Annotated in this window: 59 protein-coding genes, 1 pseudogene and 2 other annotated features (1 of these 62 running past the window's edge); of the genes and pseudogenes, 18 read left to right on the top strand and 42 right to left on the bottom strand. The window is 40.4% G+C overall.

Going from position 1 to position 57,671, the window contains the following annotated elements; all coding sequences use genetic code 11:
- The 7 genes and pseudogenes from AC0VYC_RS04280 to fabL all read right to left on the bottom strand — a co-directional run.
- Positions 1-541 carry the 5' portion of an ABC transporter ATP-binding protein gene (locus tag AC0VYC_RS04280; protein WP_080688153.1) on the bottom strand. Its footprint begins 437 nt before the window's first position, so 541 of the gene's 978 nt are visible here — the first part of the coding sequence; its start codon is at positions 539-541; its stop codon lies off the left edge, out of view.
- Complete coding sequence (locus AC0VYC_RS04275; protein ID WP_058336496.1) at positions 510-1,532, bottom strand: ABC transporter ATP-binding protein; 1,023 nt, start codon at positions 1,530-1,532, stop codon at positions 510-512. The genes AC0VYC_RS04280 and AC0VYC_RS04275 overlap by 32 nt, the downstream gene beginning before the upstream one ends.
- Positions 1,533-1,644: 112 nt before the next feature.
- Positions 1,645-3,387, bottom strand: a complete 1,743-nt coding sequence (locus AC0VYC_RS04270) for an ABC transporter ATP-binding protein (protein WP_008341950.1) — start codon at positions 3,385-3,387, stop codon at positions 1,645-1,647.
- 95 nt (positions 3,388-3,482) lie between these two features.
- Positions 3,483-4,013 (bottom strand): nucleoside tri-diphosphate phosphatase, encoded by a 531-nt coding sequence (ntdP, locus tag AC0VYC_RS04265; protein ID WP_008341956.1) that lies wholly within the window; start codon positions 4,011-4,013, stop codon positions 3,483-3,485.
- Between the two features lie 147 nt (positions 4,014-4,160).
- Positions 4,161-4,421 (bottom strand): YgaB family protein, encoded by a 261-nt coding sequence (locus AC0VYC_RS04260; RefSeq protein WP_039167929.1) that lies wholly within the window; start codon positions 4,419-4,421, stop codon positions 4,161-4,163.
- 174 nt (positions 4,422-4,595) lie between these two features.
- A pseudogene (locus AC0VYC_RS04255) lies at positions 4,596-4,745 on the bottom strand (gamma-type small acid-soluble spore protein); the annotation flags it as partial.
- 75 nt (positions 4,746-4,820) lie between these two features.
- Positions 4,821-5,573 carry an enoyl-[acyl-carrier-protein] reductase FabL gene (gene fabL, locus AC0VYC_RS04250; RefSeq protein WP_007496726.1) on the bottom strand — a complete coding sequence of 251 codons (753 nt, stop codon included), beginning with the start codon at positions 5,571-5,573 and terminating at the stop codon, positions 4,821-4,823.
- Positions 5,574-5,654: 81 nt separating this feature from the next.
- Between fabL and AC0VYC_RS04245 the strand changes: the two genes are divergently transcribed.
- The gene (locus AC0VYC_RS04245) at positions 5,655-5,879 is read left to right on the top strand and encodes a hypothetical protein (protein ID WP_008341962.1); all 225 of its coding nucleotides are present in this window, start codon (positions 5,655-5,657) and stop codon (positions 5,877-5,879) included.
- Here AC0VYC_RS04245 and mutY read toward each other — a convergent pair.
- Positions 5,866-6,966, bottom strand: coding sequence for an A/G-specific adenine glycosylase (gene mutY, locus AC0VYC_RS04240; protein ID WP_475389530.1), 1,101 nt, complete (start codon positions 6,964-6,966; stop codon positions 5,866-5,868). The two genes, AC0VYC_RS04245 and mutY, sit on opposite strands and share 14 nt — an antisense overlap.
- A gap of 191 nt (positions 6,967-7,157) precedes the next feature.
- Here mutY and AC0VYC_RS04235 point away from each other — a divergent pair, with 191 nt between their 5' ends.
- Positions 7,158-8,138, top strand: a complete 981-nt coding sequence (locus AC0VYC_RS04235; protein ID WP_243825045.1) for a metal-dependent hydrolase — start codon at positions 7,158-7,160, stop codon at positions 8,136-8,138.
- Positions 8,139-8,156: 18 nt separating this feature from the next.
- Here the strand turns inward: AC0VYC_RS04235 and rsoA are convergent, their stop codons facing one another.
- Together rsoA and AC0VYC_RS04225 are read right to left on the bottom strand one after the other, a co-directional pair.
- Positions 8,157-8,378 (bottom strand): sigma-O factor regulator RsoA, encoded by a 222-nt coding sequence (gene rsoA, locus AC0VYC_RS04230; RefSeq protein WP_331833200.1) that lies wholly within the window; start codon positions 8,376-8,378, stop codon positions 8,157-8,159.
- On the bottom strand, positions 8,326-8,928 hold the full coding sequence (locus AC0VYC_RS04225; RefSeq protein ID WP_342501890.1) for a sigma-70 family RNA polymerase sigma factor: 603 nt from the start codon (positions 8,926-8,928) through the stop codon (positions 8,326-8,328). The genes rsoA and AC0VYC_RS04225 overlap by 53 nt, the downstream gene beginning before the upstream one ends.
- Before the next feature lie 166 nt (positions 8,929-9,094).
- On the opposite strand from AC0VYC_RS04225, the gene AC0VYC_RS04220 reads away from it, so the two are divergent.
- The 3 genes from AC0VYC_RS04220 to AC0VYC_RS04210 all read left to right on the top strand — a co-directional run bounded on the left by AC0VYC_RS04220 (position 9,095) and on the right by AC0VYC_RS04210 (position 11,007).
- Positions 9,095-9,259 (top strand): YvrJ family protein, encoded by a 165-nt coding sequence (locus AC0VYC_RS04220; RefSeq protein WP_073415715.1) that lies wholly within the window; start codon positions 9,095-9,097, stop codon positions 9,257-9,259.
- Between the two features lie 94 nt (positions 9,260-9,353).
- On the top strand, positions 9,354-10,517 hold the full coding sequence (locus AC0VYC_RS04215; RefSeq protein WP_034664992.1) for an oxalate decarboxylase family bicupin: 1,164 nt from the start codon (positions 9,354-9,356) through the stop codon (positions 10,515-10,517).
- Positions 10,518-10,584: 67 nt separating this feature from the next.
- The gene (locus AC0VYC_RS04210; RefSeq protein ID WP_096881151.1) at positions 10,585-11,007 is read left to right on the top strand and encodes a regulatory YrvL family protein; all 423 of its coding nucleotides are present in this window, start codon (positions 10,585-10,587) and stop codon (positions 11,005-11,007) included.
- 4 nt (positions 11,008-11,011) lie between these two features.
- On the opposite strand, the gene AC0VYC_RS04205 is transcribed toward AC0VYC_RS04210, so the two are convergent.
- Entirely contained in the window at positions 11,012-11,479 is a 468-nt protein-coding gene (locus tag AC0VYC_RS04205) for a DinB family protein (RefSeq protein WP_017366875.1), read from the bottom strand.
- 205 nt (positions 11,480-11,684) lie between these two features.
- Between AC0VYC_RS04205 and AC0VYC_RS04200 the strand changes: the two genes are divergently transcribed.
- Complete coding sequence (locus AC0VYC_RS04200) at positions 11,685-12,818, top strand: FAD-dependent oxidoreductase (protein WP_475390010.1); 1,134 nt, start codon at positions 11,685-11,687, stop codon at positions 12,816-12,818.
- Positions 12,819-12,841: 23 nt separating this feature from the next.
- On the opposite strand, the gene AC0VYC_RS04195 is transcribed toward AC0VYC_RS04200, so the two are convergent.
- The 3 genes from AC0VYC_RS04195 to AC0VYC_RS04185 form a co-directional block, all read right to left on the bottom strand.
- Positions 12,842-15,436 carry a YfhO family protein gene (locus tag AC0VYC_RS04195; protein ID WP_475389526.1) on the bottom strand — a complete coding sequence of 865 codons (2,595 nt, stop codon included), beginning with the start codon at positions 15,434-15,436 and terminating at the stop codon, positions 12,842-12,844.
- Positions 15,437-15,523: 87 nt separating this feature from the next.
- Positions 15,524-16,507, bottom strand: a complete 984-nt coding sequence (locus AC0VYC_RS04190; protein ID WP_008341983.1) for a glycosyltransferase family 2 protein — start codon at positions 16,505-16,507, stop codon at positions 15,524-15,526.
- A 301-nt stretch (positions 16,508-16,808) separates the two neighbouring features.
- Positions 16,809-17,081, bottom strand: coding sequence for a YfhJ family protein (locus AC0VYC_RS04185; RefSeq protein ID WP_017366871.1), 273 nt, complete (start codon positions 17,079-17,081; stop codon positions 16,809-16,811).
- 116 nt (positions 17,082-17,197) lie between these two features.
- Here AC0VYC_RS04185 and AC0VYC_RS04180 point away from each other — a divergent pair, with 116 nt between their 5' ends.
- Complete coding sequence (locus AC0VYC_RS04180) at positions 17,198-17,347, top strand: small, acid-soluble spore protein K (protein WP_003217849.1); 150 nt, start codon at positions 17,198-17,200, stop codon at positions 17,345-17,347.
- 25 nt (positions 17,348-17,372) lie between these two features.
- Entirely contained in the window at positions 17,373-17,546 is a 174-nt protein-coding gene (locus AC0VYC_RS04175) for a YpzG family protein (RefSeq protein WP_003217811.1), read from the top strand.
- Between the two features lie 226 nt (positions 17,547-17,772).
- On the opposite strand, the gene AC0VYC_RS04170 is transcribed toward AC0VYC_RS04175, so the two are convergent.
- Complete coding sequence (locus AC0VYC_RS04170) at positions 17,773-18,087, bottom strand: YfhH family protein (RefSeq protein WP_017358839.1); 315 nt, start codon at positions 18,085-18,087, stop codon at positions 17,773-17,775.
- 3 nt (positions 18,088-18,090) lie between these two features.
- On the bottom strand, positions 18,091-18,882 hold the full coding sequence (recX, locus tag AC0VYC_RS04165; RefSeq protein WP_058336507.1) for a recombination regulator RecX: 792 nt from the start codon (positions 18,880-18,882) through the stop codon (positions 18,091-18,093).
- A 95-nt stretch (positions 18,883-18,977) separates the two neighbouring features.
- Here recX and AC0VYC_RS04160 point away from each other — a divergent pair, with 95 nt between their 5' ends.
- From AC0VYC_RS04160 to AC0VYC_RS04150, 3 genes are all read left to right on the top strand, one after another.
- Positions 18,978-19,874, top strand: coding sequence for a TIGR01777 family oxidoreductase (locus AC0VYC_RS04160; protein WP_326378970.1), 897 nt, complete (start codon positions 18,978-18,980; stop codon positions 19,872-19,874).
- Between the two features lie 52 nt (positions 19,875-19,926).
- Positions 19,927-20,037, top strand: a complete 111-nt coding sequence (locus AC0VYC_RS04155) for a YfhE family protein (RefSeq protein ID WP_017358836.1) — start codon at positions 19,927-19,929, stop codon at positions 20,035-20,037.
- A 61-nt stretch (positions 20,038-20,098) separates the two neighbouring features.
- A complete protein-coding gene (locus tag AC0VYC_RS04150) occupies positions 20,099-20,254 on the top strand; it encodes a YfhD family protein (RefSeq protein ID WP_008341997.1) in 156 nt (51 codons plus the stop codon).
- Between the two features lie 34 nt (positions 20,255-20,288).
- On the opposite strand, the gene AC0VYC_RS04145 is transcribed toward AC0VYC_RS04150, so the two are convergent.
- Positions 20,289-20,876 carry a nitroreductase family protein gene (locus AC0VYC_RS04145; protein ID WP_024720283.1) on the bottom strand — a complete coding sequence of 196 codons (588 nt, stop codon included), beginning with the start codon at positions 20,874-20,876 and terminating at the stop codon, positions 20,289-20,291.
- Positions 20,877-21,146: 270 nt separating this feature from the next.
- Here AC0VYC_RS04145 and AC0VYC_RS04140 point away from each other — a divergent pair, with 270 nt between their 5' ends.
- Positions 21,147-22,403 carry a transcriptional regulator gene (locus AC0VYC_RS04140; RefSeq protein ID WP_008341668.1) on the top strand — a complete coding sequence of 419 codons (1,257 nt, stop codon included), beginning with the start codon at positions 21,147-21,149 and terminating at the stop codon, positions 22,401-22,403.
- A 35-nt stretch (positions 22,404-22,438) separates the two neighbouring features.
- Here AC0VYC_RS04140 and AC0VYC_RS04135 read toward each other — a convergent pair whose 3' ends face one another.
- The 3 genes from AC0VYC_RS04135 to mprF all read right to left on the bottom strand — a co-directional run bounded on the left by AC0VYC_RS04135 (position 22,439) and on the right by mprF (position 26,457).
- Positions 22,439-22,906, bottom strand: coding sequence for a thiol-disulfide oxidoreductase DCC family protein (locus tag AC0VYC_RS04135; RefSeq protein WP_007496690.1), 468 nt, complete (start codon positions 22,904-22,906; stop codon positions 22,439-22,441).
- Positions 22,907-23,244: 338 nt separating this feature from the next.
- A complete protein-coding gene (locus tag AC0VYC_RS04130; RefSeq protein ID WP_008341670.1) occupies positions 23,245-23,793 on the bottom strand; it encodes a thioredoxin family protein in 549 nt (182 codons plus the stop codon).
- A gap of 93 nt (positions 23,794-23,886) precedes the next feature.
- On the bottom strand, positions 23,887-26,457 hold the full coding sequence (gene mprF, locus AC0VYC_RS04125) for a bifunctional lysylphosphatidylglycerol flippase/synthetase MprF (RefSeq protein ID WP_017366868.1): 2,571 nt from the start codon (positions 26,455-26,457) through the stop codon (positions 23,887-23,889).
- A gap of 168 nt (positions 26,458-26,625) precedes the next feature.
- Here mprF and AC0VYC_RS04120 point away from each other — a divergent pair, with 168 nt between their 5' ends.
- Positions 26,626-27,105, top strand: coding sequence for a MarR family transcriptional regulator (locus tag AC0VYC_RS04120; protein ID WP_008341672.1), 480 nt, complete (start codon positions 26,626-26,628; stop codon positions 27,103-27,105).
- A gap of 17 nt (positions 27,106-27,122) precedes the next feature.
- On the opposite strand, the gene AC0VYC_RS04115 is transcribed toward AC0VYC_RS04120, so the two are convergent.
- The 6 genes from AC0VYC_RS04115 to AC0VYC_RS04090 all read right to left on the bottom strand — a co-directional run bounded on the left by AC0VYC_RS04115 (position 27,123) and on the right by AC0VYC_RS04090 (position 30,976).
- Positions 27,123-27,407: a hypothetical protein gene (locus AC0VYC_RS04115; RefSeq protein WP_041506577.1), complete on the bottom strand. Its 285-nt coding sequence runs from the start codon at positions 27,405-27,407 to the stop codon at positions 27,123-27,125.
- Positions 27,408-27,419: 12 nt separating this feature from the next.
- Positions 27,420-27,947, bottom strand: a complete 528-nt coding sequence (locus tag AC0VYC_RS04110; protein WP_041506578.1) for a YfiT family bacillithiol transferase — start codon at positions 27,945-27,947, stop codon at positions 27,420-27,422.
- 13 nt (positions 27,948-27,960) lie between these two features.
- The gene (locus tag AC0VYC_RS04105) at positions 27,961-28,968 is read right to left on the bottom strand and encodes a zinc-binding alcohol dehydrogenase family protein (RefSeq protein WP_048002104.1); all 1,008 of its coding nucleotides are present in this window, start codon (positions 28,966-28,968) and stop codon (positions 27,961-27,963) included.
- A gap of 89 nt (positions 28,969-29,057) precedes the next feature.
- A complete protein-coding gene (locus AC0VYC_RS04100; RefSeq protein ID WP_048002103.1) occupies positions 29,058-29,555 on the bottom strand; it encodes a hypothetical protein in 498 nt (165 codons plus the stop codon).
- Positions 29,556-29,654: 99 nt separating this feature from the next.
- The gene (locus tag AC0VYC_RS04095; RefSeq protein WP_475389518.1) at positions 29,655-30,413 is read right to left on the bottom strand and encodes an anti-sigma factor; all 759 of its coding nucleotides are present in this window, start codon (positions 30,411-30,413) and stop codon (positions 29,655-29,657) included.
- On the bottom strand, positions 30,410-30,976 hold the full coding sequence (locus AC0VYC_RS04090; RefSeq protein WP_475389516.1) for an RNA polymerase sigma factor: 567 nt from the start codon (positions 30,974-30,976) through the stop codon (positions 30,410-30,412). Before AC0VYC_RS04090 ends, AC0VYC_RS04095 begins: the two co-directional genes overlap by 4 nt.
- 354 nt (positions 30,977-31,330) lie before the next feature.
- On the opposite strand from AC0VYC_RS04090, the gene AC0VYC_RS04085 reads away from it, so the two are divergent.
- Entirely contained in the window at positions 31,331-31,657 is a 327-nt protein-coding gene (locus tag AC0VYC_RS04085; protein ID WP_017358827.1) for a YnfA family protein, read from the top strand.
- A 251-nt stretch (positions 31,658-31,908) separates the two neighbouring features.
- Here the strand turns inward: AC0VYC_RS04085 and AC0VYC_RS04080 are convergent, their stop codons facing one another.
- The 7 genes from AC0VYC_RS04080 to AC0VYC_RS04050 all read right to left on the bottom strand — a co-directional run bounded on the left by AC0VYC_RS04080 (position 31,909) and on the right by AC0VYC_RS04050 (position 39,338).
- Positions 31,909-33,624, bottom strand: coding sequence for an ABC transporter ATP-binding protein (locus AC0VYC_RS04080; protein WP_041090731.1), 1,716 nt, complete (start codon positions 33,622-33,624; stop codon positions 31,909-31,911).
- 12 nt (positions 33,625-33,636) lie between these two features.
- Complete coding sequence (locus AC0VYC_RS04075; RefSeq protein ID WP_024720274.1) at positions 33,637-34,563, bottom strand: ABC transporter substrate-binding protein; 927 nt, start codon at positions 34,561-34,563, stop codon at positions 33,637-33,639.
- Positions 34,564-34,674: 111 nt separating this feature from the next.
- On the bottom strand, positions 34,675-36,279 hold the full coding sequence (locus AC0VYC_RS04070) for an AraC family transcriptional regulator (protein WP_335352380.1): 1,605 nt from the start codon (positions 36,277-36,279) through the stop codon (positions 34,675-34,677).
- 75 nt (positions 36,280-36,354) lie between these two features.
- Positions 36,355-37,395: an NAD(P)/FAD-dependent oxidoreductase gene (locus AC0VYC_RS04065; RefSeq protein ID WP_024720272.1), complete on the bottom strand. Its 1,041-nt coding sequence runs from the start codon at positions 37,393-37,395 to the stop codon at positions 36,355-36,357.
- 153 nt (positions 37,396-37,548) lie between these two features.
- Positions 37,549-38,178 (bottom strand): rhamnogalacturonan acetylesterase, encoded by a 630-nt coding sequence (locus AC0VYC_RS04060; RefSeq protein ID WP_039167979.1) that lies wholly within the window; start codon positions 38,176-38,178, stop codon positions 37,549-37,551.
- A gap of 150 nt (positions 38,179-38,328) precedes the next feature.
- Positions 38,329-38,793, bottom strand: a complete 465-nt coding sequence (locus AC0VYC_RS04055; RefSeq protein ID WP_024720270.1) for a DUF6884 domain-containing protein — start codon at positions 38,791-38,793, stop codon at positions 38,329-38,331.
- The gene (locus AC0VYC_RS04050) at positions 38,790-39,338 is read right to left on the bottom strand and encodes a VanZ family protein (RefSeq protein WP_061418407.1); all 549 of its coding nucleotides are present in this window, start codon (positions 39,336-39,338) and stop codon (positions 38,790-38,792) included. Before AC0VYC_RS04050 ends, AC0VYC_RS04055 begins: the two co-directional genes overlap by 4 nt.
- A 194-nt stretch (positions 39,339-39,532) precedes the next feature.
- Here AC0VYC_RS04050 and AC0VYC_RS04045 point away from each other — a divergent pair, with 194 nt between their 5' ends.
- From AC0VYC_RS04045 to AC0VYC_RS04035, 3 genes are all read left to right on the top strand, one after another.
- A complete protein-coding gene (locus tag AC0VYC_RS04045) occupies positions 39,533-40,090 on the top strand; it encodes a TetR/AcrR family transcriptional regulator (RefSeq protein ID WP_046344945.1) in 558 nt (185 codons plus the stop codon).
- Between the two features lie 80 nt (positions 40,091-40,170).
- A complete protein-coding gene (locus AC0VYC_RS04040) occupies positions 40,171-40,515 on the top strand; it encodes a DMT family transporter (protein WP_335350758.1) in 345 nt (114 codons plus the stop codon).
- Complete coding sequence (locus AC0VYC_RS04035) at positions 40,516-40,830, top strand: DMT family transporter (RefSeq protein ID WP_007496650.1); 315 nt, start codon at positions 40,516-40,518, stop codon at positions 40,828-40,830.
- Positions 40,831-40,870: 40 nt separating this feature from the next.
- Here AC0VYC_RS04035 and AC0VYC_RS04030 read toward each other — a convergent pair whose 3' ends face one another.
- The 4 genes from AC0VYC_RS04030 to AC0VYC_RS04015 form a co-directional block, all read right to left on the bottom strand.
- On the bottom strand, positions 40,871-41,683 hold the full coding sequence (locus tag AC0VYC_RS04030; RefSeq protein ID WP_427244063.1) for a leucine-rich repeat domain-containing protein: 813 nt from the start codon (positions 41,681-41,683) through the stop codon (positions 40,871-40,873).
- A 310-nt stretch (positions 41,684-41,993) separates the two neighbouring features.
- Positions 41,994-42,320 (bottom strand): hypothetical protein, encoded by a 327-nt coding sequence (locus AC0VYC_RS04025; RefSeq protein WP_024720266.1) that lies wholly within the window; start codon positions 42,318-42,320, stop codon positions 41,994-41,996.
- Positions 42,313-42,915 carry a class D sortase gene (locus AC0VYC_RS04020; RefSeq protein WP_041506702.1) on the bottom strand — a complete coding sequence of 201 codons (603 nt, stop codon included), beginning with the start codon at positions 42,913-42,915 and terminating at the stop codon, positions 42,313-42,315. Before AC0VYC_RS04020 ends, AC0VYC_RS04025 begins: the two co-directional genes overlap by 8 nt.
- Positions 42,916-42,936: 21 nt before the next feature.
- Positions 42,937-49,089, bottom strand: coding sequence for a SpaA isopeptide-forming pilin-related protein (locus tag AC0VYC_RS04015; protein WP_475389511.1), 6,153 nt, complete (start codon positions 49,087-49,089; stop codon positions 42,937-42,939).
- A 700-nt stretch (positions 49,090-49,789) separates the two neighbouring features.
- Between AC0VYC_RS04015 and AC0VYC_RS04010 the strand changes: the two genes are divergently transcribed.
- Positions 49,790-51,298 carry a helix-turn-helix domain-containing protein gene (locus tag AC0VYC_RS04010; RefSeq protein ID WP_256689102.1) on the top strand — a complete coding sequence of 503 codons (1,509 nt, stop codon included), beginning with the start codon at positions 49,790-49,792 and terminating at the stop codon, positions 51,296-51,298.
- A gap of 56 nt (positions 51,299-51,354) precedes the next feature.
- Here the strand turns inward: AC0VYC_RS04010 and AC0VYC_RS04005 are convergent, their stop codons facing one another.
- From AC0VYC_RS04005 to AC0VYC_RS03985, 5 genes are all read right to left on the bottom strand, one after another.
- The gene (locus AC0VYC_RS04005) at positions 51,355-51,636 is read right to left on the bottom strand and encodes a hypothetical protein (protein WP_024720262.1); all 282 of its coding nucleotides are present in this window, start codon (positions 51,634-51,636) and stop codon (positions 51,355-51,357) included.
- Between the two features lie 355 nt (positions 51,637-51,991).
- Entirely contained in the window at positions 51,992-53,284 is a 1,293-nt protein-coding gene (locus AC0VYC_RS04000; RefSeq protein ID WP_475389508.1) for a hypothetical protein, read from the bottom strand.
- 17 nt (positions 53,285-53,301) lie between these two features.
- Positions 53,302-53,868, bottom strand: coding sequence for a hypothetical protein (locus AC0VYC_RS03995; protein WP_046342964.1), 567 nt, complete (start codon positions 53,866-53,868; stop codon positions 53,302-53,304).
- 173 nt (positions 53,869-54,041) lie between these two features.
- The gene (gene thrS / locus AC0VYC_RS03990; RefSeq protein ID WP_251211134.1) at positions 54,042-55,961 is read right to left on the bottom strand and encodes a threonine--tRNA ligase; all 1,920 of its coding nucleotides are present in this window, start codon (positions 55,959-55,961) and stop codon (positions 54,042-54,044) included.
- 51 nt (positions 55,962-56,012) lie between these two features.
- Positions 56,013-56,237, bottom strand: a binding site (T-box leader).
- 37 nt (positions 56,238-56,274) lie between these two features.
- Positions 56,275-56,498 (bottom strand) — a binding site (T-box leader).
- Positions 56,499-56,686: 188 nt separating this feature from the next.
- The gene (locus tag AC0VYC_RS03985; protein ID WP_475389505.1) at positions 56,687-57,448 is read right to left on the bottom strand and encodes an HNH endonuclease; all 762 of its coding nucleotides are present in this window, start codon (positions 57,446-57,448) and stop codon (positions 56,687-56,689) included.
- Between the last annotated feature and the right edge of the window lie 223 nt (positions 57,449-57,671).

Below are 57,671 nucleotides of genomic sequence, written 5' to 3'. Positions count from 1 at the left end.
CTAAAGCGGAAACTGGCTCATCGGCAATCACAAGACTTGGATGAGTAATCAGCGCCCTAGCAATTCCAATACGCTGCCTCTGACCGCCGCTGAATTGGTGCGCATAACGGTCTCCATAGGATGGGTCAAACCCAACAATGTGCAGCATCTCTTTTACACGCTTTTGTCTTTCTGCTTTTGTTCCATGTTTATGAACAATGAGCGGTTCTTCTAAAATGTCTTTGATTTTCATTCGTGGATTTAAGGAAGCGTATGGATCTTGGAAAATCATTTGAATGTCTTTTCTGAAGGAACGCATGTCTCGTTCTTTCAGAAGCGTCACTTCTTTTCCTTTCATTTGGATTGAGCCAGAAGTCGGTTCGATTAATCTCATTAAGCTTTTGCCAAGGGTTGATTTCCCGCAGCCAGATTCGCCCACAATGCCGAGCGTCTCTCCTTCTTTCACGTGAAAGGACACTTGATTTAAAGCCAAAGTCGTCTGTTTGTGTTTAGAAAAAAATGCCGATGTGTCATAACGCTTCGTCAGTTGATTCACTTGCAACAGTGGGTGATTCAGTGTCTTCTCCTCCTTCCATTAGAAAACATGCGACGCGGTGATTGTGTGAAATGGATTGTAAAGATGGGTCTTTTTCAAGACATTGCGTCATTTGATATGGACAGCGTGGTGCAAATTGACAGCCGGACCGAATAGCTCCTGGCTTAGGTACATGACCCGCAATAGACATGAGTTTTTCTTTTTTCTCTTTAAATGATGGAACAGAGGCGAAAAGACCTTTCGTGTAGGGGTGCAGAGGTTTTTGGAAAATACGGTCAACGGTTCCTTCTTCTACGATTCGACCGGCATACATAATCATGACACGCTGGCATATTTGCCGCACGACGCCTAAATCATGAGTAATAAATAAAATAGCGGTGTTCATCTCTTCATTTAACTTTTTGAGCAAACGAAGAATTTGTGCTTGGATGGTGACATCAAGTGCAGTCGTTGGTTCATCTGCAATCATGAGCTTTGGGTGACATAGCATCGCCATCGCAATCATTACACGCTGACGCATGCCGCCCGATAGTTCATGTGGATATTTTTTGAGTAATGACGCTGCTTGTTTCAGGCCTACCGTTTGAAGCAAATCTACCGCCTTTACTTTTGCTTCTTTTTGGCTGATAGTCTGATGTGTGAAAAGGGCTTCTGTCATTTGCTTGCCGATGGTCATGAGTGGATTGAGAGAAGTCATGGGTTCCTGGAAAATCATTGAGATGTCATTCCCTCTGACCTCTCGCCATTGTTTCTCCGACAGTGACAGCAGGTTTTGACCTTCAAATTGTATGTGACCTGTTGTTTCTGTTTGGTGATTCAGCCCCATTAAAGACATCGATGTGATGCTTTTCCCGCAGCCAGATTCGCCCACAATACCTAAGGTTTCTCCTTTTTGAATAGAGAATGAGATGTCATGAACGATCGGCACTCTCTGCTTTTTTTGCTGAAAAGCAATAGACAGCTGTTTGACATCTAGCAATACTTTTTGTTCTTTCACATCTTCACCACCCCGTCATACTTTTTAAAATTGTATTGAGACAAGCTGGGAAATATGTCATGTTTTTGACAAGCATAAAAAAGCCTATCCGCTAGAATCGGATAGGCTTCTACTAATTTAATGTTTGAATGGTAAATAGATGACGATAGTGGCTGTCTCGGTTCATTAATTCTTCATGTGTTCCTTTTTCCACAATCTCGCCTTGTTCCATCACCACAATGAGGTCCGCATGTGTAATCGTTGATAAACGGTGCGCAACAATAAAAGTTGTGCGATCTTTTGCCAGCTTTTGCATCGCTTCTTGAATGTAATGTTCACTTTCTAAATCAAGTGCAGACGTCGCTTCGTCTAAAATAAGCAGCGGTGGATTTTTAAGAAATACCCTCGCAATTGAAATTCGTTGTTTTTGACCGCCTGATAGCTTTACGCCACGTTCTCCTACCTTTGTGTCATATCCTTCAGGAAGAGACATGATGAACTCATGGGCATTAGCCGCTTTGGCCGCCGACACAATTTTCTCAAAGGATGCTTCTGGGTCTCCCACAGCGATATTTTCTTTAATGGTGTCACTGAATAAGAATGTATCTTGGAGCACCATCCCGACTTGATTCCGCAGGCTTCTTGCCTTGTACTCTTTAATATCAATGCCGTCAATTTCGAGTGATCCGCTTGTGACATCATAAAATCTTGGAATTAAGCTGACGAGTGTCGACTTCCCTCCGCCGCTCATTCCTACAAGCGCAACGGTTTGACCTTTTTCTACTTTCAAGGAGATATTGTGTAAAATCTCTTCCTGTGTATGTTCGTAACGGAACGACACATCTTTAAATTCTACCTCTCCTTTTAAGTGATTGGCTTCTTTTGCATTCGGCTTGTCTGTCACTTCATACGGTTCATCAATAAACTCAAAAATACGATCCATTGATGCTACTGACTGAGTTAAAGTCGTCGATGAGTTAATGAGACGGCGAATCGGGTTGTACATCCGATCAATGTAGCCGACAAAGGCAATCATTGTCCCAATTGAAAGCGACCCGTTAATGACGGTATAGCCAGCAAAAGCAATGATGAGCAGCGGCGCAATGTCTGTGATCGTATTGACGACAGCGAATGTTTTGGCATTCCAATTCGTATGATTGATCGCTTTGTTTAAGAAATTTTTATTTTCATCGTGAAAATTCTCTTGTTCGTATTCTTCAATCGCAAAGCTGCGAATGACAGGCATTCCTTGTACTCGCTCATGCAGGTGCCCTTGTACCTCAGCCAGTGCCTGCGACCGCTCTTTTGTCAGCTTGCGAAGCCGTCCGTAAAAATACTTCACTGCTAACGCATACAGCGGAAAAATAATGACAGACACAATGGTGAGTTTAAGATCCAGTGTACACATAATGGCTATCACAATCAGGACGGTCATCAAATCAAGCCAAATGTTCATAAGCCCTGTGATGACAAATTCCTTTGTTTGCTCCACATCGTTGATGACCCTTGAAATAATTTCCCCTGTTCTCGTGTTGGCGTAATAACGAAGGCTCAACTTTTGAATGTGCGAGAACAGTTTTTCCCGAATATCAAATAATACTTTACTGCCTGTCCACTGCGCATAGTATTGTCTGTAGTACTCAACAGGCGGTCTCATCACTAAAAATAATACAAGCATGATTCCCATAATAATAAAGAGAGTGGATGTTTTTTCTTCAGCCGATCCAGAGCCTTGAATCACATCATCAATGACATACTTTAAAAGCAGAGGCAATGTTAAGGGGATCGAGAACTTAATCATTCCGATCACCATTGTCAATGCAATCTGTTTTTTATACGGTGTTACAAAAGCCATGTAACGTTTTATGACCCCCATGTAAATCTCCTTCCCAATCTATCAGTGCCTCTTATCCGTACGCAATCAAAAACCTGTTGGCTTTGAAAAGCCAAACAGGTTTTAGCTGCTGTTACTTATTTTGTATAACGCAAAAAACGTTCATACCACATATCCACAAATTCTGGAGCAAACGGTCCCTTCCGCTGGTGAATCCAATGCAGTAATGTATTTAGATGCTCTCGTAAGATACTATCGATTTCTTTTGGATAATTCATCTGCCTCTTATGATCTGCATATTCATCCTCATCCAAAATATTATACGTCATGTCCGGAAAGACTTTGACATCTAAGTCGTAATCAATATACTTAATCGCCTCTTCATCTGTCGCAAAAGGAGAGCTGATGTTGCAGTAATAATACACCCCATCATCTCGAAGCATCCCAATGACATTAAACCATTGTTTTGCATGAAAATAGCAAATAGCCGGTTCTCTTGTCATCCATGTTCGGCCATCGGATTCAGTCACCATTGTTCGATCGTTTGCACCAATGATACACAATTCCGTTGCTTTCAGAATGGTGGTTTCATTCCAAATCCTGTGGATCAAGCCATTATGTTTATAGCTTTGAATTTGGATGGTTTCTCCTTCCTTGGGATAGCCCATATTTTCTCCCCTACTTTCTATAACAAACAAACCTAACAGTCCAAAGACCTAATTTCCCAACTAAACATGTCTCTATTATATTATACCGTTACATCATTAAAAAATGAAATGAAAAAGCCATTCAACCCAATTGAACGGCACACTCTTTTACATCACGGTTGAGCTCTTCTCCATTTGTTTATACGAATTGATGACTTGTTCAGTCTGTTTTGTAAATAGTGTTTGGACTTTTTGCAGTTCTTCTCGTTTCTGTTTGATTTGATCATGAAGCTTATGCCGCTCTTCCTTTTTTTCACCTTGCAGCAATCGTTTTTCTGTCTCTAAGTACAGATCAAGTTCTCCTTGTACATCGAGCAGCTGATCCATAAGCTGCATTTGTTCTTTGACAAGCTGGTCGAAATCAGACATCTAACTCCTCCCTTTCATTCGTATCGACTTTTTGTATCTATACCATTTCTTGAAAGAAGGAAGAAGTCCTTTGACTGTTTATGTAGAGGTTTTACAGGTTTTGTCGGATGGTGGGGAGAGGCAAAAAGAAAAGCACTTCATTCGTAGATGAAGTGCTTCCCTTTGTTTCAGTGATTAGCTGTTTTGTTGTTTGTTTTGCTCAGCTTTTTGGTTGTATTTTTTTACGTGCTGTGCGTCAGTCTCGCTAGCAAATTCAGTGCCATATTGACCGCCTTGTGCAGCAGCTTGGTTTTGTTTTTTCACTTGTTGTGCGTTTGTTTTGTTTTGTTGTTTATCCATCATTATCACCTCCACGCACATTAATTTGTGCAGAAGGTGTACATCTTATTCATGATTTTTTTAAACAAGCAAAGAACGTCCGCCATCGACGATAATCGTCTGTCCTCTAATCATATCTGCTTTGCCTGATACAAGGAATTCTACACTGTCGACCATGTCTTTAATTTCCACCATACGGCCTGCTGGTGTATTTTTCTTAGCGTCTTCTAATAACTCTTCACGATTTGGGAAGTGCTTGAGTGCATCTGTATCGATGGCGCCGCCTGATACGGCATTTACGACGATATTTTTTTGTGACAGCTCAACGGAGAGGTAGCGTGTCAAAGCTTCTAGTGCTGCTTTAGATACACCGACCACCGTGTAGTTTTCAAGGTAGCGGATGGAGCCTAGTGAGCTAATGCTGACGATATGTCCGCCGCCGTTTTTCTCCATTAATTTGGCTGCTTCTTGTCCGCAAAATAACAAGGCTTTCGCATTGATATTCATGGTCCAGTCCCAATGATTTTCTTCAAGATCCATGATTGGGCGCTGAACGCCAGATGCCGCATTGTTCACAAATACGTCTAAACGGCCAAACGTTTCGTCAATTTGCTGGAACATGTCTTTGATTTTCTCTGGCTGACCAACGTTGGCTTTGACAACTAATGTTTTAACACCCATCGCTTCAATTTCTTCAGCTGTTTCAAGTGCTGCTTTTTTGCTTCTTGCATAGTTAATGACAATGTCATACCCTTTTTCAGCCAGGCGAAGGGCTACTTCTTTCCCGACACCTCTACTGCTGCCTGTAATTAGTGCACATTTACGCTTGTTCATTATGGTTCATCTCCTGATTTGAATAGTTTTCGTCCATTCGCTTCACACTAATAGGAAAGTTCCTATTAGGAGGTTACATTCATGTATGTCGGACGCGATTTAAGCCAGCTTGGCATGATGTCAAAGGATCAATGGAAAGATACTGAGCTTGCTTTTTTTCATCATGCTTTCCAACAAATTTTACCTTATTTAAACGAAGAAGGGCAATCTAAGTATCGAGAAATCATTTCTGAAATTGAAAACCGCGGGGGTCTGCACCGAAATGAAGCCGATTATACCCATGGTACAACGGTTAAATATGATTAGGCTGTTCAAGTGCCATCTTCCATATTTTTTGATGTGAGACTGGCAAAGCATATGCCTCAAATTCTTCTGTTGTGACTTTTTTCAGCATCGTGTCATCAGATACAGAGGTCACACGTCCAAAGAAAACAGAAATATTCCAGATGAGGTGGGTAAATACATGTTGAATGGTGCCTTCTAAATCACCAAGTTCTGCTTGTACACCCGCTTCCTCTTTTAAGAAATCAATCAGCTGCTCTTTTTCCGTTTTTCTTCCCTTCATTGTTTCTATGTTTGGGAACTCCCATAAATTCGCAAGCAGACCTGTACTTGGACGCTTATGAATATAGAGGTGGCCTGCATCATCAAATAACACCACCGCTGCCATTGATTTCGCAGTCGGCTTTTTCTTTTTACTTTTCACCGGCAGCTCATGCTGAACGCCTTCCTCAAGTGCCGAGCAATGCATGTTTACAGGACAAATGAGGCATGCAGGAGAGGTTGGGGTGCAAATAAGTGCACCTAGCTCCATTAGCCCTTGATTGAATTCTGACGGCTTTTCCCGGGAAATGAGCTGATCAACCGCAAATTCGAAAATGTTTCTCGTTTTTGGTTTTGCAATATCATCCCATATGGACAAGATACGGGAAATGACCCTCATCACGTTGCCGTCTACCGCAGAGTATGGCTTGTTATAGGCGATACTCAGCACTGCGCCGCTCGTATACGGGCCTACACCTTTCAGTTTTGAAAATTGTTCTTTCGTATCAGGGACAACACCCCCGTAGGATTCATAGACTTCTTTCACAGCTGCCTGTAAATTACGCACTCGTGAGTAGTAGCCAAGACCTTCCCATGCTTTCATGACCTTTTCTTCATCAGCTAAAGCAAGATCCTTCACCGTCGGGAATTGCTCCATAAACCGATTGAAGTACGGAATGACCGTATCCACTCTCGTTTGCTGGAGCATCACTTCTGATACCCAGACGCGGTATGGATCTTGATTTTCACGCCATGGAAGTGTACGTTGTTCTTTTTCATACCAATCGATTAAATCATGCTGAAAGCCCGCAATATCTTTGCGGTCCAGCTTTTCTTGAATGTCTTTCATCTCTATACTCCTTCTTATCGAACCGAGAGCTAACGTTCTGAAAAGAACCTTATTTGTTGTATACTGTTTGTAGATACGTTAACATGTTACATTAAATCGAGATAAAGCAAAAGTGATTTTGCACATAGTCTTGATGAGAGACGTATACTTTGTATGATTGTTCCTAAGCATGACAACTAGGAGGTAATCAATTGGACACTGGTACTCATGTAGTAATGGGCATTTCTCTTGGGGGACTTGCGCTTTTAGATCCAGCCGTCAGCGCAGATCCACACATGGCACACGCCGTGATGATCGCGACCATCGCCGGCTCCCAAGCACCAGACATTGATACTGTGCTAAAACTAAAAAATAATGCAGTTTATATAAGAAATCACCGGGGATTTACTCATTCCATTCCGGCTGTACTGTTTTGGTCATTGCTAATTCCGGCTTTGATTTTCCCATTTGTGCCGGGGGCGAATTTACTTCACCTTTGGCTATGGACACTATTAGCCGTTGTGCTTCATGTGTTTGTCGATATTTTCAATGCATACGGCACACAGGCCATTCGCCCATTTTCAAAGAAATGGGTAGCGCTTGGGATCATTAATACGTTTGATCCGTTTATCTTTTTTACACATCTTGTCGCCATTGTCGTATGGGCGATTGGCGGGCATCCCGGCTATACGTTCATTACGCTGTATGCCGTGATTTTCTGTTACTATATCGTCAGGGTCATCATGCAGCTTCAGATTAAACGCCAGCTGCGTGCACGGTTCGATGAGATTGAAGACATTATTATTTCGCCTACAATGAAGTTCAGACAATGGCGCATTGCCGTGAAATGTAAATCCTCTTTCCATGTTGGACGCAGTATGAATGGTGAGATCATTATTTTAGACACCTTTAACCGTGTGCCGGTCCCTGATACTGAGATTATGAAAATTGCCAAACAAGATGAAAACATTTCAGCCTTTCTCTCCTTCTCCCCTGTCTACCGGTGGGAAGTGGATAAATACAAGGATCATTATGAAGTCCGGTTCATTGATTTGCGCTACCGCAGCAAAGGTCACTATCCTTTTGTTGCGATCTGCCATATCGACATGGACCACCAAATCAAAAATTCCTATACCGGCTGGATTTTCAGTGAAGAAAAACTGCAAAAAAAATTAAGACTCGGCTCTGTGTGAGCGAGTCTTTTTTTGTGCTTACATCTTCGTCATATATTCCACAATAAACTCCCAAAAGCCAGGTCCTTCTTGGTAAATCAGCCGGTCTACTTTTTCGATGAGTTTGATATAGAGTTCTTGTTCGAGGTCTTCTCTTTCTTGATATGCCGTGTTTTGTAGTTTCTTTTTGATCATGGGTGTGAAGGTTTCAATGAGTTCTTCCATTTCTCCATTGGTCATTTTGTCTTCGTTCACGGACATTTCCCCCTGTTTCTTCTTTTAGTTTGTTGAGCGCTTTTTTGTGGATGTTTGAGATGTTTTGTCTTGATTCGCCCAGCCGGTCGGCTATTTCTTTCATTGTTTGACCTTCAACATAAATATGGGTTAAAACCATTTTTTGTTTGTCTGTGAGCTGCTGATAGGCCTTGTACAATCTTGGGTCTTGCAGGTGCTCCCCTAAGTCTTGCTGGTTAAAGAGCACAGCTTCATACGTATCTGTTTGAACAGGGTCTTTCACTTCTTGCGTATCAGGATGATCGAGTATGAGCGGAAAACGCTGCTGCTTTTTTTTCACTCGTTTGTCAAAGTCGACTGAAAAGATGCGGATCATTGTGGAAATATACTTGATGATGCGGATTTTTTGATAAAACTGCTTGAACTCGGAATCTAGTTTTTTCGCATTTTCTTCGTTTGGCTCTTCCATGACTTGCCTAAGCAGTTGCTGGTTTTTAGGATTGCTTAAAAATTGCTGAATGAGCGGGTGATCAACGATTTCCTTCCATTTTGCTTTCAATAACAGCCGATAATCCATGTGCATCCTCCCCTTTGTTCTCTCTACTTGCATTAAGTGGACAAAAGTTAAAAAAAGTAAACTTTGTGAAACGGGTCTAATGGTTCATTTTCTCCCCCTTTGATTTCCTATTTCTTCTTTCATACCACTTATAGAGAAGACGAGCATCCGCTGGGAGGTGAGACAAATGGAGACCTTTTTTTCGGAGGAATGGCTGAAGCAGCTCGGTCAGGCTGGATTTCCTGCTATTTTAACGATTTATTTGTTGACACGTTTTGAACGAAAGTTTGATGAATTAAGCAAGCTCATCCAACGATTGGTCGCTGTTCAAAAAAATGATGAATCAGATTGACATCTTCTTGATTCGTTTCACCTTATGAAAACGAGGGCGAAATGAAAGGCCTTTTGTCACCTCACACAATACGATGTTGAAAGGGGATTTTATCATGAGTGAAAAGCAAAATGGTGTACCGCAGCCGATTCGAGGAGAAAAAGGAGCAACGGTCAAAATTCCACGTAATCTCGAGCGAGACAGACAAAACCCAGATATGCTCACGCCACCAGAAACCGATCATGGAACGGTTCCCAACATGAAATATTCTTTTTCTGATACGCACAACCGTTTAGAAAAAGGCGGTTACGCAAGAGAAGTCACGGTACGTGAACTACCAATCTCTAAAAGTCTTGCCTCTGTGAACATGCGGCTAAAACCTGGTGCGATTCGCGAGCTGCACTGGCATAAGGAAGCGGAATGGGCGTACATGATTTATGGGGAAGCCCGAATTACATCGGTTGATGCAGAGGGGCGCAATTTTACAGAGGATGTGACCGAGGGTGATTTGTGGTATTTCCCTTCAGGCTTGCCGCATTCTATTCAAGCACTTGAACCGGGAGCTGAATTCTTGCTTGTGTTTGATGATGGTTCCTTCTCTGAAAATAGTACGTTCCAAGTGACTGATTGGCTTGCCCATACGCCAGAGGAAGTTGTGCTCCAAAACTTTGGAATGACAAAGGAGCAATTTGAAAAACTGCCAGAGAAAGAGAAGTATATTTTCCAAAAAGGAATTCCTGGTTCCCTTGAGTGTGACAAGGTGAAAACAGAGCAAGGAGAAGTCCCGAACTCCTTTAAATATGAGCTGTTAAAGCAAGAGCCGATTACGTCAAGCGGCGGACAAGTGTGGATTGCGGATTCTACCAATTTCAAAGCGTCTAAAACGATTGCATCCGCTCTTGTGAAAGTTGATCCAGGTGCCATCCGTGAGCTGCACTGGCATCCAAATACGGATGAATGGCAATATTTCATTTCTGGAAAGGCACGAATGACGGTCTTTGCTTCTGATGGACATGCGAGAACCTTCAACTATCAGGCGGGAGACGTTGGCTATGTGCCATTTGCGATGGGGCATTATGTAGAAAATACAGGCGACGAACCGCTCTATTTCTTAGAAATCTTTAAGAGCGATCATTATGCAGATATCTCGCTCAATCAGTGGCTTGCGGTCACACCGAAACAGCTTGTTTTGGATCATTTAGATCAAGGCGAAGATTTCTTAAAACTGCTTGATACAGAAAAACACCCTGTCATCGCTGCCCCTAAAAAAGAGGATTAATTCCACCTTCCTGCAAAAAGGCTGTCCTTTTTGCAGGTATCTTCATGTAAAGGAGTGTTGTTTACCCATGCAACAATCTGTTCACGCTTTATGGCAAGGGCTGAAATGGCTCATGGCGCTATCAGCTGTCTGTTACATATTTTTGTTGTTTTGTGTGCTGTTCTTTCATTTGACCGGTGCTTTTTACCAATCGATTTTATCGCTGCTACTGTTTATGGGCATCTATGTTGTACTTGGGATCTCTTTTGAACATCTGGAACACGTGCTCATGCGGTTTGTTCGTAAGTGTCGGTCCAAAAAACGATCTATCGTTTTCTATGCCGTTTTATTTCACCTTTTGTTTATTTGGGGTGCTGTCTATGTATCAGACGAATTGGTTGACGGCATTTTGCTGACTACTTCTGAAGAAATTCTCTTTGCGCTAAGTCTTTGGTTATTTCATTTTTTGTTTGATTATGCGTCGTTTTCGTTTGATAAGGAAGCTTCGTGAGGCGCTATCGTCTTTTTGTGGAGAGCGCTTGTTTGACCTGCTCCATATGATGGAGATCATGTTTAATCAAACCTTGAAAATAACTTGATAACGTCAGCTCAGTTTGACCGATCAGAAAGGGTGTAGTCCAGCGAGATGCTTCGATTTTCTTCATTTCTTGAAGCAATTTTGTTCTAACAACAATAAATCGCCCGATCGTCTCGCTTCTCTCTTCCTTTCTTGCTCTTTCGGCTGACTGCTGATTCATTTCATGCACATCAGGTGCCTGAGGTAACGCTTTATTGTTCCAAAATTCCTTTAGGCGATCGTGTAAAATAAATTCATCCCATGGAACGAAATGTGCGATGATCTCAGCAATGCTCCACTTTCCATCAGCGATGGCGCTACGCCATTCTTCTTCTGTTACTTCCGTTAGTGACTGTACCCATTCAAGGGTGTGTTCATAGTGTTTTATCACGGTGTCTTTGTTCATGTTTTGTTATCCCTTCATGTTTTTAAAAGAAGTTGATCAGAAATTGGTTAGTTTCATTCTTGCTAAATCATTTCTAACATATTATCATATACTTTAATTACCAAATGAAAAGGGGGAATTGTGATACGCTGTCTTATATGAAAAAGCTTATTTTTTTGCACTAAAATAAACCGACCGGTCTGTTTATAAAAAGGGAGGAAAAATGATGAAATCTCAAAATGTGATCATTATCGGCAGTGGTGTAGCAGGATTGGCTACTGCTTTATTTTTAAAAAAGGCTGGAATGGAAAGTACGATTTATGAAAGCAGGTCAGATGAAGAATTAGAAACAGGAGCAGGTTTTTTACTGTCTCCGAATGGGGTAAAGATTTTGGATGGAATCGGGTGTAAAAATGAAGTGATAGCAAATGCAACAGTGATAAAGAAGATCCAGCAAATAAACAGTGAAAATGAAGTAGAAGCGATCTTTCACAATTATAGTGAAAAATATTATGATGCCCCTTTACTGAACGTCATGAGAGACCAAATCATCAAATCACTTTTAAAAGAAGTTCACCGTCAAGGAATAGAAGTGAAATACAACAAAAAGTTAATCTCAATCACACAGCAGCCTCATTCCGTTCAGGTTCTTTTTGAAGATGAAACTGAGATAACAGGTGATATTGTAATAGGAGCAGATGGAACTTTTTCGAAAACAAGAGAGGCTATTGCGTTTAATGCTAAATTAGACTATAGCGGTTTTTGGGGACTACAAGGAATATCGTTTGTGAAGGATTTTGTATTGGATGAGGCAACAAGTTATCTTTACAATGACGGAAACTTTCAATTCATTTTTGGGAAAGCGCATCCAACAAATAAAATGAATATTTTATGGCAAGCTTTCTCTCAGTGTCCTGAGAAGTTACCTACAAAACATTTTGAGAAAGCCAATAAAGAAACCATCCGACAGTTATTATATAAACAAATGGAACATTGGAACATTCCTAAACACCTTTCTGACATCATCGATCATACTAACATGTTCTTTCCAAGAAGTATCTATGAAATAAAGGATTTTCCTGTGTGGTCAAAAGGACGTGTTGTTCTTGTAGGTGATGCGGTACATACGGCGAACCCTTTTGTTGGTCAAGGAGCATCGTATAGTCTAGAAGATGCCATGCTCATAGCAAAGATGCTAAGGGATCATGATTATCGAGATGCGTTCTATTATTATGAAAAAGATCGAAGAAAGAGGACAGAAGAATTGAATGCGCTATTTCAGCACATGAGTATTCAAAACGATATTGATAAAAAAATGAACGAATACACGATTGAATGGGATGAAGAAACTTACGTATGAGATGAAAGATAAAAAAACACCACTTATGCTGAAAAGTGGTGTTTCTTGTGTTTTCTCCGTGCATATAAAATCGCAACGACCAAACTGACGAGTGAAATCAATGCGAGAATTCTGATATAAGGCGGATAGTAAGTTAGCACGATCTCGTTTTTGCCTTTTTCTATTGGAAAACCAATAAACGCATAATTGGCTTGTTCAATCTCGGTTTGATGGCCGTTCACCGTGAGCTCCCAGCCTTTTTCATATGGAACAGGCAGAATCATATAATCATCGCCGCGCTTGTTCTCATAAGAAATCGTAAAGCGGTTATTTTTAAGCTTCACCTGCTGGCTGCCATCATCCTGTTTTTCTTTTTCATATGCCCGCGCAAGGGTGCGGTAAGGCTCATGATACAGCTTTAATTGACTCAGCTCATACGTCCCTTTTGGAACTCGTATGGAAAGGATTTTTCCCGCAGGGACTCGGATCGTCACGTCATTAACGCCTGTTTTGTAGATAGACGTATTGCTTTTGCGTGATGTGACGTAGTCATCTACAGATAACTGAAACCCTTCGTTACGGTCGGTCCGCTTCACATAAAAGCTCACATACACATCCCCCACGCGAGCGATATCATCTGGAAGGGTGATATTCAGCCCGCCCGTTTTCCCGTATACATCAAGCACGCCATTTTCGTATACCGCTTGTTCAGTATGAATGTTTGTATCCTTTATTCGATCAGGCGATTGGTCGATTTCAGCATTTCCTTTTTTGTTTAAGATCACACCTTGCAACATCGCATGTTCTTTATCAAGTGCTGACGCATGCTCTAGTGACTTTTCTGAATAGACGGTACTCGTTGTTCTTGCAAATGGGAGCGGACGTGTATTTTCATACACTTCATAATGTTCGCTTTCCAATATGGGCTTAAAATAAACCGGCGGTGAGAAAGACATCGATTTGTCTCTCATATAATACTTCCCGTAGGTCAAACTGTATAAATTCGCTCTGTCCCCCATTGTTGCATACCGGCTGACACTTTCCCGTCCCATATCAATTTGCAGGTCATTCCAGTAGAAATGGAGCAGATGCTGATTCAATATACTTGAATACGCACTCATGCCTTGAAAGCCTTCAAATAACGGGGTGTTGTTGCGCAGGCCGTTCATCCAATCAATCCGGGCAAGCGGATCTTCTTTTGAGCGGCTTTGAATCTGCTGAATGAGCTTCATTTGCTCATGTCCAGCATACGCCTCACTATTCAGATACGTATCTGATACGCTCTTAATATTGCTTCTTTCAAATAAGTAGCCCTGCTGATACACGCCTGCTGTCAGTAAGCTCACAACGATGAGCACAGCTGAAAAGAAACGAAGGTGCAGACGTTTCCCCGCATGTATCGAGAGGAAGAACAAGCTGATCACAAGCAGTCCTATTCCGGTAAATACAACAACATCCATATTTCCCTTTGCTCGTTCTGAAAGGGCGACTGCGAGAAGGAATACAATCCAAGCGCCTAAAACCGCACGTTTTTTCCACTTCCACTCCATTTGCGAGAAATGCTTGATGGTGATGGCTACGACTGCTCCGACTGTAAAAGCAAGAATGTATTCAAATCTGTACTGCGGTGCAGAAAAACCATTAAACACGCTCGCCATCTTTGGACTGTAGTGAAAAATGATCAGCAGAACACTGATCGATGTGAACATGAAAAACCATCTGTTCCGGTATAGCGGAACGAGAAACAGACAAATCAGAAAGATGACCGGCAATAAATACACCCTGCTTGTAAACAGCAGATGATCATGCAGCTCAAACCAAGGAATTGCCTGTTCATACGGCGGTCTTACATTATTGAGAAAGCCGTAAACAGACGGGATAAAAAAGGCAGCACTGATCCCAAACGATAACAACGTAGAGATCGCAAGGGTCCAGAACACCTTCCAGCCTCGCTCCTCGCTTTGAAGCTTAATCATATATCTGAAGACGAGATAAATGGCTAAAAAGATAAAGTGAATGTAAGCAAAGTAAAAATTATTGATCAGCATGAGACTGCAAGCCGCAATAAACCAAGCCGGCTTGCCTGTTTTAAAAATCCGTTCAACCCCGAGCACAAGCAGCGGAAGCCACATCATGCTGTCGGTGAAAAACTCCCAAAACGTTTGATGTCGAAAGTACACAATAGACAGTCCGTAAATACCGGCACCTGTCAGCGCCCCCAGCCTATGTTGCACAATCGAAAGGAGCACACGATATGCGATGAACAGAATGACTGTCAGCTTGATCACACTCAGCCAAATAACAGCATTTGCCCAAAAGTGAATGTCTGTTGACTGTACAAGGTGAAGCGCATTTAACATCCAGACAACAGCGACTGTGACCATAAAGACCATCGACGTTGTAAAATAATAACCTAATTGCGTATATGTACCACCGCCTAGACCAAATTGATAGGAATAAAAGAAGTTTCCTTTGACGTATTCGTCATACAGCAGCTTTTTAAACGGGAGCATTTGCGAAATGCCATCTCCATCTCCCGTCATATATCGGCCTTGCGTATATTCATATAAGAAAAAGGAGTGTCCTAATAAAGCAAGAATGAGGCACATTCCAATGAGTATCCATCTACGTTTCATCATCTAAATCCTTTCTCCAAAAGATCCACTGTTCATTGAAACAAAACAACCCAGCAAGCGATTCGTGCTTGCCGGTTATTTGACTCCACGTTATTTAAATAACTGCGTTAACACTCGGTCTTGTTCTTTTGAGCTTGTCTCTTGTTCCATGACATTTGATTCTTGAATTAAGTAATGCGGCCTCTTTTTCGTTTCATAGTAAATCCGGCCAATGTATTCTCCGATCACACCTAGACTCAAGAGCTGGACACCACCGAGGAAAAGCACAGCTGAGATTAAAGTGAAATAACCCGGTACCATGATGCCCGTTCTGACGATTTGAATAAAGGTCGCCACGATGTAAATCAAAGAGAGAAATAAGATCAAAATACCCGTATAAAAACAAATACGCAGCGGGCGGTTGTTAAACGAAATGACCCCATCAATCCCGTAGTTAAATAATTTCTTCAGTGACCATTTTGTATCACCGTGCTGTCTTTCCACATTTTCATAATAGATGACCTTTTCTTCAAAGCCAATCCAGCAAAAAAGGCCTTTTGAAAAACGATTTCCCTCTTTCAGCTGAAGCAATGCGTCGATCGCTTGACGGGAAATTAAGCGGAAATCTCCTACACCATCACGCAAGTCCACTTCGACCACCTTGTTCATCACTTTATAATACATCGATGATAGGTAAGAACGAAGCTTGCTGTCCCCTTTACGGTTTCGTTTGGCAATGACTTGATGATAACCTTCTTCGTAGCCTCTAACAAAATCCTGAATCAAATACGTTGGGTGCTGCAGGTCGGCGTCCATAATGATCGCAGCTTCTCCTTTTGCATGCTCAAGACCTGCTAAAATTGCAGCTTCTTTCCCAAAGTTACGAGAAAAGGAAATGTATTTGACTTTTGCACTTTTGTGAGAGAGCTCTCTCATGTATTGAAGCGTATTGTCTTTGCTTCCATCATTCACAAAGATGATTTCAAAGTCATAATGAAAATCGCGAAACTCTTCCTCGAGTGCCTCAAAGATTCGTCTGATGTTTTCACCTTCATTGTAAGAAGGAATTATAACAGAGAGCAGTTCCCGTTCCATATCGCACCTTCTCTTCACTTTTTTCACATAGTCTGTTATGTTCATTATTCCTTTTTTGTCAGAAAACGAAACCCTTTTTTATTATCCATAAATTTCATGTATCCTGAATCGTTACATTATATCAGAGTTTTATTTCCAGTGATTTTCACCAACATGAATTTAATGTAATTTTAAGTTTATCCATTGTAAAAAGCCTGTAATTTTGATCACAGACTGGGTATTGTTTCATAAAATTGTTTGGTCAATTATATATTTTCCTGTTTATTGAAAAAGATGAGTGGAAGTGAAAAGGGCAACCCTTTTAATGCAGCAGCCCTTTGTCGTTTTGTTGCAGATGCTCATTTGCCTTCGATTGTTTATTTTGAAATAAATGCAGCTGAGCGCCGTAGCTTTCGATCCATTCTCGGACAATCCGTTCAGTCGTTTCTTGTCCTTTATACTTGCGGCCAGCCTTTGCATAGGTTGTTTCAAAATCACTCCAAAGGAGCTCTACCCATGTACGTGCTTCTTCATATGTGAGCATATTGTTTTTTTCCATTAGTTGTTCGGTTAATCGCTCAAAATATTGTTCCATACTGGTTCCTCCTTCATCTAGCAGAAAGTGCCTTTTTAAAAAAATCTCTTTTTTCATATACTACCCTTACGTCTTCAAAAGACGCAAATGATTTGTATTGTTTGGAGGGAATCAGTATGCGTAATAAAGCAAAGGGCTTTCCAAATCAAGTGAATCACAAGTTTGAAGGCGAACCAGGGGCCACAGATGCTTATGCGTCTAAAAGGCCGAACGGTGAGACGAATACACGTCCACAGGAACGTATGAGGGCATCAGGGAAACGCTAATTTTTCCAAAGGGAGTGCTTGAGATATGAGTTCAAATGGGAAATCGTATATGGAAGACTTTGTTCAATTAAGAACAACCGCTTACCCTCAACCATGGGCGAATGCTAAACATTCTGCCTCTCAGGTCAACGGAGAAACGCAGCAAACGCAGCACGACATCGTACTTCAGAACAACGTCCGTAAACAACGTTCGAAGTAAAGAAAAGGACTGATCTCTAACGATCAGTCCTTCAGATTGTTGACAAAGGGCTAAAATGAACTTGATTTTAGCCCTTTGTCTTCTTTTCAGCGTGATAGAAAACCTTTGCAGTCTAGGAAGGACGAGTACTGGCGCGGAGCGAATTTGACATTCGTGAGCACCAGCACGCAGGACTGACAAAGAATGCGAGGGTTTGTCTACACGCTGAAGGACTGATCTCTAGGGATCAGTCCTTTTGCGTAAGCATTGAAATCGGCAGGGCATCTTCTTTATTTGGCGCTGATACTCTGTAGCCCCAAGCAAAAACACCATTTAAATACTCCACATAAAACAGCTCGTCTGTATCTTTGATGTGATAAGTCGTTTTGGTTTGAATAGCAGCTGGATCTAATAAATAGGCTTTCGCCATGTCAATTTTCCGCTCCAACACGGCATATTCATTCACAATGCCTAGCTGCTCAGCTTTTCTTGCTTTTTCAGAAAGAGCGGCAATCTCCTGCTTTAATTCGTATTCTGTCATTTCACTATAGCGTTTCTCCATCTGTCATTCCCCTTTGTCTAAAACGTGATCAATTGTATCAAGATCAAATCCTTTTCGGTAAAGGAATTGCTTCACTTTCATTTTTTTCTCAAATGATCCGTCATAACCTACCTTGCGTTTTGCCTTCTCAAGCATATAGTGAAGGGCTTCTTCTTCCTTTTCCTCTTCTTGTCCATCATAGGATTCTTGAAGGGCTTTATCAATGATATCAAATGAAAATCCTTTTCGCTGAAGCTGCAATTTGATACGCTGTTCAATTTCTTTTGCGGACCGGTTTTTCTCTTTCTTAACCAGCTTTAGCACTTGTTTCACTGCTTCCTCTAGCTGCAAATCATTCGGATATTGCGATAGTGCTTGTTCGATGGTGTCATCGTCTATGCCTTTCAGCTTTAACTCTTTTTTTAGCACTGACGGGCCTTTGCTATTCGTTTTTCGGTGGGTGCTTACATACGCTTCTGCAAATTCAAGATCATTTACATACTTATAATGTTTTAATTTGTGTATAATTTCACTAATAGCAGGTGCTGGTATGTCTTTTTTCGTCAAATAATCGGTGACTTCTTTCACTGATCTCATCCGATACGATAAATAATCGACGGCCTGCTGAAATCCTTTTTTTACTGCATCACCGAATTGAATCTCTATGATATCGGCTTCGTCCAGCTCTTTTCCCTTTTTCAAATCATGCTGGACGAGCACATCTAGATCAACGCTAAAAGCGTACTTTTCATCAAGAAAGATGTTCACGCGTTCTGTATTGTTTTTCTGAGCAGAGATTTTCGTAATATAGGGCATCCTGTGATCACTCCTTTTTTCAAACAGTCAGGATGTTTCTTCTGATTCAAAATCTTGAAAGATATAGGTATGTATATGAGAGGAGAAGATGTCAATTGAATATCGCCATTACCGGAGGAACCGGGTTTATCGGCCAGCATGTCACAAAGGTGCTCGCAGCTGAAGGACATCATCTATATATTCTAACAAGAAATCCAAAGGAATCCGAACAAAATCATTTACATTACGTGCAGTGGCTGACAGAAGGCGCTAAGCCTGAACATGAATTGCCTGCGATTGATGTATGGATTAACCTTGCTGGAAAATCCATTTTCACACGCTGGACGGACAAAGCAAAAAAAGGCATTCTCTCCAGCCGTATTCAATCCACACAAGAAGTGAGACGCATTATAGAAGCGCAGGAATCGAAACCATCTGTGCTCATTCAAGCAAGTGCTGTCGGTATCTACGGCACTTCCAAGACAGAAGACTTTACGGAGGAGGCCCCTCCAGCCGATACAGACTTTTTAAGTCATACGTCAAAACTTTGGGAAGCTGAAGGGCAAAAAATTGAGGCGCTCGGTATTCGCACAGTTTATACACGCTTTGGGGTAGTGCTAGGAGAAAAAGGCACACTTCCTCTTATGACCTTGCCATACAAGCTGTTTGCCGGTGGAACGATTGGCTCTGGCTCGCAATGGGTATCTTGGGTTCACGTGGAGGATGTAGCACACCTCATTGCGTATGCCATTGAGCATGAACACATATCAGGTCCACTCAATGTCACATCTCCAAATCCTGTTCAAATGAAGCAGCTGGGGCAAACTATTGCATCTACCCTTCATCGCCCTCACTGGCTGAAGGTGCCGTCCTTTGTCATCAAAACCGCACTTGGCGACATGTCATTGCTTGTATTAGAAGGCCAACGTGCTCTGCCGAAAAAGGCACTGCTGTCTTCTTATGAATTTTTACACCCTGAGCTAAAAGAAGCGATTTTGCATTCAGAGGAATAAATTTTATCAAAAACACCCATCCTATTAAAAATGAGATGAGGGGGCGATTTTGATGAAGAAAAAAGAACACCAGCCGACTTCAAAACTGAAGAAAACCCAGGAAGTTCTGTATCAGCAGGAATTCAAAAAAGCGGAAAGAGCAGCAGAAAAAAGAAACAAATAAAACGGATATTCCTCTTTTACAAGCACATAACTAAAGTGATCTTGTAAAGGAGGGAAAAGCTTTGAAAAAAGACCAACACAAAAAATCCAACCACCAGCTTGCGGCACAAGAGACGGATGGCGAATATGTTGAATTTTCCAAAGAACTTGCAGATCCGAATGACGTAAAAGCGATGGCACGTATGAAAGCAGCCGATCAGCGTGCCAAAAAACAATAAGTAAAAAAAACAGACCCTATCAAAAGGTCTGTTTTTATTTGATTTCAGTTAGCAGGCTTGATGCCTTCTGACGTGACTTTTCCTCAGGTACCTCTTCTGGATAACCGATGTGAAGAATCGCGGCAAAGCGTTCGTTTTCCTTTAATCCCATATCCTGTTGAAACCCTTTGTCGTATAAGATACGGCCGCTCTTCCATACCATACCGATTCCTTGATCCCAAGCCAGCAGCTGGAAGTTTTGAATGAGCGCACTCACAGCGGCAAAATCATCATTTCTCACAACTGGATTTTCGTCTTCTTTTAGAACAACAAGTAAAAGTGCTGGTACTTTAGAAAAATAATCTCTGTACTGATTGATCTTTTCTTCTTTTGCGTCTGGATTGTTGCGTTTAAAGAAAGCAATAAACCGCTCAACAAATACCTCTTTTGCTTCATCCGTCACTGCATATAAAAAACGCCAAGGTTCCGTGATTTTATGATTGGGTGCATAGACTGCGTCCTCTAATAATGGCTGAAGCTGTTCAATGCTCACCGGCGTTTCTTTGAATTTTCGAATCGATCGTCTATATCTGACAGCGTCTCGAACCGTTAACGCTTCTGTTTGTTGTTTTGTTTCTGGCATATATGTCATCCTTTCAATCAACCTTAATTGAAATTGATTCTCATTCACATTATAAACATGATCATGTGCTGTTTGCAAATAAGACCTCACCTCTCTGCTAAAAAGTTGTTTGACTTTTTCAAGTAATGTTACAATCATATTACGTTTTAAACAAATTTTGAGAAAAAAGCCAAGATGATGAAATGGTTTCAGGTATTTCCACTTTGTTAAATGCGGCTATTTTTTCAAAAAGCTTTCAACCCATGATTGGAAGGGAGGCTTCTGAATGGAATGAAAATCAATATTGGGCAAATCATCAAACTCTATCGTTATAAACAAAATATGACCCAATCGGAGTTGGCAGAAGGAATTTGTTCTGTCTCTCATTTAAGTAAAATTGAAAATGGCTCAAAAGAGGCCAATCAAGATACGATCAATCTTTTGCTTGAACGGCTTGGAATTAGTCAAGAAACGCTGTCGCAAAAGGCGCGTCATCTGTTGTCATTGCTCGATGAGTTTCAGATGAACATGTATTTCTATGCGCTCGATCAAGCAGAGCAAAATGCAGAAATGATCATTCATCACGAGGAACAGTTCTTTTCGCTAGATTTAGGGATTCAGTATCATTTGTCCTTATTTCAATTTTATTTATTAACAGAAAAACAGCAGCTTGCCTTAAAAACGCACCGCGTGCTTAAGAAGTTTGAAAAAACCTTTATTGACACAGAAAAAGAAACGTTTGAATATCTAGATGGCATCCACCAGATTAAAATCGGTCAACTCGAAGAAGGATTGAAAAGACTTGAAAGCTGCTTTTCTTACGCTTCTGTTGAACAGAGCGACCTGTATTATCACTATGCAAAAGCACTTGGAGCCATGGGGCATCTCGGTGATGCGCTTGAGGCCACACATCAAGCAATGGATTTGTATAGACAAAAAAATAATTTCAAGCGGGTCATTCATTGTACACTCATTCATGGGGTCATCTCACTGGAATTAAAGGCCTTTCAAACAGCTAAAAGATATTTAAAAGAAGTGATTTTACACACATCGCTTCACCCTGATGCTTATATTAAGATGACAGCTTATTTTTATTACGGGGTTCTCTTAAAACGCCAAGGCGATTTCTCATCCGCTGTGCCTTATTTACTAGATTCACTCAATTATTTTAATCAAGAACAGATAGAAGATCGTTACTGTGAAACGCTTTATGAAATCGCGACATTGTATGCGGAATATGATCGCAAAAAGGCGCTTCCATATATACACGAGCTGCTCAAACAGCCTCGTATTCAACCAAACTGTTTATATATGATTAAAATCTATAAATTGATGATTGAAGAGAATCCTCATGATTTGAAAACTTATTTAGTAGAAGCAGCGATTCCTTACTTTGAACACAATCAGCTCCACAATGAGTACTTGTTTGCTCTTAGAACCTTGCTTTCCTATGCGGCTTCTGAGCTTGATAAGCGTGCATATATGTCTTACACAACGAAGCTGCTTGATCACTTAGCATCATATATCCCGTATTATAAAAAAGCATGACCTTCTGCCGATCGAAGGTCATGCTTTTTCTATGATTAGATGGTCTTTTGTTGATCTGTATCGGGACGGGTGACTTGTTCGACAGAATGAATGTACCGTTTTCTCGCAAAATAATCGTAAGCATGCTGCCCAAAGCCAAGCCAAATGCTGAGTACAATGAATGGGACCGTTCCCCATAATGCAGGGATGTGACAAGCCATTCTCAGCCACGTATAGATCCCTGAGTTTTTTTGATTTTTCGCTAAGGAAATAGACACGATTCGTTTCTCTGCCTTCTCTTCACTAATTTTATTCAGTCTCAGCAGCTGTGAGTGTCTAAATGATTCAAAGTGAATTCGGTTTTTCCAATCGAGTGATTTCAACAGGTCAATCGCTTTTGCACATGAAGGACTTTGTCCGTCATAAAACACAAGCAGTCTGAGTGATTTGATGGAACGCTGTTCTCTTTTCTTTGATTCAGCGAGCTTCTTTTTTTCTTGATCGAGATAGATGATTTTTTTCATAAATTGATCGCCAGCCCTTTTCCTTCATTTATTTTTTTTAGTTCGTTCAAAGGAGATTACAACTAGATTACTATAGTTGCTGGGCCTCTTGTATTGGGAAAAAGCCATCCGACGTGCGTTATATGAGCCTTTAGATAAGGGCAAAATAGCTGATTTCATGGCATATATGAGGTTTTTCAACTAAAAGTGGTTGGGAAAATCGTGATGCTTTGCGGTTTTCTGCGGTATTTGATAGAATTCTGCGGTTTTTCTACATCTTTATGCGGTATTTTGTAGGTAAAACGCAAAAACAAGATAAAAAAAGACTACTTCCCATTGCGGCGAAGTAGTCTTTTGGTTTATATTTTTGCCAAAACTTCTACTATTTCTTTCTCAATATCTTTCCATAAGTAACGATCTGTCGTATAGTGATGTGCGGCTTCTTTCGCAAACACTTTAAATGCTTCCTCAAAATCGGGTGCATCTTTATCCGGCTTTTTCTCGTCGACAAAGCGCTGAGCTTCTGCTGAGCGAGGTCCCCATTTCCCCACTTCTTTCCCGTCCTGATCAATGATGACGATAATCGGAATCGATCTTGCGGTCCCGTTCGTTAAATACTGATCCATCAGGTCTAGGTGCTCGTCCCGAATGAAATAGCGCGCATCAATCAGTGCTTCATTTGCAATACGCATGAAAATAGGTACATTAACCATCGCATCACCGCACCAATCTGCTGTAATCACAAGCGCTCTGAGCTTTTTCTTTTGAAGTTTTTGAAGCAGCTCTTTTTCCTTTTGATGAATTGCGTACTGGTTGTACACCGTGAGTAAGTTTTCACGATTTTTCTCCATGTTGTGTACATATGTACGTTCAGCTAATCCCTTTGTAAACCATTCATTTAGTGTCATGTGAACATCCCCCTTACCCTTCAACTTTACCACTTTTGCTATTCTTTTGTCTAAAAAAACCTTCACCTAGTGAAAGGTAAAGGTTCTTTGGACTTATGGACGCCGTTTTCGATTTGGGTCCATTCCTATCAGCTTAGTGACGAGCACCATTGTGACAGGCAGTGATGTATTCTTTTTATACGCTAAATATTTTCCGCGCCATTCTGGTTTATATTTCTGTTTAAACGACCGTAAGCCGCTGAAACTATACATATATCTGACGTTATTGAAGATGACACTCGCCAAACGTTCTGTCAGAAAAGACTGGTGGAACGTGCCTACATTCGATAATGGCGCCATTCCCATGTTAAAGGATGTGTAGCCTTTTTCTTTCGCCCATTGAAAAAGGTGGATAAAGAGTGCATCCATCATCCCGTTCGGTGCATCATGCATATGACGCATGAGGTCGATGGATATCTCTCCTTTTTGATACATCGGCATTAAGGACACAAAAGATATGATCTGTCCTTGTTCATCCTTTAAAATCGCAATCGGTGCTTTTTGAAGGTAGTCTTCATGGAAATAGCCTAATGAAAATCCTTTTTCTTTTTTCTTGCCCAGCCAGCTGTCAGAGATTTGTTTTAAGGTTGAGATCAATTCCTCTGAAAAGGGCGGCTCCAGCATTTCAAACGTATAGCCTTCTCGTTCAAATTTATTTGCGACAGCACGTAAGTTTGATTTTTTCTTTCCTGACAAAGAGAACGTTTCTAAATCGACCATGGCTTCTTCCCCAAGCTTAAAGAAGTGAAAACCTAGGTCATGATAAAGCGCCATTCCTTCACGTTCTACTTGATAAAAAGCGACACGATAGCCTGCTTTTTCTGTCTGCTCCAAAAATTCTTCCAGTACAAGCGGATATGAGGCTTTACGCCCAGAAGGATCTCCAAGCACAATAACGCAACGGCCAATCCGGCCAAACTGAAGCATTGCCTCTCCATCACTTGAGAAAAACAATTTTTTGTCTCCCAAAAAACCTAGATGACTAAGAGCATTTCCTCCCTTTTCTTCGAGAAAAGTTTTTAATTTTTCTTCATCGGCTTCTTCGCCGATTGGAACTGCTTTTTTATTAAAAATCAATTTACTAATGAAAAAGAAAAGAGGGACGCCAATTAAAGCAATCATACTGGTCATCGTGATATGCCGTTCATTATGAACCAAATAGTCCTTGCTTAGGAAATGACCAATTTTCATCCAAATGAAGTTCCCAATGACATTATAGTTAAACAACACGAGTAAATATCCGGCGGCGGCGGCCACAAACTGATTCAAAGAATAAGGCGCCTGCTGCTTCACAAATTGATTTCGAAGCGAGAAAAATACCACCATGATGACCGGCAATATAAAGATCAAACTCAGGTTAAACCCTTTTAGTAAAGTAAACACAAAGCCGCCTGCTAGGGCAATCATTGTCAATAGATAAGACCGTTTCGTTCTTTTATACACTTCAATGGACAAAATCATTAAAATGATCCCGAACATTAAAGAAAGACCATTAAATCCTGATAACAAAAAGCGTGGAATGGTTGTGATCACACCTAAACGATCAACAGGAAGCACAACTGAAGCCATAATGAGCAAACCGCTTCCAAACGTTAAAATGGACAAAGATCCGTACAATAAACGGATGAGCAGAGCTCGGTGCAACACAATTAAGACGTTTGTTGTTTCAATAGCAGGCGCCATTCTCGGATTGCCTTCAAGACGCCTGAGTGTTGTTCCAGTTAAATCGTATGCCGCTAGACAAAGTCCAAGAATAAACGGGAAAATGGAGTAAACGAAGCGGTACAATACAAGCGCTGTCAGTACCATCTCTTTATCAAACCCAATGTATTGCATACTGAGTAAAAAGATCAGATCAAACGAACCAAATCCGCCCGGAACCATACTGATTAAACCGCCGATTGACGCAATCGCAAAGACGCCTAATACAATACGGACATCAACGTTCATCCCCATAGAGACAACAGCCATGTACATGACAAGACCAGCTGCCAGCCACTCTAAAAACGATGCACCAATATAAGCATAGATCGGGTGCTTCAGTCCGTTTTCACCGCTCTCAATCGAGCTTTTTCGAATGGACGCCATGATGATGTAAATGGGCACAATACAAGCAAAAATAATGACAAATGCCCATAACCACGGCTCCTGACTAATAATACTTTCAACAGGCAGGACCCTAACTAAAATCAAATCACTGAAAATAGATAAGCCCAGCAGAACAGAGGATGTTAAAAGGGCAATGCCTTTCAGCAGTTTTTTCGTATCTGTTATGTATTCCTTGTATAGAAGCGTTCTAAGCCCTGCTCCTGATAAACCACCGAAACCAAGCACACTATTAAAGGAGTTGGCGATCCAAGAAATTCGGATCGTTTTCCAGCCGCTGATAGGCATATTAAGGCTTTTTCTTAAAATAAAATCATATAAGGACATGGATAAAACAGCGACAAGTCCAAGAAAGACAAGAATAAACAAGTCCATTCGATTCAAGCTGTCAATAATATAAAACGTCTTTTTAATGGAAAGGCCGCTCAGCTCCTGCTTGGCGACAAAAATTAAGACAAGGATGATCACGATCGGAAAGAGCATTTTTAAGATCGTCATACCCGTTTTTTTGTTCCACATGTTTTTCCCAACTTTCTAAGTTGCTTCATTAATTTCAACTGACCATTATTATACAACAAATACCACTTAATTCATGCAGTTTAACATTCAAAAGCTTCATGATACTTTCAATTAGAAGTAAAAATCAGTAATATAAAGAAAAGAGCCGCTTAAAGGAAGTGAACAAGCGTGGAATATAATATTCATGACACCACCGTACTAAAAGAGGAAATCCTATCTCCTGAGGAAAAAAAGACATGGGTGCTGTATATGAAAGTACTCACTGCTGCAGGACTTGGAGATGTTTCTGAATGGATGAAGCTGGATATGAGTATGCCTCAAATGAAGGTGCTCATGCTGCTCAATAACCATGGCTCTCTTAAGGTGTCCGAAATTGCTGAAAAAATGGGGGCTTCTTTGTCCAATATGACAGGGCTGCTTGATCGGTTAGAACAATCGAACTTTGTGGAACGAAAGCATTCTGAGCGTGACCGTCGAATCATTGTCGTAGAATTGACAGAGGAAGCGAAAAATATTTTCAGAAGTATTTATCAAAAAGGGCATGAAAAAATTAAAAATTCCCTGCAACGGCTCAATGACGAAGAAAAAGAAAAAGTCAATGAAGGTCTAGCTATTTTAGAAAAAGCACTTCGTCCCGAACGTGGATAAAAAAGAAAAAAAGACGGTCACTTGAGGTCCGTCTTTTTTAATTCTTCTTTTCCTTGTTTATCTGGGGTGAAAAGATATTGACGAATGACTTCCCGGTCATCCCACAAGAGATAACCTAAACCGATAATGAGAAAAATGATGCTGATCCACGTACCGCCTGGGAGTATATCTTCCAGTTCCTCAATCGTTCTTTCTCCGCCTACATTTCCACCATAACGAATCTCAAACAAAACGAATTTTGCTATATAAAACAATGCCGCCGTGCAGATAAACATAGCGCCGACAATTCTTCTACTAGACATGTGTTGACTCCTTTACTTCCACTGATTTCTTTTGATTAATTCCGTGATATGGGCGAGATGATGCTGTGAATGCCAGACGTACATTCCTGTTGCATCATATAAGGACACCGTTTGTTGATCGGCTGGATGGTAATATGCAGCGTTGAAATCTTCCTCTGTCATCTCGCGAAGTAATGTGACCCACCTGCGATGCAGACTGCTGATTAACGGCAGTGATAGGCTGATAGGCGCCTTGCTATCAGGAAGTGAAGCAAATGCCTCCTGATCATATGGACGTATGTGCGGTGTTTCTTCTGTCAGCGCAAGTTTAAATCGCAAGTAGGCGTTCAGATGGCTGTCCGCTACGTGGTGAATGAGCTGACGAACGGTCCATCCTCCTGGCCGATATGGGGTATCCAGCTGATCATTTGTCAATGGGACAACTGCCTCTTCATACTTTTGAGGAATGAGTGCCAACTCATCAATCCATGCCTCCAGCTGCTTTTTCGTTTGTTGGTCCACCGGTTCGTATAAGCCAATCGGATATTGTAATGATGTCATCTGCTGCCCCTCCTTAAAATCCTTCTAGAACAAATTTACCTATCATCTTCCCTTGCTCAAGTGTTTGATGTGCCTGCTTCAAATTGGCGGCATTGATGGGGCTGAGCACCTTTGTTAATGTATGTTTTAACTTCTTCTCTTCAAATAATGTACTCGCTTCTTTTAAAAGCTCATGCTGCTTCATCATATCCGAGGTTTTGTACATCGGCCGTGTGAACATGAATTCCCATACAAATGCAGCACTTTTATTTTTGAGTAATTGAATGTCTAAATGGTGCTGATTTTCAACAATGGTACAGATCGTCCCTTGAGGTTTAATCGCTTCTGCCATCCCTTTGAAATGGCCATCTGTATCATTTAAGCATAAAATGTAATCCACTTCGCCAATCCCTTTTTCCTGAAGCTGCGCTAAGAGCGGCTGGTGATGGTCAATGATATGATCAGCCCCTAATGAGAGACACCATTCATTTGTTTCAGGTCTTGATGCAGTGGCGATCACAGTCGCCTTTGCTAATTTGGCGAGTTGAATGGCGATAGAGCCCACTCCGCCTGCACCACCGATGATCAGCAAGGTCGAGCCTTCTGCATTCCGCTTCATATGCATTCGGTCGAATAGCGCTTCATATGCCGTAATTGTTGTAAGAGGCATGGCAGCTGCTTCAGCAAAAGAGAGATTTGCAGGCTTTTTCGCCACAATTCTCTCATCCACAAGCTGGTATTCACTATTTGAGCCTTGTCGCGTGATATCTCCTGCGTAATAGACGTGGTCACCCGGCTGAAACAACGTACACGCTTCGCCCACTTCCACCACCGTACCGCTTGCATCGTAGCCAAGAATTTTCAATTCATCTTCTTTCTGATTCTTCGGTGACCTCACCTTTGTATCCACTGGATTCACCGACACAGCCTCTACTTTCACCAAAATATCCTTGCCAGCTGCTTTGGGCTTTGCCACCTCCTGATCGATCAAGCTTTGTTCATGCTCAATTGGCAAATACTCAAATAATCCAACTGCTTTCACTCGCTCGCACTCCCTTTCTCCATGCTTCTTTTCCACATTTTATCATACATTTCTGCTGCTGATGGATCAGTCAGCAAGCGATTGCACATTTAGGATTTCTTCAAAGCCCTTCGTTCCCTCATGATGTAAGAAGGACGAGCCTTTTGTAAAGAGAGGACATAGGTGAACCAGCCGCTCGATTTAAAAAAGTACTGAACATAATAAAACTGAATGTGCTGTAAGAAAACGACGATGAACAGAAAAATTGTGAATAATAGCGTCACAATGTCTCCCTGCATCCATCCACTGATCAATACCATCACAAAACCGAGCATCATGAGCTGTTCGAGCCTCTGCATGATCTGGACAACGAGATGTCCCCGTTTGGTTAGGTCACCTGATTGACGCTTTCGAATGTTTCTTGATTTATAAAACCATACGATACTTGTCACTAAATGATGAATGATAAAAAGAGCGATCATGACCATAAGTAAAGGAGTTGATTTAAAAAGATCTTTTATAATGAATGGGATCACCAAAAAATAAAATGCGGTAAATGCGTGTCTACCTGATAAGAGAAATAGTTGTTTTTCTATGTATCGCTGCATGTGTCTCACCTCTATATGTAGTACGTCTCATTTGTCATAAGGTTCCTTCTGCCTATCAAAAAAGGATGCCCTGAAAAAGGCATCCTTCATGAATCAAGCTTAAAATGCAGCACTCAGTACGACAGGGCCTTGCGGAAGCTTGTTATCCTTTTTTGGTTCAAGGGTGACAGCCACAGTATCCCATGATTCGTTTGCTTCTTTTTCAGATAACGCATAGGTGACGGTGCCCTCCCCTTTGCTATCTGTTTTAAAGGCACCGGCCGGAACAGGCTGATCTCCTTTAATGAGCCATACTTGATAAACGGCCGATGAATCAAGCTGGCCTTTTAATCCGTCTGCACTCACTACAAGCTCTTTTTTGCCGTGATGCTCAATCACTGAAAAAGCACCCGTTGTTTTTGCCGATTCGGCAGATGCCAGTGATTTTGTCGCAACAACTTTGACAGGTTGTTCTGCTTGATCTGTTCCATTTGTTAAGAAGTACACGTTCCCAGCTGCAGAAATGAGAAGTAGTGCGGCAACGAGAGGCAAAAGCCATTGATTTTTCTTCTTCATTGGCGGTTTCGTCTCATTTGCATCACGAACTATTTTGAGATCTTGAGGCGGGTTCGATTTTGCAGCGATTGTTGTCTCTCGCATCTCTTCTTCAAATACTCTTGATAAAATGCGGTCTTTCATCCCTGCCGGAGGCGTTTCGTCCTCTGCTAGAAACGGAATATCAGACATGAGCGATGTCAGTTCTTCAAGCTCTTCTTTGCAAGCCGAGCAATGTTTGATGTGTTCTTCAAATTGCGTCTTTTCTTCTCCTTGTAAATGCCCGTTAAAGTAATCAATGACTTGATGTTTACACTGAGTCATGCCTCTTCCTCCTTTCCTCCGCGAGACAGTTTCGTTCGTAAATGCTTCAATGACAATCGAACTCTTCCCTTCACCGTTCCAATAGGGATGCCTAGTTTTTCCGCAATGCTCTTTTGTGTCATTCCTTTAAAATAGACATCTTCGATGATGGTTTGCTGTTCTTTCGACAATGTTGATACTGCTTCACGTATGATTTGTTTTTCTTCGTTAAATTCTACTTCTTTTGACACATCTTCTTGATGATCTGCCAAGTATTCAATATGCTCATCTTCAAGAGCTGTTTCATTTCGGTGTTTCCTTAATAGATCGATTGCCGTGTTTCGTGACATCATAAATAACCATGAGGAAAATTTCCCTTTATCTGTATTGTATTCTCCTATGCCGCGCCAGAGCTTGATAAAGACTTCTTGAAGCACTTCCTCCGCCAGCTCACGGTTTCCAGTCATTTTATAAATAAACGAATATAACACACGTTCATAGCGATCGTACAATAATTCAAGCGAGGGCTTATGTCGATCATGTTTGATCTTGTGATACAGCTCAAAATCCTTCAGTGTGTCCATGGTCATCTCCTTCCTTTTTCATGAGAAAGAGCATTATGCATTCATCATGAAATCTTCACGTATGGCTCATCACTCAAATTGCTGAGATAAGCCTCCTTTGTACTTTACTCTTTTTTCAAGGAGAAAAAAAGAGCGCTGAAAAAGGAAATGTGTTCCTCATGAGAATGTACTTACTAAACGGATGGATGGACCATTTGGATCACCCGCCTCATTGAAAGTCAAGCATCCATGTGTTTCATTCACTGTTCAGTTGATTTTAGCAAACTCTCGTCAGGCTCTCAATTTACATCAGGTAGAACGCATCCTTTCATCATGTCATAATAGAACGAAACAGGAGAACTGGAGTGTCCGAAAATGATTGTAACGATTGTTCTTTTTTTATTAGCTGGTCTGGCTGAAATAGGTGGCGGTTATCTTGTCTGGCTGTGGCTGCGTGAAGCAAAACCCGTCAGCTATGGAATCGCAGGTAGCCTCATCTTGGTCGCTTACGGCGTCATCCCTACATTCCAGCAGTTCCCGACCTTTGGGCGGGTTTATGCGGCCTATGGCGGTGTTTTTGTCGTTCTCGCTGTGTTTTGGGGCTGGTGGGTCGATCGCAAAACCCCTGATTTCTATGACTGGATGGGTGCTTTGATCTGTTTAGCTGGTGTCAGTGTGATGTTATTTGCCCCCCGCAGTTAATGGTCGGATGATGATCACACGCTAAAAAGCCGGCAATATGCCGGCTTCAGATTGTTGACAAAGGGCTAAAATGAACTTTATTTTAGCCCTTTGTCTTCTTTTCAGCGTGATAGAAAACCTTTGCAGCCCTAGGAAGGACGAGCATCGGCGCGGAGCGAATTTGACATTCGTGAGCACCGAAGCGCAGGACTGACACCGAATGCGAGGGTTTGTCTACACGCCGAGCCGGCAATATGCCGGCTTTTCCTCTTTTACATTCTAAATTGTGTTTCATACAAACGCCGGTACATCCCGTCCATTTCCAGCAGGTCTTCATGCCTGCCTTGCTCCTTGATGCCCTCTTTTGTTAAAACCACAATCCGGTCAGCATGCTGGATGGTCGCTAGGCGATGCGCAATAATAAACGTGGTTCGTCCTTCAGATAGTTCTTCAAGTGAGCCCTGAATAAAGGATTCTGTCTCCGTATCCAGAGAAGATGTGGCTTCATCTAAAATAAAAATTGGCGGATTTTTAAGGAAAATACGTGCAATGGAGATACGCTGTTTTTGTCCGCCAGATAACATCATTCCGCGTTCACCGATGATCGTATCAAGCCCATTTGGCAGGCTATTTACAAGATCCTTCAGTTGGGCTTTCTCCACTGCCTGCCACACTTCTTCATCAGATGCATCGAGTTTTCCGTATAAAATGTTTTCTCGGATAGTCCCATGGAATAAATAAATATCTTGCTGGACGACACCAATTTGTCTCCGCAGCGAAGGCAGTGTCATCTTTCTTGTCTCTATGCCATCAATTGTAATGGTACCCTCCTGCCATTCGTAAAAACGTGGCAGCAAACTGCAAAGCGTCGATTTCCCAGCACCAGAGGGACCTACGACCGCAATGGTCTCTCCTTGTTTCACCTCAAGATTGATGTCATGAAGAACCGGTTTGTCTGATTCATATTGAAAAGACACGTGCTCAAAAACGATATCCCCTTTTAACTGATCAACTTCAATGGCATCATCCGCATCCTTTTCATCTGGCGATTGATCGATGAGTGATGCAAATCGTTTAAAGCCCGCTGCACCTTTTGGATACATTTCAATGACTGCATTGATTTGTTGAATGGGTCCTAAGAAGATGCCTGTTAATAGTACAAATGACACAAATTCCCCATACGTCATATTTTTTTGCAGCACAAACCATGCGCCGCATACAAGGCCAAACACTGTCACACTCTTAATAAGAAAATGACTGACAGCGGTATGCACAGCCATCATTTGATATGTGGTTAGCTTTGTCTTTCTAAATTGCTCGTTATGTTCAATAAATCGGTCCATTTCATGTGATTCATTTCCGAATGCTTTCACAACCCGTATGCCACTAATATTGTTTTCCACACGTGAATGGAATTGACCAATACTCGAGAACATTTTATCAAAAGCAGCAGACATTTTTTTCGTAAAGTAGACGGATAATCCGATCAAGAATGGAACGACAATAAATGTGAGAACTGCCAGCTGCCAATTAATCGACAGCATCAAGCCAAAGGCACCCGTGAGTGTCATGATAGCGATAAATAAATCCTCCGGGCCATGATGCGCAATTTCACCAATATCCATTAAATCATTTGTCATACGGGACACGAGTTTTCCCGTTTTCTTTTTGTCAAAGAAGCGAAAGGACATTCTTTGCACATGAGAAAATAGCTGATTCCTCATATCCGTTTCTATATTAATGCCTAATTTGTGCCCAAAATAGGTCACGACATAATGCATCGTAGAACTGATCACGTATAAAACGAGGAGCAGAATGCCCCAAAACCAAATGGCGTCCCAATCACCATTTGGCAGCAAATCGTCCATCACTTTACTGATGGCAAGGGGAAAGGATAATTCGAGTAAGGCTGCCAGTACCGCACAGGAAAAATCTAATATAAACAGCCCCATATATGGTTTGTAGTATGAGAAGAAACGCTTTAACAATTGACAGACCTCCTACCGATCAGACATTTCTGTCAATATGTCAGCAAACTCTTCCGCTTGATTGGCTACTGCAATCGGATCGTAAGGCCAGAAGAACTCTGTATCCATTTGATAGGTCTGCTCTTTTTTGACAGATTCTAGACTCTTCCAAATAGAATTGTTTTTATCAAATGTTCCGCCGTTGCTTTCATCAATGAAAATGTAATCTCCTGCATATTCAGGAAGGGTTTCATAAGAAATGACTTCATACCCTGTCTTACTTTTTAAAATCGTATCTCTGACCTGTTTTGGCGGGTTTACTTGTAATTGCTGATATAATGCCTGCCCGCCTCGATAAATTCCGTTACCATATACATAGACATCATTTTTAAAAGCGCCCATGATCGAGACCGTTTCATTCTCTTTTAAAGCAGACTTCACTTTTTTCCTAGCAGCCTCGATTCGTTGATCGAAGGCGGTGAGGAATGCTTTTCCTTCCTCTTCTTTATTTAAAATTTTTGCCAGCGTCGTTAATTCTTCATGTGCATCTTTGAAAGAACCGTAAGGATACACGATGGTAGGCGCTATTTTTTTGTACACATCATAGACTTTTTCATCCTGTACTGCTGTGATAATCAGATCAGGCTTTAAGCTAAGTGCTTTTTCAGCTGAACGCTCGTCACTGATGTCCTCTATTCCTTTTATCTTGTCCTTTAAGTGTACGTTCTTTAAATCCTGCGTGGTCGATCCCACAGGCTGAACGTCAAGTGCAATCACACTCCCTAAATATCCATCTACGAGAATTCGTTTAGGTTCAGCTGGAATCTCTATCTTTCCTTTCACTGTTTCAACCGTTTTCGTTTCTTGCTTTGATTCTGCTGTTTTGGCTTGTTCTTTATTGCCACAAGCCGTCAATATCATTAGAAGAATGACAGCACATATCCAATACGTCTTTTTCATCTCCATATTCCTCCTTCATTTTCGCCACTACAAATGAGAATAGTTATCAATTACTAGTCTCATGTATTCTATCAACCTCACCCGTAGTGGTCTATGGAGGATTCTCGCAACTTACATATGGACAATTGTTGGATAGGCTGGCTGTGTCAATAGAGAGACAAACCGGTCCATCAAAAGAAGTGCACGCTCTCCTTCATCAAATCGAAACTCCTCCAGTTTTACTGGATAAAAGGTACCATTTTTCACAGCCGATAATTGACGAAGAACATCACTTTCTTCCATTCGCTTGTCCATTTGCTTATACCACCCATATTGGTCAGAGACAATAAAAAACATATGATCCGCCTCGTATTCTCCAAGTCTCTCTAAAGGAATGACTGTATGTTGATTAGGAAGAAGAACTTCTTCTAAAATGGCTTTTGGAGGTTTTAAGCCAAGCGTTTCGTAAAGATAGAAGGCCCCTCTTGCCTCATAGGACCACATATACACTTTGTCATGTCCTCTCATTTCATAGATTGCAACGGTCTCGCCTTTTTCTCTAAAGGAAGACAGGGTGTTTCTTGCCTGTTGACTATGCTGTTCAAATCGCTTCACCCAATCGTTTGCCTCATTTTCTCTTCCTAAAAGGCGTCCTATAGACAGTACCTCTGGTACAGCATGATGACCGACGTATGGCAGAACAAGAACTGGTGCGATTTGCTCCAACCGCTTGATCAATGCAGGTTTTGAATAATAATAGTTAGGGACGATGATGACATCTAATTGAAGTGATTTAAAGACGTCATCAGGCGTATGTTCATTTATGACGAGCGAACCGGCCAGTTGTTCTTTCAGTATATCTGAATGGAGATAGGTTTCTTCGTCAATACAAACAGGCTCAATGCCTATTGCAACCAATGACCCGACAAATTGAAAAGCAGCAATACGCTCTGGTCTTCGGTTCATTCGAAACTGACTGGGCGTTCTCCCTGTTTTTTGACGGAACTTCCTGCTGAAATATAAACTGTCTGCATACCCGACTTGCCGTGCTATGATTTGAATTTGATCGTCTGTTTGCAGAAGACGTTTTTTGGCTTCGTCTATTCGAATTTGTGTAATGTATTCTGTCACACTCATCCCCATACTTTGTTTGAAAAAGGTAGAAAAGTAACTCTCATGAAACCCCATCTTATGAGCTAAGTCTTTTCTTGTTAGTTTTTGATCATAATGCTCAGCCATATACTGCAAGATCATGTTAATCGAATAATGCACTTTTTCGTTGTATGGCTTGGATTGTTTGCGGAAAATGAACATGATTTCTTCCAGCCATTTCGCCTGTTCTTGTATGATTTGGCTCGTCTGTATTTGTTTGATGTAAGAAAAAAGGACGGCAGAGCCTTTCACCACTTCCCCGTTATCAGGGAGATTATCGTGATTCACCTTATAGACCAATTCATTTTGTGCATCTTGTGCCAGAGTGAATTGGTCAAATGTGACAGTATAGATCACCACTTGCTCGCTCGATAAAGATTGAACCATGACATCTATTCCTGAGCGGATCAACACACTGTCTTTGGCGTTTAGCTCATATCGAATTCCTTCCATGTCAAGTCTCACCGCACCGTCCGTAGTCAAGAACATCAGTGAAGATGTTTGCCATGAGTCCGTTTGTTTCACAGAAAGAGATCGTTTACTGCTTTCTTTCATGCGAAGAATTGTATGAGTATAGGCGGTCATTTTCTCTTTCTCCTTCCATATAAAAAAGTGCTAAAATAAACCATTTTAGCACTTCAATGTCTGACTGAATGGTGATTATCGCGCTCCAGCCGTTTGTAATTCTTTGTTTTTCTCTTTAAAGCGTTCATTATGTGAAGACACGTACGCTACTTTTTCTGCTTCTGGTTCGATGTATAGCTTTGCGCTATTGAGTGCATTGACTCCATCAACAAACGTACCGGCAATTAAACGCACTTTACTTTTATGTGTGCATAAGTCGCCAACTGCATAGACACCAGGTAAATTGGTTTCCATCTTTTCATTGACCTCGATGAGTCCCCACTCACCTTGCTTGAGTCCCCATTCTGATAGAACACTTAAATCACCTTTCATGCCATGGTTGACGATGACAGCATCGGTTTCGATTCGTTCGATGTCGCCTGTTTCTAAGTGCTGAATGGTGACGGCTTCAATTTTGTCACCTTGACCATGAAGCTCTGTGAGTTCATGCGGTGTGAGAATGCGAGCACTAGATGCTTTCATGTTGGCGACGTTTTTTTCATGTCCGCCAAACATATCACGACGATGCACAACGGTCACACTTTCAGCAATTGGAACGAGGGCATTTGCCCAATCAACAGCTGAATCTCCGCCTCCAGAGATGACCACCCGCTTCCCTGCAAACGTCTTTAGTTCCTGTACGGTGTAATAAAGATTTGTTACTTCATAACGGTCTGCATGCTCGATTTCAAGTTTTCGCTGAACTGGTATTCCGTGACCCATGGCTAAGATGAGGGTCTTTGTCAAATGACGATCGCCATTTTCAGCCGTCAGCAGGATATGACCATTCTCATCCCGCTCGAATTGCGTGATTTTTTGATTCAACGCAATCTCTGGTTCAAATGTTTTCGCCTGCGTTTCTAGCTGCTGAATCAGTTGTTCACCTCTTGTTGGTGGCAAACCACCCACATCCCATATGACTTTTTCAGGATAGAGGAGGATTTTTCCGCCAAGGCTTTCGTTATACTCCAGTACCTTCGTCTTTAAATCCCGCATCCCGCTATAAAAGGCAGTGTACATTCCTGCTGGACCGCCGCCAATAATGGTGACGTCAAACAATTCAAGCTGATCTGTCATTTGAGTCCCTCCGTTTTTTCATCGATTGATCTATTTATAAGTGATATTGATTCTCATTATCATATGTACCTATTGTAGTCTACTCTGGTGAAGGGAATCAATAGCTTTCTGCAAAAAAAGAACAGGACGAGCGCTTTCTCGTCCTGTCATCCATCACACAATCGTTAATCCAAGGTCCTTTAATTCCAGCGAAACAAGCCTTGCAATCGCATCTGCTCCTTCTTTTGTAAAGTGCGTGCGATCCTCTATGCCTGTTGACAGCATAAAGTAAGAAGTCGTTTTCTCTATGCCGGAAATTTGATAAAACTGAAGGCTTGCCGTATTTAAATCTACAAGAAGGACTTCTTCTTCATCAGCTAGTTCTTTCATAGCGGCACAGTAATCAGGGAAATCATTGATATATTCTCCGTCTTTTTCATGAAAGCGGCCGACTGGCGTTAATAAAAGCGGTGTAGCTCCTTTCGCTCTTGCTCCGTGAATATATTGAGACAAATAGCTTTTATACGTTGTGAAAGGATCTGTATGCCGTTCGGGCTTCTCCGTTGAAGCATCATTGTGCCCCATTTGTGTAAACAGCCAGTCCCCAGGCTGAATGTCAGCCAATATTTTATCAAGCCGTCCTTCTTCAATGAATGTTTTTGAGCTTCTTCCACCGATTGCGCGGTTGTCGACGCTCACACCCTGCGCTGTGTAGCGATGTAAAAACTCTCCCCATCCTCCTTGAACAGGACGATCTGGATAAGATGAAACGGTTGAATCACCAGCTAAATAGATGGTTGTCATGTTCATACGCCCCCTTTTTCATATAGCCACTCTAATAAGCGATGCGGACATCCAAGTGGCTGCTGAAAAGATATGAAACAATCAGCATCGCTACTTCATTCATTCTCTTTTGAATGATCAAAACCCTGCTTACCGGTAGATGTGAATACGTTAAATATGCGGCGGAAGTTCTACTTTTGTCTCAACGGCTTGCTTTAACGCCTGAAGCATATAGCCAATTCCTTTATATGGAGCCAGCGGATAAATCGCTGTCTGATGAGGAAGTAATAACGGATCGATTACCTTTCGATATTTCTTTCCACCTAGTATCACTAATTCATCATATGCAGTGAGATGTTTTTCATGAAATTGCTGACTTAGTGCTTCTCTTGTTATCTGATCAGTATGCGGTGTACCAAAAGCCACATCATAATTTTCATGAATAATATCATCTGCCTTTAAGAATCCATGCTTCGCTGAAATGATTAGGTAGTCTGAAAAGAACGTTCGGGCATAGCTTTTCGTACGCTGATGCAGCGGACTTAAATAAACGAGGTTCGCCGGCTGGCTCCCTGCCTCTGGATGGACGTCCCACATTTTCTTCGCCCCACATGGAATGATACAAACTCGCTTCACTTGATTTTCTCCTTCCTTCGTTGATACATCCGATACAACATACAACCTAGCGCTGTGCCAAGTGTATTTAAGAGAATATCATCAATATCGCTGCTTCTTGTAATCATACCAGATTGCGAGAATATCCATTGAAGCACTTCAATTATTGTTGACAAGAAAAAGCCAGCAAGAATTGCCTTTTGCCAGCGCAAGGTTCGGAATGCTTGATAAAGAAAAAAACCAAGTGGCACAAATAACAAAATGTTCCCTGCCAAATTTAAAAAAACAAGATTGGGATAGCCATGATGATAGGCATGGAGATTTTGATAAATGGACTGCAAAGGCATGAGGTTGACACTCACCTGATCCCTTGGAGCGGAAAACCGATTAGGAAAGACCGTCAAATATAATAAAACATTTGTATACATAAACAGACAGGCAAGAACGATTTCAGTTCGTAAATAGATAAATCGTTTTTGTTTTTTCGCCTGTCTGTATCTCATATGTAAATAGAGCGGGACGAGCAAGAGAAAATAAGTCATGGAAAACATCGCACTGTATGTCATACGGAGAGCTGCCCCTTTCTCACATCATGCTTGACCATATTTACAGCTTATTCAGGCCTGCCCGCATCTATTCATCACTTATTCTCCTATTCAATGACGAGAAACCCATATTGACAAATCGTCATTTTTCCGCTAAACTGACTGACATTCAGTCATTTAAGGTCGGTGATGATGTGTCGAAACGAGATAAGATTATGCTTGCTGCCATTGACGCGTTTAAAGAAAAAGGAATCGAAAAGACGACCATTTCGGATATTGTGAAAGCAGCAGGAGTAGCGCAAGGAACTTTTTATTTATATTTTCCTTCAAAGCTGTCTGTCATGCCTGCCATCGCTGAACATCTGATTGCACAGATGGTACCTGCCATTGAAAAGGAACTCACTCAGCATGCAGATGTCCTCGATCAAGCAGATGCGCTTGTTGAATTCATTTTCGCTTTTACAAGGCAATACCGTGATGTCCTTGCCCTCACCTACTCAGGCTTAGCTGCCACCGAGCATTTAAAGGAATGGGAAGATATTTATGAGCCGATTTACAAATGGGTCGCTTCTTTTTTAGAAAAGGCAAAGCAGGACAAAAGAGTCCGTGCGAACTTGAATTGTCAATATGCTGCGAAATTCATTATCGGTTTACTTGAATCATCAGCTGAGCAAATGTACTTATTTACAGAAACAGATACAGAAGAGGTTCTGATTCAAAAGCGAGAGGTCAAGCAATTCCTTCTTTACGCACTCGGCATAGAGACACCTTAACTTAGTACAGCACTTGCTGTACGCTCTTTTTTGGCTTCAAAATGACGAATCGTCAGTTTTCAGTTTTAGGAGGAAATACGATGAAAAAAAGCTGGATGTATGTTGCACTCACATGTTTATTTGAATTACTTTGGGTGTTTGGTTTAAATAGAGCTGATGCTGTGTGGGAGTGGGGGATCATTATCTGCCTGATCCCGGTTGATTTTTATTTTTTAATGAAAGCTTGCGAGAAGCTGCCGACTGGGACTGTGTACGCCGTGTTTGCCGGAGTTGGAACGATTGGTACGTCTTTGATGGATTATGCGCTGTTCGGCGGTTCGTTTTCATTAGAAAAGCTTTTATTTATGGGCATTTTAATTCTCGGAATTATTGGATTGAAAGTGTCTGATGGAGATGCACATGAGCAGAAAGGAGAAGCGGTATAAATGGGCTGGTTTTTTGTACTGTTAGCCTCTGCCTGCGAAATTGGCGGAACCATTGGTCTCAATATGTTCAGTAAGAAAAAGCAACTCACGACAGGCATTTTATTTGTCGGCGGATTTGCCTTATCCTTTTTGTTTTTGTACGCCTCGTTCTCTTCCGTTCAAGTCTCCGTTGCCTATACGGTTTGGATTGGACTTGGAACAGCGGGTTCTGTCTTGTTTAATATGATTCTATTTAAAGAGCCGAAAAACATGATTCGTATCCTCAGCTTGCTGCTGATTGTGATTGGCGTCGTTGGGCTGAAGTTGTTTGCGTAATAGAAAAAGCAATGGAATAGATTATCCATTGCTTTTTAAGTTAATTTTTATACTTTTCTTGGTACGCTTTAAATTGTTTTTCGTATTTTTGTAATTTTTCCCCATCTACTTTTGAATTTAATTTCGGTTTCCGCTTTCCAATTACCATTACATCTTTATCTACAATAGGACTTGATAAAAAGATGTATGGTGCAAAACGATCACACTTCGTATTTGGAAGGGTTACGGATAATCTAGCGTATTCTTCTGTCGGGAATTGGTTTGAAATGTCAAGTTCCTTGAGTCCCTCTAATGCCGATATTGGTTCTAAAGACTCGTCCTTCACTTTTATATTTGATAAGCACAGATATTTTAAATTCTTAAGGTATCTTAAAGGTTGTAGAGTATTTAAATTTAATGTATTCCAAATCCCGCCTGACAATTGCAACCATTCTAAACCAGTGTTTTTTTGCAAAGGGGCTATGTCATTCAACTTTGAAAAATCTGTTAAGGATAAAGATTTTAAAAAAGTGTTTTTTGATAGATCCCATAAACTTTGTGCCTTTGTATTCCATTCAAGTGCCAATACCTCAACATCTTGAAGAGAACTGATGATTGATAAATCTTCTACTCTCAGTTCACGCATATAGAGCATTTTGGGATTAACTAAGCTCAAGATCGTATTGAATTCCTTTTGGCTCACTTTGTAAATCCACAATTTCGTGAGGTTAGAAAAAGAGTTCAACCTTTCAATATTTTTTGTTTTTCCTGTGATTAACAACTCGGTGGAATTTTCATCTACATCGGCTAAATCATGAACAACTTCTGGTTGGGCATCATGACGAAAAATATAATCAGGGTCTTCTTTGAGCATTCTTTTACCTCCACACCTACGAATGATGGATATCTAAATGAATTTTATCAGAAGTTTGGAGTCAAAATATTATTCTTTCCGATTTATAAAATCTTTATCATCTAAAATATGGAGCAACAACATATCAACGATTTTCACTATACTCCATATATTCTGCACAGGTCTTGACGATAGCTCGTACTCTTTCATATAAACAAATAAAAGAACTCCAATTCATATACGAATTAGAGTCCTCATTATATGACTAATACAAATTTCCCACGTTAAAACCGTACCCGTTAATTAAAGACCTTCCTTTTTTATTTCTTGTTTAATGTGGATCATGCTGCTCTAGCAAGAGATCCATTGCGTAAATCGATTCGCCTTTTTCATCCAATAAAAAGTACACAATCAAAGGCTCTCCAAAGGACTCTGTCTGCTGCGTGAACAAAACACATGTGAATTTTTCAATACCTATCGGAATCTTTCTTCTTAATAAAGGATGAAGAATAGGTGAAGTCCGAATTGTATCTATATCCACATCCCAACGTTCGTTTTTTAAAGTGGGATAATGCTCTACTAACAGTTGGTGTAACATGTCGGTCGTGAACGCTGCTTTTCCAGCATACCCATCATCTATTATGTTGGTGTTATACATCCGACGGTTGCTTATCCTTTGAAGCATTGATTCGTATTCCTTTTAAGACAAATCGTTTCTGGCCATCAAGAGTACAAGTGATCAATGTCAGTTCATTTTTCCCGCGATCCTTTAGTACATCAACATCCGTCGGTTCAATCGTAGCTGAGCTGACAATTTTATATTCGTATGTTTCAGCTTGATGATGTAAGACGACTTTTTCTCCTTTAGGCACCTCTGGCAGCTGCCGGAAAAGCCGGTCGCCTCTATACCCTCTATGGCCTGCAATCGTGAAATTTCCTTCACCTGGCATTTGATGAGATTTGATTTGAGTCAGTGCAATCCCTAAATTTTCTTTTGTTGTAACAGGAAGCACTTTTTCGTTTAAATCAATTGACGGGATCTCAAGCTCCATCGTATCTCGCAGGTCTTCTTCTGACACTGTTAAATGTGGAATAGAAGAAAGGGCATCACTGTCATTTTCTTCAATCATTTTCAATGCCTGTTCCATGGCTGCTGTCTCCTGAGAAGTTCGCCACTCATATAGAAAAGGAACGGAGATGAGCATTAGTCCCGCGACCACCAAAAAGCTGCCTAATAAGGTTCTTTTTTTCATCAATACACTCGTTCCTTCCTTTTACTGAATGGTTCTTCTTCTGACTACAAGAAGAACAGTTCCAGACACTACTAGTAAAATCCCTGCATACATCAAATAACGAAGCCATTCTTCCCCAGTCTTTGGCAATTCACCGTTTGAGTCATGAGGCGGATGTTGATCCCCTTGATCTGAAGCTGGAGGATTCGTGTGGTCCACTTCATTCTTCATTGGAGCATTTTTTACAATCAATGTCTTGATCTCCACTTCGCCCATTTGAATTGTAAAAGCGAGTGGTTTTTTTAACGCTACATAACCATTTGGAGCTTTCGTCTCTGTGAGTGTATATTCACCAGGTTTAAGCCCTTTGACAATGGCTTCTCCGTCTTTTCCTGTTGTCACAGATTTTATCGTTTTCCCAGCTTTTGTACGAATGTCAAAGGCTGCACCTTTTAAGGTTCTATCTGTCTGCTGGTCTACCTTTATGATACGCAGACTTCCTAAAATCAAGTGATTCTTCGCTGTTAATTGAAGAGGCTTCTGCTGATTTTTCTCAATCGTAAACCGGATCGGCTGATCATCTAATTCATAGCCGTGAGGCGCTTTCGTTTCAACGAATTGATATTCTCCCGGTTTTAGATCGTTGATGTGAAGCTTTCCTTTTTGATCCGTTACAAGTGATTTCTTCAACGTTTTCCCGTCTTTACTCTGAAGAGCAAACTCTGCGTTTTCCAGCGTGTGTCCTTCAGCATCTACTTTGGTCAGTTCCACTGCTCCCGGCGTCAGTTTGTTGATCTTTTCTACTTTTGCTGGTTTGTCTTGCCCTAATCGAATCGTAAATGAGACAGGTGTCTGATCCAATTCATAGCCGGCAATGCTTGCTGTTTCGATAAATTGATAGGTTCCTGGCTTCAGTTGATCGACTGTCAGTTGACCGTTTTTGTCTGTCTTTAAGTCTTTCTTCACACGCTGACCGTGCGCATCAATCAGGTCAAAGGTCACGCCAGCGAGCAATTGACCATCCTCCCCTTTTTTCTCAAGCTTCACAGCACTTGTCGTCCGAATATTTTCTTTTGTCACTTTCACCAGTTGATTTGGATTGAAATCAATCTTGAAGTCTACTGGTTCTGCATCAAGTTGATGTCCAAAAGGAGCCTTCGTTTCAACCAATTGGTAAGCGCCTGGTTTCAAATCGTTGACAGTGATGATGCCTTTTTCGTTGGTTGTTAAACCTGACATCAATTCTTTACCATCGTCATTGAAAAGTGTAAATTCTGCGCCTTTCAATCTTTCTTTTTCTTCCCCTATTTTTGTGAGTTCTACAGAACCTTTCTTGAGCTGATTGATGGCTTCCACTTGAATCAATTCTTTTTGACCTAATTCAACTTCAAAGACAAGTGGTTTCGTACTCAATTCATAGCCTTCAAGACTCTTTCTTTCAACAAATTGATAGGTTCCAGGTTTTAGACCTGTGAAGGTAATCTTTCCATCCTGATTGGTTGTAATCCCTTCTCCTCCTGCCACTATCTTTCCTTTGGCATCAGATAGATCAAAGACAACCCCTTCTAATGATTTCCCATCTTCACCTTTTTTGTGTAACAGCACTCCGCCAGTTGTGCGGCTATTTTCTTTTGTCACACTGACCAGCTTCTCAGGGTTAAATGGAATAGCAAAAGTAACAGGTGTTTCGTCAAGCTCATGACCGAATGGCGCCTTCGTTTCAACAAACTGATAGGTTCCAGGTTTCAGATCGTTTACGATGATCTTCCCGTTCTCATCTGTGACGAGACCTGTTTTTATCTCTTTTCCATTTGCATCTACTAGCTTGAATTCTGCTCCTTCAAGCACATCATTCTTTTCACCGAGTTTCGTAAGCTGAACATCTCCAGTTTTGAGATCATTGATCACTTTGATCTCTGCCGGTTTTTTTTGTGCGATTTCGATGGTAAACGGATAAGGTTTATTTTTCTTTTGGTAACCATCAATACTCTCTGTCTCCACAAGCTGATATTTGCCCGGTTTGAGGTGATCGACCAAAATCTTCCCATCTTCATTTGTTGTCAAATCTTTACGCACAACTTCGTCATTTTGATTCAGGATTTCAAATCGAACCCCTTGAAGTTTCTTGCTATCTTCCCCTTCTTTCATCACTTCTAATGCACTTGTTTCATATAGGTTCTTTTGCGAAATGACGACTGGTTCCTTTGGATCAAGTGGTACTTCAAATTTAATTGGCGTTTCATCTAATACATAACCGTCTGGTGCGTTTGTTTCAATGAGCTGATACGTACCCGGTCTTAGTTCGTTGATCGTGATCTTGCCATTTTCTCCTGTGACAAGCGAACCATTTAGCTCATGTCCGTCTTGATCTAAGAGCTTGAACTGTGCACCTTCTAGTCTCTCTCCGCCTTCACCTATTTTGCTCAATTCTGCAGAGCCTTTGATGATGTCATTTACTGCGGTGACAACCGTTGTTTCTGTTTGATTTTCTTTAATGGTGAACGGCCATTTTTGCTGATTTAATTGATAGCCTTTTGGTGCGTTTGTCTCAACAAAATAATAGGAACCTGGCTCAAGATGTTTGAAAAGGATTTCTCCTTTTTCATCCGTTTTCAAATCGGTTTGGACGGTATCTCCAGATTCATTTTTCAGTTCAAATTCTGCATTTTCTAATGCCGCACCCGTTTCTTTATCTTTTTTCGTGAGCTTGACATGCTGACGGATTTCTTGGTTTTGCACCGTCATGCTATTTCCTGTTTTCGCTTGATCTCCTGATTCGTAAGGCTGATCAATCGTGACATTGATCGGTTCCTTCGTTTTCAAATAACCATCAGGTGCTTTCTCTTCTGTCACGATATAGTCACCATACAGAAGACGATCAAATCGAAGAGCTCCTTCTTCATCTGTTGTCTTTGTTCCAATGACGATACCGCTCGCAGCATCTGTCAGTGAAAAGCTTGCTCCTTTTAGCGCTTTTCCACTACTCGCATCTACCTTATGAATGGTTAAAGCGCCAATCGCTCCTGTGCCATCTCCCATGCCAGCGGTACGTTTGACCACAATTGAGGCTTCGGATTCCTTTTTGATTTCTTTTACATTTTCACCTCTAAACGTTACTTCGTTTTGAAGTGTACTTCCCACCTTATCTAAAATGAGAGATTGGTATTCTAAAATATAGGGTCTCGTGATTTCTTCTTTAAATTTGATTTGAAAAGAATCTGGATCGAATTCAAGGTCTAGTTCATAATCCTTCCCTTTTTCCAGTTCTTCCTTTTTGGTCACTTGCCCCTTTTCATCTATTGTTGTCGAATACAGATGAAATGAGTTTTCTATTATGGCTTGGTTACTGCTCGGATGGTCTATAATCGTCGCATCTTGGACTGTTGATTGACCAAAGTTGATATTCAGTTTCCAATCAATGACTTTCCCTTGTTGATTTCCTGATTTGCTCGTGTATTTCCCTCCATTTGGAATGGACACCACAGCATTCACATCTGATTCTTTCGTCTTTCCATCATAAAGGGTCGCTTTATTTTCGTAGGTTTTCTGTACTAAATCCATTCCTTCAACACTTGTTTGATACGTGATTTTGTATGGGGAGTCAATGGCATGTTTGAAAATGACTTCGAAGCCTGATTCTCCCTTTTCATTTTCAAGGAATTTGATGTCATAATGTTCTTTCGCTAATACTTCTTTTTCTTCCGCACCATTTTCCCCGCCTTGTAAATCAAGCGAGTAGACGATAATTGAATCTTTAAGCAAACGCTGATTTCCTTGAATGAAATCCTCGATTTTTGCCTCTTCTAGATGTTTCAAATTATAGTTCACACCAATATTCCATGTGATCTCTTTTTTCTTTGCATCATATGTTCCGTTCTTGAATCCATTTGACTGCGTGTATGTGTCAGGCGTAAAGACAGATTGATTTTCCTTCGTCAAATCCTTGCCATCTTCATTTATCCATTCAAGTTTTACATGGTTACGCAGGTTCTTTTGATCTTTATCTGCTCTTTTTTCATAATCAAAAGACGTTGTATATGTGACGGTATGTTCTGTCTTGATTTCTTTCGTAAATTGAATATCAAATCCATTTGCATGTTCAACGATTTGATAATCTGTGCCTTCTTCAAGCACTGTATTACCTGTCGTCACTTTTAAACTATCTTTTTGCAGCGTCAATCCTTCGTTTGTGAACGTATCTTTTAATATCACGTTGTTCATGGTTTGTTGATCTTTGTTAAAGGTGATATGCCATGGAATGGTCTTGTTCTTGTAATTCGGTGTTCCGTGGTTTTTCGTTAGGATTTGCTGATCAATTCTTTGCTTCGCTTGTTTGCTCTCTTTGCCAGCTGTCACAGTATTGATAATCTCTTCAGCTTCGAAAATTCGATCAGTTGCTTTTGTTTGATATGTGATGAGATAAGCCGATTGAATTTCTTGATTGAATTGCAAGGTAAACCCGTTTTGTTCATCCTTTTTTTGAGGTTGAACCACGTAATTTTCAAATGCTTTTGTTCCTGCTTCGTTGCCGTTCTGATCAATTGTGACTTCTTTGACTTGAATTGAGTCAGATATTAGCGCCTGTGTACCGTTAAAGAAGTCTTCTATCAAAGCATCCTTTTGAGCCAGCTTTTTTTCGTTATAGTTATACCGAATTTCCCAAGTAATCGTTTGTGTGACTGGATCGTAGTGGGCGGCTTTTTTATTTAAAGGACTGCCTCTTGTCACATTCACTGTTCCTTCTGCTGAACTAATCACTTTATCAGCAGAAACAAGGGACGCTTTATTACGAAACGCAGACTGATCTTGATTCGTAATGTCCGTTTCATACATTAAACGGTAAGCGAGATGCACGTCATCTTTAAATTCAATCGTGAAATCTTGACCATCTGCTGTTTGGCCGATTGTGTAGTGGTTTTCGTCAAGCAGCTGTCCAAGCGATGTTTCACCATTTAGCTTTGTATCTACACGATAAAGCTTGATTGAATCTTTTTTTAACGCTTGACCTTCTTGAATCGGATCTAACAGTTTCGCTTGTTTCACATCATCTAAGTCCATATTAAAATCGACTGTCCATTGAATGGTTTCAGCATTGTAAGATCGATTGGGTTCTCCCTTTTTAGAGACATTTGGACCATTTGGAATGTATTGAATCGGGATCGATATCGCATCTTTGCCTTCAATCGGGGTAATCACCACTTCTTTTTCTTCAGTGATCACTGTTTTTTTATCTAATTGTGTCCATACTTGAAGTGTTCCTTGGATATTTGAATATTGTTTAATAAAATCTGTGAACTCGATGGAGGCATTTCCGCTTTCATCTACAGAAAAATAACCGATGGTCGATTGATTAAATTTCATCTCGAGACGATCGATTTTTTCATAAATGACTAATTCCTCTGGAACCTTGAAATGGAATTCATCGCCGCCATTATAGTTATGACCATTCGGGATGGCCCACTTATAGTTAATGGAAATCAGTGAGTTGATATCAGGCCTTTCTACTGAATTTCCTTCTTGATCTTCAAATATCAATTGCGCATCAGTGAGAAGATTTTCTTGGATCGTCATTTGTTTTGAGACACTTTGCAATCCTACACGATTAGACACGTTCACTTTGTTTTTTAGTAACTCATCTTCATCACTTTGTGTCTTTTGAACAGTTTCTTGATTGTTAGCAGCTTTGTCTTTCTCCGATGAGGTTGAATCATCTTTTGAAAGATTTTCTTCACGCTCGTTTTGCTTTGTTTTCTCTTTTTTCTCAGCTATACTGGTGACGTCAATATCTATAGATCCTTCTAAATTCGGATCAAGCTCAATATCCTCATTGAATGTGACCGTCACTTCATTTTGTTTCGAAACGGTATACTCACCAACAGGTATGTCATCGACAGTAATGAGTTCTTTCTGCTCCTTCTCTACCTGAATGACTGAAGGAAGAGAGAGAATATAAGGATATTGCTTTTTGAGATCAATTCCTTTAATAGACCAATGCACAATGGCCTTTCTAACTTGCTGATCTTCTATGCTTGATAACTTGTTTCCTTCGCTATCAGCAAACTCAATATTCCCATAAATATTCTCTTGAATGTCTTTAGCATGTGCCCCTGCTAAAGGCAAGATTCCTAATATACTAGACTGTATGACTAACACGGTCATCAGTGCCACCGACAATATTCTTTTCAATACATCCACCCTTTTCTACAATTATTTTTCAACAACGATTAAAAAATCATTTGTATACTGCCTGATCAATCACTCCGCTTCTGATCAAATTTTTCTAAAAATTGCACCTTAAGACCCTATGAATAAAATGAGTTGATCAATCATGAGTTTGAAAGGTCATCATGAGTAGTAGATATAGTAGCTGGATAGGGGTCTATAGCAATGGGGAATAGTGAGAGGGAACATGAAAAGAAGACATGTGAATTTTTCTATTTATACTGGAACGAACAACAAATGATTAGTACATGCATATATAAGCATGTACTCACATATAGAACGTTCATATAAAACAAGCATGACTCATATGGTATGTATGGTGAGATAGTTCAGCATCATATAGATCGCATTCCTTCTACTCCCTTCCATATGGTAATCAAAAAGCCGATGCTTTTTATTCTTACATTTACCGTTTAAGCAGCAAAAAAATAAACAAAATGATCCATTTTTATAGGATTCATGGCATACTTATCACCTTTTAAAAGAAAAATATGGAGAATCAGCGAATAACATTTGTTTTCGTCTAATTTTTTTCTCATTTATCATCAAAAGTGTAGACAAAACGATTTAGGCAAAACATTACAATCATTTCATGCCTATTTTGAGCTCAAATGTTCTTCATCTGAACTTCATAATATATAGAGGTAAGCCAAAGAAAGGAGTTAGTTGTTTGATGGAGCTCATTGATAATAAATCAAAGAGATGGATAAACATTTTAAAATTGCTTGTATCCAAAAATAAGTGGTGGAGCCTTCAAGAGATATCGAATGAACATATCGGTTCTGTTCGAGCCATTCAAAGCGATATAGAACAAATGAAATCGTTCCAAACCGAGAATGGAGAACCGTTAATCCACATAAAGCCAAGACAAGGCATATCCATTTGTAATACGCAGACGATACGAGTGGATTACTATATCAAAGAAATTCTAAAGGATACGATTGAAATTCGATTGATTGACGGCATTTTTTTTGAAGAAAACAGATCTTTCTATGAATGGATGGACACGCTGAATATCAGTAGATCCACATTATATAACACGATTCATAAAATCAACTCGATCCTTACATCCTATGACATCGAGTTACGCCCAGATAGTATGCAGTTTCATGGAAATGAGAAGGAGATTCGTCAATTCTTTGTTGAATTTTTATTTGAAGTGTACGGAAGCCGGCTTTGGCCATTTGATGATATTCAAAAACAAGACGCAGTTCATTTATTACAAGAACTATTTCAGGTGCTCGAAGTCAATGTACCAGATGTCGCGATAGATAAATACTGCCTGTGGCTCGGCGTTTCCATTCACCGAATGCGAAAAGGTTTTACAATCAGCCGTAAATATACATACTCAATGAATGAAGAAAAACAAACCTCTACAGCTAAAGGAATCTATGATCAAATTAGAAGATGGGAAGAGCACATCTGCCGAATGGCCAAAGACGTATTTGATGTGACGCTGGATCATCATGAATTTGTCTTTTTGCTATTGATCGAACCAGCTATTGGACACTTTAAATCAATTGAAACTGTCGAAGAAAAATTGACGTTCTTTCAGTCGCATACACCACGCCTCTATGATGCCATTCATTCATTTATCACCCAGTTGGAGTCGATTTTTCATCAAGAAATAGCAAATCGTAAGGTGATGACACTCGTTCTTCTCCAATATTATGTGTATTCCAATGAAATTACCGTGAGAGATGGATTCCTTTTCAAAAAGAAATCGAGCTATTTATCAGAGGTGAAAAAACAGTTTCCTTACTTCTATTCGAGGATTAGTCATATCATCCAAGAGTTAAAAACAGACGATATCCTCGCTTCTTTTGTGAAAAATGAACGGGAATTGATTCGTATCATTACATCTTCCTGGAGAGGGCTTGTTCATTTGGAGATGGAACGGAGAAACGTGCTGAACATTTTTGTTACTTCAACATTAGGTTATTATCATAGTTTGTTTATTGCTGATTTAATTAAATTAAGCGTGCCTCCTCTCATTCACATTTTCACAAGTCCAGAAAATTCGTTAAATGATGTCACGATGGATCAACTTGGGGTTGATATGATTGTGACCGATACTGAGCTTCCTCTTCAATTCGGTCGATCTACGCTGCTGATCAGCTCTTTTCCAACAAAAAAAGAATTGGACAACTTACACCGAAGATTGGTTGATATGACAAACTAATGTTCATCATAAAAAAAAGCTGCTGAGATATTCTCAAGCAGCTTTTTGGTTCTGTATTAATGAAGCACGATTTGTTCATTCATCAAATCAATGGCGTAAAGCGATTGCCCATATTCATCTAATAAAAGGTATACTTTGAGCGGGGCAGTGGTTTGATCTGTTTGCTGCGTGAATAGGACACAAGTGAATTTTTCAATCCCTTCTGGCAGCTTGCTTTTCAGAAAAGGATGAAGAATAGGAGAGATTCGAAGGGTATCAACATCTTTCAGCCAAAGCTCATCTTGTAACGCAGGATAATGGTCAACCAAAAACTGACGAAACACTTCCAATGTACTCAAGGTAGATATCCTCACTTTCTTCTAACTTGGCTTCAAACTCACCTAAAAACAAACGGAACCAACTCATCATATGATCTCGGTACACGTATTTTCGCATACGGCTTGAGACATGATCACTCACTTTTTAGACATGAACTGTAGATCGACTGTACTGTCACGAATGTTCAATATGTATAACGTTTCCTATGTCATCTCATTGACTCCACCACGAATTCAAACAATGGACCTATGATCATATTCTTACCTGTTTTCTTTCGTGATGAAACGACAACTTCCTGCTACAAAATTCCATTTTTCTGCAAAAAAGAGGGAGATGGGACAAAAAAAAGAACAGCACTGACTGTTCTTTTGGAAGTTATGAAAAGTCTGTCAAAGAGAACACTTCGCCGCTCACTGCATCAACGCCATCATGACAATCGAGCTTGCCGCATAAAACATATTGTTTTTGCACATCGTCATAGACATAGATGGGTGTAAGTTCGAGGCGTTCTCTCAATGTTTCAAAGGCTTGTTTCTGAGTTATGGTGATTTCACTAGCTGTTTGAGATGGATTGAGTATCCCACATACTTGAAACATCTCTTTTTTATATATGTAATTAATGGCTTCAAAAGTGTTGGCATCAATGAAGACCTTGATTTTATCCATAAATCCACAGCCTTCTTGCTCATTCGTTTTTAATATCGCATGGATGTATCCATGATCACGTTGGAGTGTTTTTAGAACCCACTTCCCTGTATCGTTTGAATATTTTTGCGCCAAAAAGGTTCGAACCGCTTTGATACACTCATCCTGGTCTTCTTTTGATATCGGGAGGGAATCTGGTGACGGTTCCAATGAGAAAGCTTGTTCAGCTGAAATGTCCTCATGAATGTCCATTTCCTTTTTTTCAAAGGCATTGTTTATCAGTTCATTCCACTCAATGACTTCATTCATGTGTATACAATGCGTTTCTTCACGCCCAACCTCAAACGGAAGAGTTCCCGTTCCATCGTTCTTCACATAGATTTCTTCTAAAGCATAAATAGAACGGATTTGATTGTGCTCGAAGGAAGGCCATTGAAACATCTGTACTTGCTGCTTGGCTAAGTTCTTCACCTGATCAAGGGAAAGCACATATTCCTCATCTTTCAGTAATGTTTTGGCTAAAAATGGACCGTGGTGTGTAAAGTACATGAGCTGTCCATGTTCATTCCATTTCACTTCGATTCTGCCTGAAGGTGCTACTTTCACACCATCTATTGCTTCTTCGAAAGAAAGTTCCCCTTTCTCCTTCTGATGCATATGAAAATGCTCTCCATAGATCAATCCTGTTTCTTGTTCGATCCATTGAATGACATGAGCTGGATAAGGTCTCTTAAACGTGACACCATGCTGCGCATAGGTTTTGTCCATAACAAAAATAACCGACTCGGTCTGTCCTGTATTCAAGTTCACTTCAATGACAGCTGTGCCGTCTGGGTTTAGATCATGGTCCTCGGGTTCCGTTTCATGAGAGGGAAACCATTCCATATTCAATGTATACACCGTTTCATTGAACATATTGACGTAGCGATGAAAACTGTGTCTTTTTAGGTAGTAAAGATCTAAGCCAAATTTCGCCTTTGTCTGATCGATTAGTTGTTGAATGTTTGCATTCAATGAATTCACCTCAAAATGATGATGTTTTATGGAAGAACAAAAATAACGATAAAGATGAAGATGATGATTGCCATAAAAAATCCTAAAGCGATTGCCATTATATTTGACTCTTTTGTGTAGCCTGTTAATTCACCTACAGTCGATCGGTCAATTTTTCTAAAACGAAAAAGCATGCTTATATTTAAAATGGCTAGAACCATCAAAAACAAGAAAATGATCAATGCAGGATCGACGTCACTGAATGCATTATCCACATTTTGTAAAGTGAATGATTGAATAAACATAATGACACTCAATATGATTTTCCACACATGATCTAACCGTTTTTCCTTTTCCCACTCTTTCCCTAATTTCTCTTTTTCATAAATAGCTACCTGCTCTAAAATAGGTATGAAAGACTTTGTTGTTCCTTTTCTAATAAAGCCTAAAATGCCTTGAATAAGCATTAGAATTCCTAAACAAAAAAGGAAATGTGTCAGTTTGATTTTAACAATTTGAATCAACATAAAAAAAATGATGATCATAAGTCCGACAAATAAATTAGAGATAGCGATTTGTTTTGTCCTCATCTTTTTTAGTGCAGCTTGTTCCATGTGATAAACTCCTCCTCGTTTCAAATTTTTCTGATAAACGCTCTATCCTTATTACGATTTTAACGAAAAAATGTTTCAATATTTTCCCTTTCAATTGTCAATTCGGCTTTTTCACAAATGAAAAGACGTCCACATTCAATGGACGTCTTTTCCTTCTTCATGAAATCAGCACATCATATTTGAGCTGTTCTGTCTTTTATTTGCTGGGCTGCCAAGTGTTTAAAGTCATCAATAGACAGCAGCTTTGACATTTTTTCTCCATGTTGTCTGATGTTCAGTGTTTTTTCTTGCATTTCTGTATCTCCAATGACAGCGATATAAGGAATTTTTTGCATTTGTGCTTCTCTCATTTTATAGCCGAGTTTTTCATTCCGTTCATCGATTGTGACTCTAATTCCGATATTTCTTAATTGCTGCTGCACCTCTATGCAGTAATCAAGGTGAACGCTTGAGACAGGTATGATTTGTACTTGGATTGGTGCGAGCCATAACGGGAAGACGCCGGCAAAATGTTCAATGAGAATACCAAGGAACCGGTCAAGTGAACCAAAAATGGCACTATGAATGACAACTGGCCGCACCTTTTCATTTTTCTCGTTGATATATGTTAAATCAAATTTCTCTGGCATTTGAAAATCCAGCTGAATTGTGGCGCACTGGTGGCTCCGCTTTAGTGCATCTTGAATATGAAAGTCGATCTTCGGACCATAAAATGCCCCATCTCCTTCATTTAAGTAGTAGTTAATCTTTAACTGATCAAGCACATTTTTTAGCGCTATTTCGGATATATCCCAAATAGCGTCATCCCCTAATGCTTTTTCTGGGCGAGTGGATAGTTCGACTGAATACTCAAAACCAAATGTCCGATACACATGATCAACTAATTGAAAAATCCGTTTGATTTCAGCTTCGATTTGATCTTCTCTTAAAAAAATATGGGCATCATCTTGGCAAAATGTTCTGACCCTGAACAATCCATTTAATGCTCCGCTAAATTCATGACGATGCACTTGACCAAATTCAGACATTCTAATTGGAAGGTCTCTATAGGAATATAAGTTATTTTTGAACATGAGCATATGCCCTGGACAGTTCATCGGTTTTAAAGCAAAACTTGTATCGTCTACTTCTGAGAAATACATATTCTCATGATAATGATCCCAATGGCCTGACTTTTCCCAAAGTTCTTGGTTCATCATAAATGGAGTACTTACTTCTTCATATTGCGCTTGACCTCTCACTTCTCTAGAAAAGGCCATTAATTCATTTCTGACAATCTGACCTTTTGGTAAATAAAACGGCATGCCTGGCGCTTCTTCTGAAAACATAAAGAGGGATAACTGTTTCCCTAATTTCCGGTGATCACGTTTATTTGCTTCTTCCATGAAATGAAGATAATCAGCTAGATGATTTGGATGCTGAAATGCTACACCATACACTCGCTGCAAGACATCCTGATTGCTATCTCCCCGCCAATATGCCCCTGCCACACGCATTAGTTTAAATGCCTTTAAATACCCTGTAGAAGGCAAATGAGGTCCACGGCACAAATCTATAAATTCTCCTTGCTGATAAATCGTGATGGCTTCTTGTCGAGGGAGATTTTTTAAAATATCCAGTTTATATGGATCATGTGCAAACATCACTTCAGCTTCTTTGTAAGAGACCTCCATTCTTTGAATAAGGTGATTCTCGTTTATGATGTTTTTCATCTCTTTTTCAATCATTGCCAAATCCTCTACGCTTAACGTTTGATTCAGCTTCATATCATAGTAAAATCCATTCTCAATGACAGGTCCGATCCCCAGTGTCACATTGTCATATAACCTTTTCACAGCTTGGGCTAATACATGTGCAGCTGTATGACGTAACACTTCCAGCCCTTCTTTTGAATCAAGTGTTAGAATCGAAACCCCCGCATCGTTGTTTAACGGATAACTTAAGTCCACTGTCTGATCATTGATCTTTCCCGCTACTGCTTTTTTTCTTAAACTTGGGCTAATATGGGAGGCAACCTCTGCGACTGTCGTACCTGCGGAGAACTCCTTGATCTTTCCATCTGGAAATTGAATTTTTACCATTTTTTCTCTCATCACTGACACACCTTTCTCTTTTTTGAAATAAAAAAACACACCCATCCCTCATAGAGGGACGAATGTGTAATCCGTGGTTCCACCCAAATTTCCATAACGCGTATTCGCTTTATGGCTCTGGCGCCGTAACGTGGCGTAGACGGTATTGGATACTGCAATGTTCCCCAATACAGCTCAAAGGTGGTAAGATAGCTTTTCTGCGTTAGGAAGATTTCACCGTGACTTCCCTCTCTGTGAACCGATAAAAGCTGCTCATGTCCTTTTCAAAGCAATCATGCTATAAAAGTAAACAAAAAAACACACCCATCCCTCATAAAGGGACGAATGTGTGATCCGTGGTTCCACCCAAATTCCCATAATGCGTATTCGCTTTATGGCTCTGGTGCCGTAACGTGGCGTAGACGGTATTGGATACTGTAATTTCCCCAATACAGCTCAAAGGTGGTAAGACAACTTTTCTGCGTTAGGAAGATTTCACCGTGACTTCCCTCTCTGTGAACCGATAAAAGCTGCTCATGTCCTTTTCTTCGCTTTTGATTTCTCCATATATTACATGATGATGGGGAATGATGTAAAGATTTATTTTGTACAGTGCTATTGAATTTTATTCTTCAAATGACATTTTGAGTGACTGTACTTAGGCTATAATCAATTTGTATTAAATACTCAATTAGTATCCTAATTTGGATAGTAATCTTAAGCCAGCCATAATTCCCTTAGATTTCTCAATCCTGATAATACGTGTATAGCTGTGAAATTTCTATATCAATTCCACATTTAAGAAGTCTCTCTCTCCTACTGTGAAATAGCTTATCTAATATTTCTTTCTTGTCCTCAAATCGTCCATAATGGATTTTCTTATGACAGACTAAACAAATTGAAACAATATTAGCATGGATGTCTAAACTGTGATCAAATTGATCCTGATATTGCATTGGTATCAAGTGGTGAGCCTCTACATAATTCTCTCCATTAAACTTAGAAATAAAGTGTTTATGCTGATTATCAAACTCACATAAATAATGTGCATCAGCTACAGCCCCAACTGCATAATTAGGATTTCTACTCCATACCTTTCTATTTTTCACTAACCTATGTTTAGGCTTATCATTTGGTTTATCCTCAATATCAGCTCTGCTGACATCAGCAGGATTTCCTATTAGGTACTTTTCAAACTGCTGCTCCTCTTTGAACAGCTCTGCCTGTAACTCAGAATCATAATAATACTCAATGTATTTTTTTAAATGCTTTAAAGCTACACTATACATCCTGTGTCCTTTTTCATTTTTCTTTTTAAACTCAGAATTACTAAGAATTTCATCAATAAAGGCAGCATCAGTTAAATTAAATAAATTAATACTCTGTAATCCATAGTCTTCTAATTCTGAGGATATTGTGCCAATTGCTTTAGAGTATCTTCCAATAGAGTATGGTTTTATATTTGCATAAGTTCTCAACCATTCAGCAAAAGTATCTTGATTCATCAATGGTACTACTCACTCTCTCTGTATATTGTTTTCTTTATAGATAGATATTATTTCTAGTTTTAGTCAGAAGAATTAATATGCTCTATTGAATTATGTATTACAAAAGCAATCTTTGACTCAACAAAACGAAATTTGTACCATTCTGAAGAATAGTACTTCTGAATAATAAACCTGCAAATCTCTAAGAATTTCCTATCATTTAGATAAGAATCCCTCAAAAAAG

This window comes from Bacillus sp. iso_77 (genome assembly GCF_056173625.1).
This window is presented reverse-complemented; position numbering and strand designations above follow the sequence as displayed.

Coding starts and splice junctions, on each gene's coding strand:
- AC0VYC_RS04095 (WP_475389518.1), bottom strand. CDS start 30,413: ATGACTCAGTGTAAACATCAAGTCATTGATTACTTTAACGGGCATTTA.
- AC0VYC_RS03995 (WP_046342964.1), bottom strand. CDS start 53,868: ATGGAACAAGCTGCACTAAAAAAGATGAGGACAAAACAAATCGCTATC.
- AC0VYC_RS04060 (WP_039167979.1), bottom strand. CDS start 38,178: ATGACAACCATCTATTTAGCTGGTGATTCAACCGTTTCATCTTATCCA.
- thrS (WP_251211134.1), bottom strand. CDS start 55,961: ATGAGAGAAAAAATGGTAAAAATTCAATTTCCAGATGGAAAGATCAAG.
- AC0VYC_RS04140 (WP_008341668.1), top strand. CDS start 21,147: ATGAAAATCAATATTGGGCAAATCATCAAACTCTATCGTTATAAACAA.
- AC0VYC_RS04010 (WP_256689102.1), top strand. CDS start 49,790: ATGGAGCTCATTGATAATAAATCAAAGAGATGGATAAACATTTTAAAA.
- AC0VYC_RS04135 (WP_007496690.1), bottom strand. CDS start 22,906: ATGAAAAAAATCATCTATCTCGATCAAGAAAAAAAGAAGCTCGCTGAA.
- AC0VYC_RS04180 (WP_003217849.1), top strand. CDS start 17,198: ATGCGTAATAAAGCAAAGGGCTTTCCAAATCAAGTGAATCACAAGTTT.
- AC0VYC_RS04100 (WP_048002103.1), bottom strand. CDS start 29,555: ATGCAGCGATACATAGAAAAACAACTATTTCTCTTATCAGGTAGACAC.
- AC0VYC_RS04205 (WP_017366875.1), bottom strand. CDS start 11,479: ATGAACAAAGACACCGTGATAAAACACTATGAACACACCCTTGAATGG.
- AC0VYC_RS04195 (WP_475389526.1), bottom strand. CDS start 15,436: ATGATGAAACGTAGATGGATACTCATTGGAATGTGCCTCATTCTTGCT.
- AC0VYC_RS04210 (WP_096881151.1), top strand. CDS start 10,585: ATGCAACAATCTGTTCACGCTTTATGGCAAGGGCTGAAATGGCTCATG.
- recX (WP_058336507.1), bottom strand. CDS start 18,882: ATGCCCTATATTACGAAAATCTCTGCTCAGAAAAACAATACAGAACGC.
- AC0VYC_RS04030 (WP_427244063.1), bottom strand. CDS start 41,683: ATGCTCAAAGAAGACCCTGATTATATTTTTCGTCATGATGCCCAACCA.
- AC0VYC_RS04040 (WP_335350758.1), top strand. CDS start 40,171: ATGAAAAAAAGCTGGATGTATGTTGCACTCACATGTTTATTTGAATTA.
- mprF (WP_017366868.1), bottom strand. CDS start 26,457: ATGTGGAACAAAAAAACGGGTATGACGATCTTAAAAATGCTCTTTCCG.
- AC0VYC_RS04270 (WP_008341950.1), bottom strand. CDS start 3,387: ATGGGGGTCATAAAACGTTACATGGCTTTTGTAACACCGTATAAAAAA.
- AC0VYC_RS04130 (WP_008341670.1), bottom strand. CDS start 23,793: ATGACACTAAATGAATGGTTTACAAAGGGATTAGCTGAACGTACATAT.
- AC0VYC_RS04045 (WP_046344945.1), top strand. CDS start 39,533: ATGCTTGCTGCCATTGACGCGTTTAAAGAAAAAGGAATCGAAAAGACG.
- AC0VYC_RS04200 (WP_475390010.1), top strand. CDS start 11,685: ATGAAATCTCAAAATGTGATCATTATCGGCAGTGGTGTAGCAGGATTG.
- AC0VYC_RS04215 (WP_034664992.1), top strand. CDS start 9,354: ATGAGTGAAAAGCAAAATGGTGTACCGCAGCCGATTCGAGGAGAAAAA.
- AC0VYC_RS04065 (WP_024720272.1), bottom strand. CDS start 37,395: ATGACAGATCAGCTTGAATTGTTTGACGTCACCATTATTGGCGGCGGT.
- rsoA (WP_331833200.1), bottom strand. CDS start 8,378: ATGTCCGTGAACGAAGACAAAATGACCAATGGAGAAATGGAAGAACTC.
- AC0VYC_RS04070 (WP_335352380.1), bottom strand. CDS start 36,279: ATGACCGCCTATACTCATACAATTCTTCGCATGAAAGAAAGCAGTAAA.
- AC0VYC_RS04035 (WP_007496650.1), top strand. CDS start 40,516: ATGGGCTGGTTTTTTGTACTGTTAGCCTCTGCCTGCGAAATTGGCGGA.
- AC0VYC_RS04115 (WP_041506577.1), bottom strand. CDS start 27,407: ATGTCTAGTAGAAGAATTGTCGGCGCTATGTTTATCTGCACGGCGGCA.
- AC0VYC_RS04245 (WP_008341962.1), top strand. CDS start 5,655: ATGTATGTCGGACGCGATTTAAGCCAGCTTGGCATGATGTCAAAGGAT.
- fabL (WP_007496726.1), bottom strand. CDS start 5,573: ATGAACAAGCGTAAATGTGCACTAATTACAGGCAGCAGTAGAGGTGTC.
- AC0VYC_RS04145 (WP_024720283.1), bottom strand. CDS start 20,876: ATGCCAGAAACAAAACAACAAACAGAAGCGTTAACGGTTCGAGACGCT.
- AC0VYC_RS04075 (WP_024720274.1), bottom strand. CDS start 34,563: ATGAAAAAGACGTATTGGATATGTGCTGTCATTCTTCTAATGATATTG.
- AC0VYC_RS04155 (WP_017358836.1), top strand. CDS start 19,927: ATGAAGAAAAAAGAACACCAGCCGACTTCAAAACTGAAGAAAACCCAG.
- AC0VYC_RS04025 (WP_024720266.1), bottom strand. CDS start 42,320: ATGTATAACACCAACATAATAGATGATGGGTATGCTGGAAAAGCAGCG.
- AC0VYC_RS04090 (WP_475389516.1), bottom strand. CDS start 30,976: ATGGACACACTGAAGGATTTTGAGCTGTATCACAAGATCAAACATGAT.
- AC0VYC_RS04110 (WP_041506578.1), bottom strand. CDS start 27,947: ATGACATCATTACAATATCCGATTGGCTTATACGAACCGGTGGACCAA.
- mutY (WP_475389530.1), bottom strand. CDS start 6,966: ATGAAAGACATTCAAGAAAAGCTGGACCGCAAAGATATTGCGGGCTTT.
- AC0VYC_RS04085 (WP_017358827.1), top strand. CDS start 31,331: ATGATTGTAACGATTGTTCTTTTTTTATTAGCTGGTCTGGCTGAAATA.
- AC0VYC_RS04225 (WP_342501890.1), bottom strand. CDS start 8,928: ATGGATTATCGGCTGTTATTGAAAGCAAAATGGAAGGAAATCGTTGAT.
- AC0VYC_RS04020 (WP_041506702.1), bottom strand. CDS start 42,915: ATGAAAAAAAGAACCTTATTAGGCAGCTTTTTGGTGGTCGCGGGACTA.
- AC0VYC_RS04185 (WP_017366871.1), bottom strand. CDS start 17,081: ATGGAACAATATTTTGAGCGATTAACCGAACAACTAATGGAAAAAAAC.
- AC0VYC_RS04260 (WP_039167929.1), bottom strand. CDS start 4,421: ATGTCTGATTTCGACCAGCTTGTCAAAGAACAAATGCAGCTTATGGAT.
- AC0VYC_RS04170 (WP_017358839.1), bottom strand. CDS start 18,087: ATGGAGAAACGCTATAGTGAAATGACAGAATACGAATTAAAGCAGGAG.
- AC0VYC_RS04220 (WP_073415715.1), top strand. CDS start 9,095: ATGGAGACCTTTTTTTCGGAGGAATGGCTGAAGCAGCTCGGTCAGGCT.
- AC0VYC_RS04175 (WP_003217811.1), top strand. CDS start 17,373: ATGAGTTCAAATGGGAAATCGTATATGGAAGACTTTGTTCAATTAAGA.
- AC0VYC_RS04190 (WP_008341983.1), bottom strand. CDS start 16,507: ATGGAACGGGAACTGCTCTCTGTTATAATTCCTTCTTACAATGAAGGT.
- AC0VYC_RS04050 (WP_061418407.1), bottom strand. CDS start 39,338: ATGACATACAGTGCGATGTTTTCCATGACTTATTTTCTCTTGCTCGTC.
- ntdP (WP_008341956.1), bottom strand. CDS start 4,013: ATGGGCTATCCCAAGGAAGGAGAAACCATCCAAATTCAAAGCTATAAA.